The sequence below is a fragment of the Rhodopseudomonas sp. BR0G17 genome, assembly GCF_010907025.1.
Lineage (GTDB): Bacteria > Pseudomonadota > Alphaproteobacteria > Rhizobiales > Xanthobacteraceae > Rhodopseudomonas > Rhodopseudomonas palustris_H.
In genome coordinates this window covers 1-56,030 of the sequence record NZ_QUML01000029.1, presented here as the reverse complement: position 1 = coordinate 56,030, position 56,030 = coordinate 1, and the positions used below count along the sequence as shown (strand labels likewise).

Below are 56,030 nucleotides of genomic sequence, written 5' to 3'. Positions count from 1 at the left end.
GGAGAAATTTCGAATTCGTACAACCCATTGAACGGCGAAAACTATTCCGATCGGCCGCGGCTTTGTGCAGTTGCACAAGGAGGGGGCGCAGATCCGCTAATCTTTGATCTTCCTGTCATATGACTGTGATTTATAGTCGTATGGTCGATCATCCTGGGCATGGGGCTACTGATCGACTCAGGATGGATGATGACCCGCGGAATAACAGTTCTGCTGGCGCTGTGCCTCGTCTCGGCCGTCGCTTACTTCACCGCCTCGAAATGGGCGATCCGGCATCAGACGCTGACGTTCTACGATGCTTCACGTCAGCGGCCGGTCGAGATCGACATCGCAGTTCGCCGTGATAAGGAGATGCAGGCCGAAGGCGGCCTCGCGGAGCTCCCGGTTGCGGTCCTCAATCACGGCAACACCGTCAAGTTCACCGAGTACTCGTTCCTTGCCAATCTGTTCGCCGCGCGTGGCTATCTGGCGATCAGCATTCAGCACGATCTGCCGACTGACGGGCCACTGGTAACCAAGGTCGGAGAGCCTTATGTCGGCCGGCTGCCGGTGTATGAGAAGGGCGTCGCCAATATCGACTTCGCCGTTACGCAGCTGAAGACCATTCTGCCGAACGCTGACTATCACCACCTCACCATGGTCGGGCATTCCAACGGCGGCGACATTTCGATGTACTACGCCCACCTGCATCCCGAACTGATCCGGCGGGTGGTGACGCTGGATAATCTGCGGGTGCCGTTCATGATCGACGGCAAATTCAAGACGCTGACGTTCCGGTCCGAAGACCCGGTGTTCAAGACCGACCCCGGCGTGGTGCCGGCGCAGGAGGTCTGCGACAAGGCCGGCATCACGGTGGTCAACACCCAGTTTCAGCACACCGAGATGAGCGATCGCGGGCCGACGAGCGTCAAGAATGCGATCGCGGAGTCGCTCGATCGCTTCCTCGACGATGGTACCGCATCGATCAAGCCGAAGCCGGTGCCGCGCGGCCCGAGCGCGGTGGCCTCGGCCAAATAGGGAAGCCACCGCTGGCGGGCGTTGACGCGTCATCCCGCCGTCTCCACATAGGTCTCGCTGTTCCAGAGCGAGCCCTGATGTCCCGCGAGCCGACCTCAACTCCATCCCAGACGACCGTCCGCGACAACGGCACGGCGACGCCTGCGCCGTCGTCGTCCGCGGAGATTGCCGCCTTCGTCGCGAAGGCGCGCGCGATGGCACCGAATGCCGCTGGGGCCCGTGGTCGCCTGGTGTTCGCACTCGATGCCACGATGAGCCGGCAGCCGACCTGGGACATGGCCTGCGCGCTGCAGGCCGACATGTTCCGTGAGGCAGAGGCGATCGGCAGTCTCGATATCCGCCTAGTGTACTATCGCGGCTTCAACGAATGCCGGGCCTCGACCTGGATCTCGTCCAGCGCCGAACTGGCGCGGCTGATGGGCAAGATCGATTGCCGCGGCGGGCATACCCAGATCGGGCGGGTGCTGGCCGACGCCCGCAAGGAGGCGATCGCCGCCGGTGTCCGCGCCATCGTGTTCGTCGGCGACGCCATGGAGGAGCAGGCCGACGATCTCTGCGCCAAGGCAGGCGAGCTCGGTATGCTGAAGGTCCCGGTGTTCGTGTTCCAGGAGGGCGTCGATCCGGTCGCCGAGCAGACGTTTCGCGAGATCGCGCGGCTGAGCGGTGGGGCGTGGTGTCGCTTCGACCCGGGCGCTGCGGCGCAGCTCCGCGAGCTGCTGCGCGCCGCTGCTGCGTATGCGGCCGGTGGGCGCGAGGCGCTGCAGCGGCTGGCCGCGAGCGGCGGCGGCGCTGCGCTGCTGCTCGGGCAGATGCGATAGACGCGCGCAATCCGGTGGCGGTGCTTTTTCTCGGCGACCAACTTATATTCCGGCCATGCCTACGTTGATTGCCGGCGCTATCGCCGTTTTCGTGCTGTACACGCTGCTGCAGATGTTCCGGTCGGCCAACCCGGCGGTGCTGGCGCGGGCGCTGAAAATCGCCGGCGGGATCGTCACCCTGGCGGCTGCCCTGTTTACCGGCGTCAAAGGCGAGCTCGCGGTCGCAATCCCGCTCGGCCTGTTCGGCGCCGGGCTGCTCGGCTGGACGCCGCTGCAGAATGCCGGCTTCGGCAATCTCGGCGGGTTGTTCGGAGGGCTCGGCGGGCGCTCGCGGGGACAGGCCTCGACGGTGCGGTCGCAGTATCTGGAAATGGTGCTGGACCACGACAGCGGCGCGATGACCGGGCGGATCCTGGCCGGCCCCAATGCCGGCCGCTCGCTCGACGAATTCGACCTCGGCCAGCTCGCGGCGATGCTGGCCGGCTTCGATGCCGAGAGCTGTGCGCTACTTGAAAGCTATCTGGACCGCCGGTTTCCCGCTTGGCGTCAGAACGCGCATGGAGATGCGGCAGGGGGGCAGCGTAGCCAGGCGTCGGGCAGCAAAATGACGACCGAGGAAGCCTATGAGATCCTTGGCCTGCAGCCGGGAGCGGGGCCGGACGAGATCGGACGCGCCCACCGCACCCTCATGAAGAAATTGCATCCCGACCAAGGGGGGTCGACGTACCTTGCCGCCCGGGTAAACGCGGCCAAGGATACCTTGCTTCGAACGCATCGCAGCTAACTCCAGCAACGCAACTTTACGCTACAGACTGCGAGTGCCCTGATCCCGAATTGACGCCTCGGGTTGCCCGCCGCTTCGGCGTGGCTGTTGATTCAACTTTTATCGATCAATCCTTGACGAGTGGTTTCGCCGTGTTCCCGTCGTGCGAGATCGTGCGGGGTCGATGCCGGGCGCGAGGTTAGAGAGCGTGAGCTCAGCATCTTCCGCCAAGTCTTCAGCGGCGCTGTGAGGCCAAACGAAAAACGCGGCCGGGAGGGCCCGGCCGCGTTCGTGTTCTTCGAGATATCGGAAAGATCAGTTCTTGATGGTGAAGCAGGAGATGTCCGAGCGCTTCAGCTTGCGGCACACCGCTTCGGCTTCATCACGTTCCAGGCCAGCGAAGCGGGCGCGATACAGCTTGCGGTCGCCCCGGGTGGTCACGGTCTCGGTGAACGGATCGGCCTTGCCGAGCAGGCCGCTGGCGTGCTCGCGGGCGGCTTCGAGGCGCTTGCGGGCTTCCGGCTCGCTTTCCAGCGCGCCGACCTGGATGATCCAGCCGCTGTGGGCGACAGTCTTGATCGCGCCGTTCTGCTGGACCGCCGGAGCCGCTGGGGTCGGAGCCGCCGGGGCGGGGTCGGCATAGGCCATCGCCTGGGAGTGCTTCGGCGCCATGTTGCCGGGCAGCACGCCGAGGATGCCCTGGCCGGTGCCGTGGCCAGCCGGCTGCTGGATCGCTTCGGGGCGGGCTTCGACACGGGCGACCGCGGCGTTGGAAGTTTCGGCCGGATCCTGGCGGGGCGACGGGATGGCGTTGGTGACGGGCGGGGCGGCAACAGCGGAGGCGAGCTTGATCGGGGCGGATTTGACCTGGACGGTCTTGACCCGGACCGGCTTCATCGGCTCGGCCGAGCCGGGAATGATCTGCAGCGGCTTGGATTCCAGGCTACCGCTGTTGAACGGGCCGGGCTCCGGCTTTGCTTCCGCTTTCGGCTCAGGCGCAGCGACCGAGCGGGTCATCGGTGCGGCGGGGCGGGGGACCGGGACAACGGCGGCTTCCGGGGCGGCGGAGGCGACCTGAACGGCGCCCTGCACCTGAACCGCCGGCGCCGGACGGTTATCCTCGGCGACCTCGGTTTCGTCCGAGCCGGGCGAGCGTTCGCTGATGGCGGCAACGGTGCGGCGAGTCGCGCCCTTTTCCAGATTCTCGGCCAGCAGGTTGCGCATGATGGCGTCACGCGAGCCGCCGCTGCGGCCGCCGAGCACGACGCCGACCAGGAAGCGGTTGCCGCGGTGCATCGAGGTGACGAGGTTGAAGCCGGAGGCGCGGGTGTAGCCGGTCTTGATGCCGTCGACGCCTTCGACATTGCCGAGCAGGCGATTGTGGTTGCGGATGGCGTGGCCGCGATAGTTGAACACGGAGGTCGCGAAGTAGCGGTAGTAGCGCGGGAAGCGGTCCTGGATCGCGCGGCCGAGGATCGACTGGTCCCGGGCGGTGGTGACCTGCTCGTCGTTCGGCAGGCCGGAGGCGTTACGGTACACGGTGCGCGACATGCCGAGCGCGCGCGCCTTGCGGGTCATCAACTTGGCGAAGTCGGACTCGCTGCCGCCGACGGTCTCGGCGATCACCACGGCGGCGTCGTTGGCCGAGCGCGTCACCAAGCCCTTGATGGCGTCCTCGACCCGCAGCGTCGAGCCGGGGCGCAAGCCGAGCTTGGTCGGTGCCTGCTCGGAGGCGTGCTCGGAAACTTCCATCTCGCTGTCGAGGCTGAGTTTGCCCTGTTCGAGCTTCTCGAACAGCAGGTACAGCGTCATGATCTTGGTCAGCGACGCCGGATGACGCAGGCTGTCGGGGTTGGTGGCGGTGAGAACCGCACCGGTGTTGCCGTCGACGATGATCGAGGCGAAGGCGGGGTTGTAGCTGTTGCGCTCGACGTGATGGCGGGCGTGATGATGACGATGCCGCTTCCGGGCGTCGGCTGTGTCGGTTGTAAAGATCACCGCGGCTGAGATCGTCGCCAAGCCGAGCACGCAAACTCGCAGCGCGCGCGAGCTGAAGGAAATATTGCGGTGCATGAACGTCCCCGTCCGATCTTTCATCATTCACCGGGCCGTGAGGCAAAATTAAGCCCGTGCGGTCCGGTGACGTTGGAATCCAGCGTTGGAATCACTCGCTTGCCCGGCACCAGCGGCAGCTCCCGATCGTTCGGGTAAGCGGCTGAATTGACGCGGCTTTTCGTGGCGAGCGCAAATGTTTAGCGATTCAGGTTAGGAGCGGGCGGTTTCGAAAAGGTTAAGCATCTGTTGCGCTGATGCCGAGGATTCGCCGGATTGGTATCGCAATGCAGCATATTCCGCCACCCCGGCTCGGCTCGGGGTGGCGGCTGGATGCGGCCGGACTCCGGATGAGCGGGCGGGCCGGATCGGCGGCGGCTTACTTGGCGACGCGGAGCTTGGAGAGCGAGGAGCCGATCTGGGCGAAAGCCGTCCCGATGCCACTGGCGGTCGTGGTCGCAAAGAAGTTGCCACTATCGGCGCAGTATCTCAGTACCGAGGATTCCGGGTCGCCATCGGTATTGACCTGGATCGTATAGATGACGACCGGGTTGGTGTTGGTCGCGGAGGCGCGGATGTTGTCGCACAAGATCCGCTGACGTGCGTCGACCTGAGGCGACCAGTCGCGGCCGTTGCCATACCAGCGGTCGATCGTGTTCAAACCATCCGACAGCAGAATGATCGCATCGGTGTATTTGTAGTTGGAGTCTTTCGCCGGGGTGTTGAGCGGATCTCCGGAGCGCAGTGACATCCAGGCCCAGTGCATGCCGATTGCTTGGTTGGTGCCGCCATTCGGCGAAAGTGCGTCGATCTTGTTCTTGATCGTGGTCGCATTCGACAATGAGTAGGCCGACGTCATTCCCAGCAGTTGCTCGGGGCAGGCGGCGTAATCGACGGCCGGAAATCGAGTGGCGAAACTCGTCGGCACATCCTTTGTGGTGTCAGCAGGCTGATCGCGATCGGTCACGCAGCCGCCCCACTGGTTGTGACTCGTCGCGTTCCAGGTGCGGCCGGCATTTTCGCAGCTGGATTTGGTCGAGTACCACCAATAGCTACAGCTGCCGTTGCTTTCGTCCCAAAGGTCCCATCTGATCCAGCTCGCGTTCCGATTGCTGCTGCCGACGTTGACCATCTGTGCGAATGGCACCACCGAGATGTAGATGTCATCGGCGGTTTGGGCGGTTGCGCGGAGGCTGTCGACCAGATTCTTCGCTGCCGTCTTCATGGCTGACATCTTGCCGGCCGATGCCATCGATCCGGTGACGTCGAGCGCCATCGCGACGCGGAGGCGGGTGCCGCCCCAGGTCGTGGTCGTCGACGATCCGATCGCCAGCGTTTGGAAGCCGAGGATCTTCATGAACTGAGTTGGGACCGAGCCTTGTCCGCTCATCTCGATGGTGGACGAACCGGAGCTGTCCTTCGCCGTATAGGTCGCGGTCACGGTCACGGCGCCGGACTCTTTGTTGGTGTAGAGGCTGTTGAAGTAAGTCTGCGCCTTGCTCGACACCTGGTCGGGGGTGATGGCGCCGACGCCGAGATCGCGCGACAGCATCAGGGCGGCCGAATCGAGCGCGTTTTGCAGCGAGGTGCGGGCGTTGTTGGCGCGCGAATAGTCCACAGCCATGCCGATGAAGCCGAGCAGCGGCACCAGCGCCAGGGCGAAGATCACAGCGATGTTGCCCCCGGTCGCCTGCGGGAAGCGGCGCGCCGCGCGCGTCAGTTGGGCGGCAAGGGAGATAATGGACATAACGGTACCGATCCTGGCTCTTCGCTGGGCAAGATCGGGCGGTATGGATAAACGCCGCGTAAAATGAGTCTCAGAAACTCGCTAAACTGCGCCATAAATGCCGCGAAGCCGGGAGTTTTGCTTGCTGGTCCGTCACCAAGATTGGCCGGATTTGCGGGTTTCTTCTAACGCGAGATTAACCCTGCGGCCTCCAGCGGCAGTGCTCAGCCTGCCGCCAGACTAGGGTGTGCCTCCGGGATTTCCGCGCTTGCAGCAAAACCGCACTCGACCCATATTTACCGTATTCCGCCGCTGCGTCGTGCCGGGAGCCGCTGCGCTGTGGGCGTGGTCGGCATTTGCGCGCTGACCGCAGGTCGCGGTTCCGGCGTTGGGTTCCCTGGGGATTTAAATACCGAAAGCCATGCTGCAACCTTCTCTAAGCCACCCCGCTGCCGGCCCTGCCGGCGACCGAATGAGCCGGCCGCGCGCGATGGCAGGCGACGGAGGCCGTTCCGGCCCGAGCACGCCGTCGACCTCGGTCATCACCAAGACCAAGCCGCGCACCAAGCGCCCCAATCTCTATCGTGTGCTGATCCTGAACGACGACTACACGCCGATGGAGTTCGTGGTTCACGTGCTGGAGAAGTTCTTCCAGATGGACGTCGAGGCCGCCACCAAGGTGATGCTGCACGTCCATCATCACGGCATCGGGGAGTGCGGCGTTTTCACCTACGAGATCGCCGAGACCAAAGTGACGCAGGTGATGGATTTCGCCCGCAAGCATCAACATCCTCTTCAGTGCGTCATGGAGAAAAAATAGCAGCGGGCGTGTCGCCAAACTCGGAACAGGTTTTGCATTGGTCCAAGCTGGCGGGTTTTCCCGGACTTGCTGGGTGGACGGACTGATACGGAACCAGTCTTTCGCGATCAGGTTTGGACACTATATCTGGAAAGGTTGTTGTTGCGTCACGGTGCAGCGGCGATCATGATCAGCGGGGGACACAGAGGACGAGATGCCGACATTTTCCCAAAGCCTTGAGCAATCCCTCCATCGTGCGCTCGCCATCGCCAACGAGCGTCACCACCAGTACGCAACCCTCGAACATCTGCTGTTGTCTCTGGTCGACGATTCCGACGCGGCCGCAGTCATGCGCGCCTGCAGCGTCGATCTCGACAAGCTGCGCACCAGCCTGGTCAACTATCTCGAAACCGAATTCGAGAATTTGGTGACCGACGGATCTGAGGACGCCAAGCCGACCGCCGGCTTCCAGCGCGTGATTCAGCGCGCCGTGATCCATGTGCAATCCTCGGGGCGTGAGGAAGTGACCGGCGCCAACGTGCTGGTTGCCATCTTCGCCGAGCGTGAAAGCCATGCCGCGTACTTCCTGCAGGAGCAGGACATGACGCGCTACGACGCGGTCAACTACATCAGCCACGGCATCGCCAAGCGTCCCGGCGTGTCCGAAGCTCGCCCGGTGCGCGGTGTCGACGAAGAGACCGAGACCAAGGGCGGCGACGACTCCAAGAAGAAGGGCGACGCGCTCGAGACCTATTGCGTCAACCTCAACAAGAAGGCCCGCGACGGTAAGATCGATCCGGTGATCGGGCGCAATGCCGAGATCAGCCGCGCGATCCAGGTGCTGTGCCGCCGGCAGAAGAACAACCCGCTGTTCGTCGGCGAAGCCGGCGTCGGCAAGACGGCCATCGCCGAAGGTCTCGCCAAGCGCATCGTCGACGGCGAGGTGCCGGAGGTGCTGTCTGCCGCGACCGTGTTCTCGCTGGACATGGGCACGCTGCTGGCAGGTACGCGCTATCGCGGTGACTTCGAGGAACGCCTCAAGCAGGTCTTGAAGGAGCTCGAAGCGCATCCGAATGCGATCCTGTTCATCGACGAGATCCACACCGTGATCGGTGCCGGTGCTACTTCCGGTGGCGCGATGGATGCCTCGAATTTGCTCAAGCCTGCCTTGGCTTCGGGCACCATTCGGTGCATGGGCTCGACCACCTATAAGGAATACCGTCAGCACTTCGAAAAGGACCGCGCTCTGGTGCGGCGCTTCCAGAAGATCGACGTCAACGAGCCGACGGTCGAAGATGCGATCGCGATCCTGAAGGGGCTGAAGCCTTACTTCGAGGACTACCACAAGCTGAAGTACACCAACGAGGCGATCGAATCCGCGGTCCAGCTGTCGTCGCGCTACATCCATGACCGCAAGCTGCCGGACAAGGCGATCGACGTCATCGACGAGTCGGGCGCGGCGCAGATGCTGCTGTCCGAGAACAAGCGCAAGAAGACGATCGGCATCAAGGAAATCGAAGCCACCGTCGCGACCATGGCGCGGATCCCGCCGAAGAGCGTGTCGAAAGATGACGCCGAGGTGCTCAAGCATCTCGAGCAGACTCTGAAGCGCGTGGTGTTCGGTCAGGACAAGGCGATCGAGGCGCTGTCGGCGTCGATCAAGCTGGCGCGTGCCGGCCTGCGTGAACCGGAGAAGCCGATCGGCTGCTACCTGTTCTCGGGCCCGACCGGCGTCGGCAAGACCGAAGTCGCCAAGCAGCTCGCGTCGACGCTCGGCGTTGAATTGCTGCGCTTCGATATGTCGGAGTACATGGAGCGTCACACCGTGTCGCGTCTGATCGGCGCGCCTCCCGGCTATGTCGGTTTCGACCAGGGCGGCCTGCTGACCGACGGCGTCGATCAGCATCCGCATTGCGTGGTGCTGCTCGACGAAATCGAGAAGGCGCATCCGGATCTGTACAACGTGCTGCTGCAGATCATGGATCATGGCCGGCTCACCGACCACAACGGCAAGCAGGTCAACTTCCGCAACGTGATCCTGATCATGACCACGAACGCGGGCGCGGCGGATTTGGCTCGGCAGGCGTTCGGCTTCACGCGCAACAAGCGGGAAGGCGACGACCACGAGGCGATCAACCGGCAGTTCGCGCCGGAATTCCGCAACCGTCTCGATGCGATCGTGTCGTTCGCGCATCTCAATGCCGACGTCATCGGCATGGTGGTGGAGAAGTTCGTGCTGCAGCTCGAAGCTCAGCTCGCGGATCGCGACGTTACCATCGAGCTGTCCGAGCCCGCCAAGGCGTGGCTGGTGCAGCACGGCTACGACGAGCAGATGGGCGCCCGGCCGATGGCCCGGGTCATCCAGGAGCACATCAAGAAGCCGCTGGCCGACGAAGTGTTGTTCGGCCGGCTGAAGGGTGGCGGCCACGTCAAGGTCGTGCTGCTCAAGGACGATGCTGTCGCCGGCGTCGAACTGGAGAAGATCGGCTTCGAATTCCTCGACGGCCCCGTGACGCCGAAGCCGGAAAATCTGCCCGGCAAGAAGCGTGGCGGCTCGGCCCGCAAGGCCAAGGTGAAGGATCAGGTCGAGAAGGCCTGATCTGAAACCGACGATCTCAATCAGCGAGGCCGGCGAGCGATCGCCGGCCTCGTCGTTTGTGGAGCTAACAAGCGCTATTCCGGTGACCGTGTCGGTGACGGTCCGGCCGGCGACGGCTGCTCGTCCGTCGGCGCCGCGACAGGCGCCTCCGGCTTTTCCGGTTCGGCCACAGGAGGCGGAGCAGATGGCTCCGTGGGTGCCGTTGCGGTCGGTGCAGCAGGCTCGGCTGCCTCGGGCGGAGCGGGCTGAGGTGCCTCTGGAGTTGCAGCAGGTGCGCTAGGTGGTGCTGGCGCAGGAGCAGGCGAGGGCGGTGTCGGCGCAGGCGCCACGGTGGGCGCCGGCGGCGCCGCCGAGGCCGGAGGCGGCAGCACCACGCCCTCTGGCGGGATCATGGCCCAACCGTAGGCCTTCAGTTTGCCGCCGCCGAGCGGCAGCACCATGGTGCCGAATACCGGCGGCGCATTGCCGAGTGCCGTCCGATACGGCGCCGGCAGCTCGTCGGTGCGTTTGAACTCGTCCGTGCTCCACACCACCAGGGTGCCGGAGCGCTTCAGCCGGTCGGCCGTGATCCAGGGGCTCTTGGCGAAATCAGCGTCGATGAACACCGAAGGCCGCGGCGAGGCGTATGCTGCGACGAAGCCGGCCTCGCGCGTGCTGCCGGTGACGATATCGAGTTGGTGGGTGGTCCGGCTCTTCCACACCGACTGCATCGCTTTGGACAGCGCCTTGGCCGGATACAGCTCGGTCGGCACCGGCCCGCTGCCGTAGGCGCGCGAGTAGGTCGAGGTCGCGTAGCCGATCGGGACGCCGAACAGCACCAGCATCCAGGCGGCGATCGCGAGGCGCGGCGCGCGGATCGTCAGCCGGGCCGGCAGCAACGCCACCAGAGCCAGACCGGAGAACGCCACCAGGGCGCTGCCAGTGTAGGCGCCGATCGTGAACCAGCCGAACACGCTGCCGAGCCCAACCAGCATCGACGGCAGCACTGCCGCTGCGACCAGCAGCGAGCGATCGAACGCGCTCGGAGCAGTGAGTTCGAGGTCCGCCGGTTCGCCCTGCAGCGGCAGCCGCGGGATGAAAGCGAGGCCGGCGATCACGATCAGTCCGAGGTTGAGCCCGACCTGGCCGAACACGAAAGCGAACGCCGCACTGATCCGCGGCCACAACCCTGTCGCTCCGTCGTCGGCGACAGGCGAGGCGACGTGGGCCTGCGCTAGCCACATCAGGTGCGGCAGCAGCACCACGAAACAGGCGCCTGCTGCGACCGCCACGCCACTGGTCGCCAGCCGGCGGCGACCATCTGCTGTCAGCACCAGATGTCCGATCAGCACTAGGACGAGTGCAGCACCGGCATGGTTGGTGGAGATTAGCAACGCAGCGGCAATGCCGAGCCCGATCCAGCTCGACCTCGCGCCGCCGAGCACGGCGCGGCGATACAGCAGCACCAACGCAACGGTAAAGGGCAGGCTGGCGATCGCCGGATCGTAGGCGGTGATCTGCGGGCCGAAGCAGCCGATCAGGATGGTGAGCGCCACAGCGAGCGTCGCACCGCTGGCGCCGAAGATCGAGGCGCCGAGGCGCCACAGCAGCGCCAGCGTCATCAGCGCGGAGCCCAGCGCGAGCAGAAGCTGCGCGCCGTTCCATCGTCCGGTGGCGAGCGAAGCGAGTTCGGTCAGCCACGGCGCCAGCGGCGGATACTTCCAATAGCCGCCCTGCAGCTCGCTGCCGAACAGCGCCATTTCGTAGCCGACGGCGGGCAGTCCGGGGAAGCTGATGGCGCTGATGAACCACAGCGTGCCGTACAGGCCGAGCACCCACAGCAGCAGCCGCTGCGGACGATTGCGCAGCATGTCGAAAAGACTGTCGCAGGCGCCGAGCAGCAGCGTCAGCGGCAGGAAGCTGGCGCGCGCGGCGGCGGGACGCGCCGCCGCCGCAGGAGCCGCGGCCGGCGCCGGTGCAGTCTGTCCGATCCCACGTGCCGGCCTGGGCTGCTTGGTCTGCGGTTGCTTCGGCTTCGGGCCAGGAAGCGGCTTCGGCGCGGTTTGCGGTTTGACCGGTGGCGGCGCAGGCCGGGGCTCGGCGGTGGCCGGTGCCGGCTTGGCGGCCGCAGGCGCGGCAGAGACCTGAGCCGCGTCGGCGCTCGATGCGACAGCGGCCTCATCGTCCGGCGGCAACGCTCGTGCAGCGGCGGCCGGTCGCGGCTGACCGCCGTGATGCTTCTTCTTCGGCCGGCGCTGTTTTGGTTGTTTGCGCTTGATGGTCGTCGTCCCCTGGCGAGTCCGAACCTGCGGTATCGATGCCGCGGTTCGCGCGTGGCGTTTCGAATCGACGTTTTAGTCCAACGGGTCGACCAGGCAATTGCCGGAAAGACGAGGCGACAACGAGGCTTGCGGTATCGCTGCGCCGTTTCGACCCAGACTCTCGCACAGCTTTTGGCGTCGGCCGCAGCGCTGGCATTCGGATCAGTTTCGGCCATCATGCGTTCCCGAAACTGCGTCGTTGAATTGCTAGTCCGTTGCCTGGGTGAGTCAAGGAATGCGGCCGTTGAAGGGAAACCGCGCATGATCCGGCCGCCTTGGCTTGCGCCCATTGCGGCCGCGCTGACCTTGCTCGCCTGCGCGACCGTGCATGCCGAGGATACGCCACAGCCAAAGACGGACGCCGCCGCGCCGCCGGCTGCGGCCGAGCCGAGCAAGCCCGCACCAGCCGCGGACCAAGCCAAGCCTGCAGCAGAGCCCAATCAAGCCACCCCCGGCGACAAGCCGGCCGATGCCACCGACAAGGGTGGAGACTCCGGTACGCGGGAGTCGATCTGCCTGATGATCGAATCCGCCGCCAAGGCGCACGATTTGCCGCTGGAGTTTTTCGCCCGGGTGATCTGGCAGGAGAGCCGGTTTCAGCCGGATGCCGTGGGCCCGGTGACACGCAGTGGCAAGCGCGCGCAAGGTATCGCCCAGTTCATGCCCGGCACGGCCAGCGAGCGCCGGCTGCTCGATCCGTTCGATCCGGTGCAGGCGCTGCCGAAGTCGGCCGAATTCCTCAAGGAGCTGCGCGATCAGTTCGGCAATCTCGGGCTTGCAGCGGCTGCCTATAACGCCGGGCCGCGCCGGGTGCAGGAATGGCTCGCTGGGACTGGCGGTATGCCGCTGCAGACGCGGGACTACGTGTTCGCGATCACCGGCAGTTCGGTCGACGACTGGGCGAAGGCGGGACGCGCCGCAAAGCTGCCGGAGACCAAGGCAGACACCGATTGCCGAACGCTGATGGCGCTGTTGAAGCGGGCGCCGAATCCGTTCGTCGCCGAGCTCGAACAACGTGTGAAGCTCGGCGCCGATCGGCCCTGGGGTGTGCAGCTCGCCGCCGGGTTCAATCGCAACCGCGCGCTGGCGAGCTACGCGCGAGCGATGTCGCGGCTGAGCGGCGTGATCGGCGAGCGCGATCCGACATTGCTGAGCGGCCTGTTCCGCAGCCGCGGCACCCGGCCGTTCTATCAGGTACGGATTGGCGCCGACACGCGCGGCGAAGCGGACGATCTGTGCAAGCAGATCCGCCGGGCCGGGCAGGCGTGCCTGGTGCTGCGCAATCGAGGCTGACGGCCCGAGGCCCGGATCAGAATTGGGAGCGCAGGTCGCTGAGCTGCGTGCGGAGCTGCTGATTGACGCGCTCGGTCGCGCGCAGCCGGAGCGCGATGTCTAGCGGCAGCGAATCCACGTGGCGCCGCGGCGTCTCCAGGACGAGGCCGGCCGTGTTCTCGAGGCGCCAGACGATCCGGCCGAAATAGGAGATGCCCTGACGGGGGATCATCAACTCGACGGTGTCCGGCACGGCTGCAGGATTGTCGACCTCGACCTGCGCGCCGTTCCCCGAAAAGTTGCGGACGATGCAGTCGAACGTGGATGCGCGAGCCTGAAACACCAGGCGGCCGCCATAATAAACCCTCTGGCGAGCTGTGCACCTTCGATCGAACATCCCCGCCTCCTGTCGCGATGGTTGTGTTTTGCTATCACAGGTGGTGGCGATTCTCGAATTCGACTGAAGAGAAACCAATGGTTAAGGTAAACGCAGCGCCTTGACCGCAGCGCCCTGGGCAGCGCGTATGGGGCGTAACTCGCAGAGACCGCATGCCCGTTTCCTCCTCGACTTCGCCGCACTGGCACAGCCCCGGCCGTGCCTTTCTCCGCGGCCTGATTGCCGCTAGCGGCAGTGTGCTGACCCTGGTGCTGTTCGCGACCTTCATCGGCATCGGTGCGCTCGCCCATGACAGCCATTTCAGCCTCGGCTGGGTGCTGCTGAGCACGGTGCTGGTGTGGGCCGGCCCGGCACAGATCATCCTGATCTCGTCGCTTGGCTCCGGAGCGACGCCGGTGCAGGCGGCGATCGCCGTCACCGTGTCGGCGATCCGGCTGTTTCCCATGGTGGTGTCGGTGCTGCCGATGCTGAGGACCCCCACTACAAAGTTGCGGCATCTCGTGCTGCCGGCGCACTTCGTCGCGGTGACGATGTGGGTGGAGTGCTTCCGTCTGCTGCCGCAGGTGCCGCGCGAGCGGCGCGTTGCCTTCGCCAATGGTCTCGGCACCGGCCTGGTCTCGGTGTGTCTCGTTGCCAATGTGATTGGCTTTCTGCTCGCGGCGAACCTGCCGCAGTCGTTCGGCGCTGCGATCCTGCTGCTGACGCCGCTGGCGTTTCTGCTATCGACCGCGCGCAACTGCCGCGAACTCGCCGACGTCGTCGCGCTGCTGCTCGGGCTGGCGCTGTTTCCGCTGGTCGCGCTGCTTCATACCGGCGTCGACGTGCTGATCAGCGGCGTCTCGGCCGGGACGATCGCCTACGGCGTTCACTGGATGCGGCGACGGAGGCGGGCGTGAGCGACTTCATCGGCAATTGGCAGGCGCTGATGGTGCTGGTGCTCGCCGGCGTGCTGCCGAACGAGGCTTGGCGGATGCTCGGGCTGTGGCTCGGCGGTGGCATCGACGAAGGCTCGGAGCTTTTGATCTGGGTTCGCGCGGTCGCCACCGCGATCCTGGCGGGTGTGATTGCCCAGATCCTGTTCCTGCCGCCGGGCGCATTGGCGAGCGTGTCGCCGATGCTGCGCTATGGTGCGGTGGCGGCGGGCCTTGCGGTGTTTCTGGCCGCGCGCCGCTCGATCTTCGCCGGCGTGGTGGCGGGCGAGGCGGTGCTGCTGATCGGCCAACTTTGGTGGCGGTGAAACCTGTGCGGTTTCGCGCTACACCGGGCTGTCAGTGAGAAGGCGCATGATGATGGACAGAGGTGAGATCCGCGAAGGCGAGGTCGTGGTCGAGGCACCGCCGCCGACCGATGCCGGTCTGGTGTTCATCGGCCGCATTCACACGCCCTGGACGTCGCGCGGCGAGACGCCGCGGCAGGGCAGTCACGACGGGCCGGTGTGCCGGCTTGAGATCTTCGAGCCGTGGATTCAGGCGCTCCAGGGGCTCGACAAGTTCGCCCATGCGCAGGTGGTGTATTGGCTGCATCTGTCGCGGCGCGATCTGGTGATCCAGCGTGGCCACGGTATCGACGGACCGCGCGGCACCTTTGCGCTGCGCTCGCCGCTGCGACCGAACCCAATCGGGATTTCGTCGGTGGCGGTGGTCGGGATCGAGGGCGCGACCGTGTTGGTGCGCGGCCTCGATTGCCTCGACGGCACGCCGCTGATCGACTTGAAGCCGGATCGCTGCGTGCACTCGATGGTGAAGTAGCCGTCTCAGCTCTGTGACAGCGCCGCCTTCAGTTGCGCGGCATGTTGTTCGAGCACCGCGGGCTCTTCCTTGCGCGAGGCCGGCGGCAGCAGCGGCACGCCTTCGTGGCGCGGCATCACGTGCATGTGCAGATGATAGACCACCTGGCCGGCGGCCGGTTCGCTGAACTGCTGCACCACGATGCCGTCGGCTTTGAACGCCTTCATCGCCGCGTGTGCGATCTTATGCGCGCCGCGCGCCACATGGGCGAAATCCTCGGGCGTGATGTCGAGGATGTTACGCGCCGGTGCTTTCGGGATCACCAGCGTGTGGCCGGTCGAACGCGGCATGATGTCGAGGAAGGCGAAGACGTGATCGTCTTCATAGATTTTGTGACACGGGATTTCGCCGCGCAGGATCTTGGCGAAAATGTTCTCGGGATCGTAAGCGGTCATGGTTGCTCCGGGCTTGGCGGCGCGATTGTCGTCACCGTGCATAGGCGGGTCAAGCCGGATCGGCGATGTTACCTTTTTTAAAAGGACCGGCTTCGGTCAGCTCGCGGCCCATCTCGTCAACATACATTCGTTCGCGCTTGAGATAATCGGCGATCGCGCGGCGCAGCGCCGGGTCTCTGATGAAGTGTGCCGAGTAGGTGGTCTGCGGCAGATAGCCACGTGCGATCTTGTGCTCGCCCTGTGCGCCGGCTTCGACCACCTTGAGGCCGCGCGTGATCGCAAAGTCGATCGCCTGATAGTAGCACACCTCGAAATGCAGAAATGGATGATGTTCGATCGCGCCCCAATGCCGGCCGAACAGCGTGTCGCCGCCGATGAAGTTGATCGCGCCGGCGATCCAGCGGCCGTTACGCTTCGCCATCACCAGCAGCACGTCCTCGCTCATGCTCTGGCCGATCAGGGAATAGAATTCCCTGTTGAGGTAGGGCCGTCCCCATTTGCGCGAGCCGGTCTCGATGTAGAACTCGAAGAACGCGTCCCATGCGTCCTCAGTGATATCCGCGCCGGTGAGGTGATGGATGGTGATGCCATTCGCCACCGCGTCGCGCCGCTCGCGCTTGATGCCTTTGCGATGGCGCGAGTTTAGCGTCGCGAGGAAGTCGTCGAAGCTGGCGTAGCCGGCATTTTGCCAGTGAAACTGCTGATCGGTGCGTTGCAGGAAACCGCGCTCCGCGAGGAAACGCCACTCGCTCTCGCGTGCGAAGGTGACATGCACCGACGAGGCCTTGCTGAGATCGCACAGCGCCATCAGACCGTTCACCAGAGCGCCGCCGACACGCGCCGGATCGACGCTATCGCGGACCAACAGGCGCGGCCCGGTTGCAGGGGTGAACGGCACCGAGACTTGAAGCTTGGGATAGTAGCTACCGCCGGCGCGCTCATACGCGTCGGCCCAGCCGCGGTCGAACACGTATTCGCCCTGCGAATGCGATTTCAGATAGCACGGCACGAGCCCGACGATGCGGCCGTCCTCGCGGGCGATCAGGTGCCGCGGCCCCCAGCCGGTGCGGGCACTTGCCGACCGAGACTGTTCGAGCGCGGCGAAGAATGCGTGGCTGAGAAACGGATTGTAGGCGGCTGTCGCAGCGGCGCAGGCGCTGCCGACTGCGCCGGCTTCATCCGGATGAGGGACGATCGTCCCGGAGCGCGCGCAGGCATCCCAATCGGCGGCGGAGATCGCATCCACCGATGACACCGCTTCCAGCGTGATGTCGGATGTTGTCGTCAAACCGCCGAACCGGTGGAAAGAGCGCTGCTGACTGTCATTCCGCAGAGATTGGGCATTTGCCGCGCTTCGTTCAAGGCCGGTTGCGGTCACGATTACGGAACAAAGCCCTCGAAGATCATTTGGTCGGCGTAGCGGGCGGCGCGGGCGCGCTGTTCGGGGGTACGCACCGTCCAGCTCAGCAGTGCGCAGCCGAACAAATTGCGCGCGATCCACGGCGCCGGGGCAGGGAGGTCGTCGACCCGGTAGGCGACGAAATGCGGCTGGGTTCTGAGACCGTGCTTCAACGCCACCATCGGGTCGCGCTGCGCCTCGTTAAGCTTGGCCCAATAGGCGTCGTCATAGCTGCGCTCTGCGGTGATGCCACGCGGCAGCTTCGGCGCAAGCTGGCGCAGCGCCAGCACCTGGTCGGGGTCGAAGGACATCGCCGCGACCGGCCCCTTGTAGCTGTCCAGCACCTGGAGCAGCCGGCGGGCGAGCTTGCGGTCGCCGTCGAAGTGGCTTTTCAGTTCGATCACCAGCGCCGCGCGGCCGGCGACGAGGTCGCACAGCTCGCCGACCGACATCATCCGCTCGGGCGTATCCTTGAACGGCGCCTGGCGGAGCTGTGCGGCCGTCATGCCGAGCAGGGCCCCGTCACCGTCGGTGAGCCTGCCGAGATTGTCGTCATGGTGGACCATCGCTTCGCCGTCGGCGGTGAGCTGGATGTCCACTTCGATGCTGAAATTGCCGGCGATCGCTGCGTTGATCGCGCCGGGCATATTTTCGACGATGCCGCGGGCGCGGTCGTGCAGGCCGCGATGCGCGACCGGTCGGGCGGTCAGCCAGTCGGGCGCGCGCATCGCTCTGTCTCCTGCAGGTTACGCGACTTCGAACAGGCCTTCGACCTCGACCGCGGCATTGGCCGGCAGCGAGGCGACGCCGACGGTGGTACGGGCGTGGCGGCCCTTGTCACCGAACACGGCGACCATCAGGTCGGATGCGCCGTTCATCACCTTCGGCCCGTCGACGAAGTCCGGCGTCGAGTTGATGAAACCGCCCAGCCGCACCACACGCACCACCTTGTCGAGATCGCCCAGCGCCGCCTTGAGCTGCGCCAGCAGGTTGATCGCGCAAGCGCGCGCTGCGGCGTTGCCCTGTTCGATCGAGACGTCGGCGCCGAGCTTGCCCTGGGCGACCAGCTTGCCTGCGCCGTCGAAGCAAACCTGCCCGGATACCACCAGCAGATTGCCGGTGCGGACGAAGCCCACATAGTTGGCGACCGGGCTCGCCGGCTCGTGCAACACGATCCCCTGCGCGGTCAGTTTCTGCTCGATCACCCCGGTCATGCCGATCCCCATTGCTCGTCGCGTCTCCCGGCGCTCCGTTCGGCCGGGCGGTCTTGTTTGGCCGATTGCGCAGGCTGTGGCAAGCAAGCCGCTGCAACTCGCAAAGCCCGCTCCGCGTGCAACCGTGTCGGCCGGCAGGTTCCGATCAAATTGGGTTTGAACCAAATTGCTCCGTGATTTCACCGCAATCCGGTGGTCCACGAATCCCGGCCGTTGCGGCGACTCCGGCCGCTGCTTATTTTAATCCGACCGTTATCAGGGAGACGACATGCCCGTGTCACGACAGACGACGCGACCGAGCCGGGGACTGCTGGCAATCGTGGCGGCCTTCGCCATGTCGAGCGGATCGGCCGCCATCGCCGGCCCCGCGATCAACTTCCTGCCGCACCAGGCGCTGTACGACCTCAGCCTGGTGAAGACGCGCAACAACGCCTCGATCAGCACGGTGCGCGGCCGCATCCTGTACAATTTCTCCGGCAACGCCTGCGAAGGCTACACCTCCGATTTCCGTCAGGTCTCGGAGATCCAGAGCGGCGAGGGCAAGAACACGCTCAGCGATCTGCGTTCGTCGAGCTGGGAGGATGCCGCCGGCAAGAGCTATCGGTTCAAGATCGGCACCCGGATGGACGACTCCAAGGAGAGCGATGTCGACGGCATGGCCGAGCGCACCGGCGATCATATCACGGTGAAGCTGAAGCAGCCGGTGCAGAAGACGTTCGAACTCGACGGCTCGACCGTGTTCCCGACCGAGCAGATCGAACGCATCATCGAAGCCGCGCGCGCCGGCAAGTCGCTGCTGAACCTGTCTGTGTATGATGGCTCGGACAACGGCGAGAAGGTGTACAACACGCTGACGGTGATCGGGCAGCCGATCAAGGGTAGCGGCGCGGTGGTGTCGCCTGATCCGTCCACCAACGACGATGCGATGAAGGCGCTGACGCGCTGGCCGGTGACGGTGAGCTACTACGATCGCGACGCCAAGTCCGCCACCGGCGAACAGACGCCGGTCTATGCGATGTCGTTTGAACTCTACGAGAACGGCGTGTCACGTTCGCTGGTGCTCGACTACAACGACTTCGTCCTCGCCGGCGCGATGGGCAAGCTCGAGGTCAAATCCGACAAGCCGTGTAAGTAAGGCCCTCGCGATCCGTTATTGCGAGCAGTATCGCGACGAAGCAGTCGATCTGTGAGTGCGTAACGCTACAGGATTGCTTCGCTGCGCTCGCAATGACACGCCACTTCGGGCTGATCGCCGTCATCCCTGCGGCTTCTGCGCCCGATCGAACGCGATACCGCGGATCACCGCGGCGTCGCCGAATTTCTTGCGCAGGTCGTCGATCGCGCGTTCGGCGTGGGCGGAGCGGCGGTCGAGCATGTCGTCCTCCGCCGGGCCGGTCTGTTCGGTCAGCGCGCTGACGCCGGTGCCGATCAGCCGGAATGCGGTGCCGTCGACTTCCTTGATCAGCATCTCACGCGACACCGAAAAGATCCGGTTGGCCATCTGGGTCGGCGCATGGATGGTCTGTGCGCGGGTGCGCTGGCGGAAGTCGGCGGTCTTCAGTTTCAAAGTAATGGTCGAGCCGGAGAGGGCGGCGCTCTTCAGCCGCGACGACACCTTCTCCGACAGCCGCCACAGGATCTTCTCCAGCGTCGCAAGGTCGCGAATGTCGTCCTCGAAGGTGGTCTCGTTGGAAATCGATTTGGCGCCGCGATCAGGCACCACCTTGCGGTCGTCGATGCCGCGCGCCAGCCGCCACAGTCGCCGGCCTTCGTCGCCGAACTGCCGCATCAGCTCGATCTCATCGGCGCGCTGCAGATCAGCGATGGTGCGGAAACCGCGGCTCGCCAGCCGCGACGCGGTGGCCGGCCCGACGCCGAAGATGAAGCCGACCGGCCGCGGCGCCAGCATCTCGCGGGCTTCGTCCTGATCGAGCGCGGCGAAGCCACGCGGCTTGTCGAGATCGGACGCGATCTTGGCGAGGAACTTGTTGCACGACAGCCCGACCGAGACGGTGACGCCGATGTCACGCTCGACCTCGCGGGCGAATTTCGCCAGCACCTTGGCCGGGATCATGCCGTGCATCCGCTCGGTGCCGGCCAGGTCGAGGAACGCCTCGTCGATCGACAGCGGCTCGACCAGCGGCGTCAGCGCCCGCATCGCCTGTCGCACCTCGCGGCCGACCCGGACATACTTCGCCATGTCGGGCCGCACCACCGTCGCCGAGGGGCACAGCGCCAGCGCCTTGAACATCGGCATCGCCGAGCGCACCCCAAAGGTACGGGCGATGTAGCAGGCCGCCGAGACCACCCCGCGCTTGCCGCCGCCGACGATCACCGGTTTGTCGGCAAGCTCCGGATTGTCGCGCTTCTCCACCGTCGCGTAGAAGGCGTCACAGTCGATATGAGCGAGCGACAGAGTTCCCAGCGACCGGTGCCGCAGCAGGCGCGGTGACCCACAGGCCGTGCAGCGCCGCGCCTCGGCGCGCTGGTCGGCGAGACAATCCCGGCAGAAGCCGGGCGCAGTCCGTGCGCCTGGGTCGTCGCCGCTCACGGCGTGTCACGCTCCCACGGCTTGTCCTCCAGCACCTGCAGGGCTGCAGCGACGTTGGTGGGGTGAAGCTGGACCGAGTCGGCGAAGGCTTTTGCGGTGGCGTCGTCGCGCAGCACGAAGTTGAGCACGCTGATAAGGAACTGCGGATCGGCGGCGGAACTGCGCAGGGTCTCCGGGCCGATCCCGGTCTCAGCGAGAAACAGGCCGAGCCGCTCGGGTTCTCCCGCGATGAAGGAGAGCGCCTGAATCGCCACGATTTCAGCCGCTTGGCGAGGATCTTGAAGCCGCTTTCGCATCGGTTGTGTTTGCCTTTCCGTAACTTCTCGTCTCTATTTTATTCAATCATGCCCGAGTCTTGCGGCTTGTCGAACGATCGCGGGCCGCCGGCCCGGGCATTTTAGTGCGAGTAGTGGAGGGGCGGGATGGCGAAAACCGTCCTGATCGTCGAAGACAACGAGCTCAATATGAAGCTCTTTCGCGACTTGCTGGAGGCCCATGGCTACCAGACGGCGGGAACGAGCAACGGTTATGAAGCGCTCGACCTGGTTCGCAAGCTGCGCCCCGATCTGATCCTGATGGACATCCAGCTGCCGCAGGTGTCCGGGCTCGAAGTCACGCGCTGGATCAAGGACGATGCCGAACTCCGTCACATTCCGGTGGTAGCCGTCACTGCATTCGCGATGAAGGGCGACGAGGAGCGAATCCGCGAAGGCGGCTGCGAAGCCTATTTGTCGAAGCCGATCTCGGTCGGCAAGTTCATCGAGACGGTCCGGCGGTTCATCGGCTAGGAGTGGTATCGTGTCAGCGCGTATCTTGGTGGTCGACGACATTCCGGCGAACGTCAAGCTGCTCGAAGACCGGTTGTCGGCCGAGTATTTCGACGTCATCACCGCATCGAACGGCATTCAGGCGCTGGAGATCTGCCAGCGCGCCGAATGCGACATCGTGCTGCTCGACGTGATGATGCCGGACATGGACGGCTTCGAAGTGTGTCGCCGGCTAAAGTCGAATCCCAAGACGCATTTCATCCCGGTGGTGATGGTGACGGCGCTCGACAGTCCGGCCGATCGCGTGCGCGGCCTTGAGGCTGGCGCCGATGATTTCCTCACCAAGCCGGTGTCGGATGTCGTGCTGATCGCGCGGGTGCGGTCGCTGACCCGGCTCAAGATGATGACCGACGAGCTGCGGATGCGGGCGATCACGTCGCTCGAAATCGGCATGCAGGCGCCGGAGCGTGAAGCCGTCGCCGATCAGGGCAAGGGCGGCCGCATTCTGCTGGTCGACGACCGGCCGTCGTCCTACGAGCGGCTGGCGCCGCTGCTCAGTGCCGAGCACGACGTCGACGTCGAGACCAATCCTTCCGAAGCGCTGTTCCACGCCGCCGACGGCAATTACGACCTGCTGATCGTGTCGCTTGGGCTGGAGAATTTCGACGGGCTGCGGCTGTGCAGCCAGGCGCGCTCGCTGGAGCGTACCCGGCATGTGCCAATTCTCGCGATCGCCGATGCCGAGAACAACGCGCGGCTGCTGCGCGGTCTCGAGATCGGCGTGAACGACTATCTGCTGAGGCCGGTCGACAAGAACGAATTGATGGCGCGAGCCCGGACCCAGATCCGGCGCCGCCGCTACACCGATCATCTGCGCGACAACGTGCAGCATTCGATCGAGATGGCGATCACTGACGGGCTCACCGGGCTGCACAATCGGCGCTACATGGAGAGCCATCTGGCGACGCTCGCCGAGCAGGCGGGCGCGCGCGGCAAGCCGCTGGCGCTGATGATCCTCGACATCGACTTCTTCAAGTCGATCAACGACAGCTATGGCCACGATGCCGGCGACGACGTGCTGCGCGAGTTCGCGCTGCGGATCAAGAAGTCGATCCGCGGCATCGATCTCGCCTGCCGCTACGGCGGCGAGGAGTTCGTGATCGTGATGCCGGAAACCGATCTGCACGTCGCCCAGATGGTGGCCGAGCGGCTGCGCCGCGCCATCGCCGGCGAGCCGTTCGCGATCGAGAAGGGCGCGCGCCGGATCGAGGTCACGATTTCGATCGGGCTGTCGACGCTGGAGCGCAAGGGCGAACCGATCCCCGACCTGCTGAAACGCGCTGACACCGCGCTGTACCGGGCCAAGCACGACGGCCGCAATCGGGTGGTCGCCGCGGCGGCGTAAGCCAAAGTACCCGCACGACGTCACGTTTCTGGACAGCTGTCATCCCCGCGGATGCGGGGATCCAGTATGCCGCAGCTCAACAGTTGATCTTTGCGCTCTGGGATACTTGATCGCCCGCCTGCGCGGGCGATGACGTCTCCTGGCTGCGCGAAGGCTGCCGATCATCATCGAAAATAGAAACGGGGCCCGAAGGCCCCGCGGAAGGAATGCCGTCAGTAGGCCGAAGCGGCTTACTTGATCTTGGCTTCCTTGAACTCGACGTGCTTGCGCGCGACCGGGTCGTACTTCTTCTTGACCATCTTGTCGGTCATGGTGCGCGAGTTTTTCTTCGTCACGTAATAGAACCCGGTGTCGGCCGTCGACACGAGCTTGATCTTGATGGTGACCGCCTTGGCCATGATCTCAAACCTCGAATTTGGGAATAAACAGGCGAGGTCGAACGTCAGGACCCGCGTTTGGCCGGCAAACTAGCCACGGCTGCCCGAAAGTCAAGGTTCTCTGCAGGGATAGGCGACCGGGATCGACGAAATCGCTTCTAAGCCCTGAAATTCGCACCCAAAGCGGCCAAAAGCCGGGCAAATCCGACAAGACAGCGTTCCGCGCATCCCAGATCTTCCTGCGGCCGCCCTCGATTTCGGAGCGCTGCGACCCATCTTCGGAACCTCGACCCCGATTCTGTCACGAAAGGCCCCAGATGAGCGTCAGTGAGCCGGCCCTGCGCATTGCGGAGAATCCTCAACCCGAACCTCCGCCGAAGCCGGGATCCGGCGGGGCAGCGCTGCCGGGTCCGGCAATGAGCGCGGGGCTGACGCTGGCGATGGCCGCTGCCGCGGGCATCAGCGTCTCCAACATCTATTACAACCAGCCGATGCTGGGGGTGATCGAGCGCGACCTCGGCAACCCCGCGCTCACCGGGATGATTCCGACCGCCACCCAGCTCGGCTATGCGGTCGGGCTGTTCCTGCTGGTGCCGCTCGGCGACCTGACCGACCGGCGGCGGCTGATCACCGGGCAGTTCGTGCTTCTGGCGGTCGCGGCCGCGCTGGTGGCGTTGGCGCCGTCAGCCTGGCTGATCATCGCCGCGTCGCTGGCGCTCGGCGCCTGTGCGTCGGTGGCGCAGCAGGTTGTGCCGTTTGCCGCGGCGCTGGCGCCGCCGGAGCGCCGCGGCAAGACCATCGGCCTGGTGATGGCCGGGCTGCTGTGCGGCATCCTGCTCAGCCGGACGGTGGCAGGATTTGTCGCCGGTCACCTCGGCTGGCGGGAGATGTTCTGGCTGGCGGTGCCGGCGGCGCTCGGTACTGCGGCGCTGATGGCGTGGCTGCTGCCGCGCCATCACGGTCACCTCGACATCAGCTACGGCGCCGCACTGAAGTCGCTGGCCTCGCTGTGGCGTCAGCAGCCGGATCTGCGGCGAGGGACCGCGGTGCAGGCGGCGCTGTTCGCGTCCTTCAGCGTGTTCTGGACGGTGCTGGCGCTGCATCTGCAGGAGCCGAAGTTCGGGCTTGGAGCCGAGGCCGCGGGCCTGTTCGGCCTCGTCGGCGTCGTCGGGGTATTCGCGGCGCCGATCTCCGGCCGGATTGCGGATAGAAGCGGGCCGGGCCCGGTGATCGCGATCGGGGCGGCGCTGGTGTTGGTGGCGTGGATGTTGTTCGGGCTGTGGGGCAGCATCGCCGGACTGCTGATCGGCGTGGTGGTGCTGGATTTCGGCCTGCAGGGCGCGCTGATTTCCAACCAGCACATCGTCTACGCGCTGGTGCCGGAGGCACGAAACCGGCTCAACACCGTGTTCATGACGGGGATGTTCATCGGCGGATCGATCGGCTCGGCCGGCGCCGCCTTCGCCTGGGCGCATGGCGGCTGGACGGTGGTGAGCCTCTATGGCGGCGCGCTGGCGGCGATCGCCTTGCTGCTGGAACTAACGGCACGGTGGTCGCGCCGTTAGTTCGAGTGTGCTGGTGAGATGCAGGCCGGGCGCTCAGCCGCCCGGCAGCATGTCCTTCTGCATCTTGCCGCCGTAGAAGTGGAAGAATGGCAGCGCGGCGTCGTGGCGCAGCGGACCGGTGGCAAGCCGGCGGTCGAGTTCGCCGAGCACGTTCTTGGTCATCGGATGCAGATCGGCGAGCGGCTTGGAGCCGAGCTCGACCCACACCAGCTCGACCAGCTCGGCATCCGCATGCACCACGCCCTCGACGCGGTGTGCGATTGCCGAAGCATCGGCGGTGAAGAAGCGGGTGTCGAACCGCTTGATGCGGCCGGGCGGAGTGATCGCGCGCGCGACCAGGAACAGGCCGGACGGATCGGGCAGCAGGCCGGCTTCGGCGAACGGCTGCCACGGACCGTCGAGCTTCGCCTTGGTGTCGGTCTTGCAGCCGAGGCACAGCCCGGTCTCTTCGCAGGCCTCGCGGATCGCCGCGATCGCCAGCGCGCGGGCGCGGGACGGCGTGGTCTTCGGGCTGCCTTTCAGCAGATTGGCTTCGAGCTCCGGCGGGATCGGCGCTGCGACCGGGACCCGGACGTCGCTCTTGTCGACGCGGCCGCCGGGAAACACGAACTTGCCGGGCATGAACACGACGTTGTCGTGGCGCTTGCCGACCAGCACCTTCGGCGTCGAGCCGCTGCGGTCCACCAGGATCAGCGTCGCGGCGTCCTTGGGTCGGAAATAGGGGTGGTGGCTGGCTTCCTGGTGATCCTGCTCGACCTTCGGCTCGGTCTGTGTCGCGGATTCGGTCATATCGCTCCCGTTGTCGTTTCTTGTTGGTGTTGTTGTTCGTCGTTGTGCCGCCGCGTGGGAATCGCGCCGTCAGTGGTCCGGGTTGGTCTCGTCGAAGCCGTGCATCCGGAATGCCCATTGCAAACCGACCACGGCGCCTTTGACCGGCTGCAGCAATAGCAGCGAAGCCAGCAGGGTGAAAGGCAGGTAGATCGCCAGCTGCAATTCCACCGGCGGCGCGTAATGCGTCTCGATCGACAGCGCGATCGGCACCACGATGTGGCCGACGATGACGATTACAAGATAAGCGGGAAGGTCGTCGGCACGGTGGCCGGTGAAGTCCTGGCCGCACTGAGTGCAGCTGTCAGCGGTCTTGAGGAACGCGCGAAACATCCGGCCTTCGCCGCAGTTCGGGCAGCGGCCGCGGAAGCCGCGCCACATCGCCTGCCAGACGTTGCGCTGCTGCGACGGGGCGGATTGCGGAGGCCAGACGATCGGCTCGCGGGTCAGCGTGCTCATCAGCGTTTTCCTCTCCCGGACTTGGTTTTTTGTTTCGGCTTGGCGGCTTTTCGCGCCTTCACCCGTCCGGGCTTGGCGCGCGCCGTCTTGCCGCTCTCGGTTTTCAGCTTGGCCTTGCTCTTCCCCTTGGTCTTGCGTGCAGTCTTGCGGTGCGTGAATTCGACGCTGGCGTTGCTCACCAGTTCGAACCGCAGCGCGCCGGCCACCGGTGCAGCTTCCACCAGCTTGACGTCGACCACATCCCCCAGCCGGTGCATGGCCCCGCTGCGCGAGCCGATGAGCGCGTGGCGGGTTTCGTCGTAGTTGTAATACTCGTCGCCGAGCGAGCGGATCGGGATCAGCCCGTCAGCGCCGGTGTCGCTCAGCTTGACGAACAGGCCGGCCTTGGTGACGCCGGAGACGCGGCCCTGGAACGTGGCGCCGATCCGGTCGGCGAGATGATGCGCGATCAGCCGGTCGACCGTCTCGCGCTCGGCCTTCATCGCGCGCCGCTCGGTGAGCGAAATTTGCGCGGCGACTTCCGCCAGCGTCTCGGTGGTTTCGCTCGGCGGCAGCGCGCCGTCGCCGAGATCGAGCGCGCGGATCAGTGCGCGGTGCACCACGAGGTCGGCGTAGCGGCGGATCGGCGAGGTGAAGTGTGCGTAGCGCCGCAGATTGAGGCCGAAGTGACCGTAGTTCTCGGCCGCATATTCGGCTTGCGCCTGCGACCGCAGCACCACCTCGTTGACCAGCGGCTCGGAATCCTCGCCTTTGACCATCGCCAGGATGCGGTTGAATTGCGCCGGCCGCAGCGCGCCTTGCTTGGCGAACGACAGATCGAGCGTCTTCAGGAAGTCGACGAGGTTGTGGACCTTCTCGACGCTGGGCTCATCGTGAACCCGGTAGATCAGCGGCAGCGCCTTCTTCTCCAGCATTTCGGCGGCCGCGACGTTGGCGAGGATCATGAACTCTTCGATCAGCCGGTGCGCATCGAGCCGCTCCGGCACGATGACGCGGTCGACAGTACCGTCCGGCTTCAGGATGATCTTGCGCTCGGGCAGATCGAGGTCGAGCGGATCGCGCTCGTCGCGGCCGCGCTTCACCACCGCGTAGGCTTGGTACAGCGGCTTCAGGATGGTTTCGAGCAGCGGACCGGTGATGTCGTCGGGCTTGCCGTCGATCGCGGCCTGGGCCTGTGCGTAGCTCAGCTTTGCCGCCGAGCGCATCAGCACGCGGTGGAACGAATGCGAGCGCTTGCGCCCCTGCGCGTCGATCACCATGCGGACGGCGAGGGCACCGCGGGGCTCGCCCGGCTTGAGCGAACACAGATCGTTGGAGATCCGCTCCGGCAGCATCGGCACGACGCGGTCGGGAAAGTACACCGAATTGCCACGGCGCAGCGCGTCGCGGTCGAGGGCCGAGCTGGGGCGCACGTAGTAAGCGACGTCGGCGATGGCGACATGCAGGATGACGCCGCCTTTATTGTTCGGATCCGGATCAGGCGCGGCGTGGACGGCGTCGTCGTGATCCTTGGCGTCCGGCGGATCGATCGTCACCAGCGGCAGATCGCGCCAGTCTTCGCGGCCTTTCAGCGTCGCCGGCTCTGCGGCTTCGGACTCGCGGATCGCGGAGGTGGAGAATTCCTGCGGGATATCGTGGGTGTGGATCGCGATCAGGCTGATCGCTTTTTCGCTGGCCAGCGAGCCGAGCCGCTCCTTGACGCGGCCTGAGGCGAGGCCATAGCCGCGGGTGCGGATCAGGTCGACGCTGACGAGATCGCCATCCTGCGCGCCGCCGGCATCGTGCGCCGCGATGTTGAGTTCGCGGCCGGCCTGCTTCTTGTCGACCGGCACCATCCGGCCGCCACCCTGCGGCAGCGCGCGGAAGATACCGAGGATACGGGCCTTGCCGCGCTCGAGGACACGAATGACACGGCCGACATAAGCGGGGCCGGCCTCGCCCGGATCGGCGGTCTCGACATGCAACAGCGCGCGATCACCAACGCCCGCTGCGGTGCCGGGCTTGATCCGGCGCGGCGTGTGGATGCGGATCTTCGGCGCGTCGCCGTCCTGCTCGTCCCATTCGGACGGGGTAGCGATCAGTTCGCCGTCGGCGTCGCGCGAGACGATATCGGCGAGCAGGGTCGGCGGCAGCGTGGCGGGCTCCGACACCTTGCGGCGTCCGCTCTTGCGGATGCTGCCGCCGTCGGCGAGCTCGCGCAGCATGCGCTTCAGCTCGGCGCGATCGGCATTCTTCAGGCCGTATTCGCGCGCGATCTCCCGGGTCCCGACCTTGCCGGGGTGGGCACGGATGAAGGCGAGGAGAGTGGCCTTGTCCGGAAACTTCGCGTCGCGCGGCTTGCTCACATCTATCCGTTCTTGGCGGCGCTACCCTTGGCCGCGTCTTTAGGCTTGGCGGCCTTCTTCGCTGCTGTCTTTGCGGCGACAGGCGCGCGCGCCTTGCTGGCGGCGGCGCCTTCAGCTTTCGGCTTGGCCTTCTTGGCAGCCGCCTTTTTCGCGGGCTTGGCTTCACCATCGGCATCGGCCTTTTTAGCAGCGGCTTTCTTGGCCGGCGCCTTCTTGGCCTTGCCGCCGCCCTTGGCGGCGCGCTCGTCGAGCAGCGCGATCGCTTCGGGCAGGGTGATGGTGTCTTCGGTCTTGTCGGACGGGATCGTCGCGTTGACGCCGCCGGCGGTGACGTAAGCACCGTAACGCCCCTTCTTCACCGCGACGGCACCGAGGCTCGGATGATCGCCGAGCGCCTTGCCGGGATCGGAGCCGAACCGCCGCTTGCTTGGGCCCTTGGCGATCTTCTCGGCGATCAGCGTCACTGCGCGATTGAGGCCGATGGTGTGCACGTCGTCACCGGCCTCGAGGCTGGCGTAGGTCTTTTCGTGCTGCACATAGGGCCCGAACCGACCGATGCCGGCCTTGATCGGCTGGCCGGTCTCCGGGTGCTTGCCGACTTCGCGTGGCAACGCGAGCAGCTTCAGTGCCATTTCAAGATCGACGTCGGACGGCGAGGTGCCCTTCGGGATGCCGGCCCGCTTCGGCTTTTCGCCCTCGGCGTAGTCCTTGGCCTCACCGAGCTGGATATAAGGCCCGAACCGGCCGGACTTCACCGCGACCTCGAGGCCGCTGTCGGGATCGGTGCCGAGCACGCGATCGGCATCGCCGGCGCTGTCGGAAGCGAGGGGCCGGGTGTAGCGGCATTCCGGATAGTTCGAGCAGCCGACGAAGGCGCCGAACTTGCCGGCCTTCAGATTGAGCTTGCCGGTGCCGCAGCTCGGGCACTGCCGCGGATCGCCGCCGTCCTCGCGCGCCGGATAGATGTGCGGGCCGAGCATCTCGTCGAGCACGTCGAGCACCTGGGCGACGCGCAGGTCCTTGATCTCGTCGACCGCCCCGATGAAGTCGCGCCAGAAGTCGCTCAGCACCTGTTTCCAGGACACTTCATTATTGGAGATGCGGTCGAGGTCTTCTTCGAGCCCGGCGGTGAAGTCGTATTCGACGTAGCGGGTGAAGAAGCTCTCCAGGAATGCGACCACGACGCGGCCCTTGTCCTCGCCGTGCAGCCGCTTCTTCTCCAGCCGGACGTAGCCGCGATCCTTCAGTACCTGCAGAATGGAGGCATAGGTCGAGGGCCGGCCGATGCCGAGCTCTTCCATCCGCTTCACCAGCGAGGCTTCGGAAAACCGCGGCGGCGGTTCGGTGAAATGCTGCGTAACGGCGAGGGCCTCGCGCTTCAGCGCCTCGTTCTCGCTCATCGCGGGGAGGCGGCGGGAATCCTCGTCCTCGGAGTCGTCGTCGCGGCCTTCCTGGTAGGCGGCGAGGAAGCCATCGAACTTCACCACTTGGCCGGTGGCGCGCAGCTCCAGCGAGCGCGAGCCGGCTTTCGCCTCGATATCGACGGTGGTGCGCTCCAGTTCGGCGGATTCCATCTGGCTGGCGACGGTGCGGATCCAAATCAGCTCGTACAGCCGGGCCTGGTCGGAATCGAGGTTGCGGCTGACGTCGGACGGTCGACGCGACAGGTCGGTCGGGCGGATCGCTTCGTGAGCTTCTTGTGCGTTCTTGGCCTTGGCGGTGTATTGGCGCGGCGCTTCCGGCACATAGGCGCTGCCGAAATCCTCGGCGATCACCTTGCGGGCCTGGGTGATGGCGGACGGATCGATCTGCACACCGTCGGTACGCATATAAGTAATGAGTCCGACGGTCTCGCCGCCGATATCGACACCTTCGTAAAGCCGCTGCGCCACCCGCATGGTGTGGGCCGGCGCGAATCCGAGCTTGCGGCTGGCTTCCTGCTGCAGCGTCGAGGTGGTGAACGGCGCGTAGGGGTTGCGGCGCGCCGGCTTGGCTTCGACGGTGGCGACCCGGAAATTCGCCGCCTCGATTGCCTTCTTGAAGTCTTCGGCCTCGGCACCGGTGCCGATGTCGAGCCGCTGGATCTTCCTGCCGTCGGCGCCGACCAGGCGAGCCTCGAAGGTCTCGCCGCGCGGCGTCGCAAGGGTGGCGATCAGCGACCAGTACTCGCGGGGAACGAACTTCTCGATTTCCGTCTCGCGGTCGCACACCAGGCGCAGCGCCACAGACTGCACGCGGCCGGCGGACCGCGCGCCGGGCAGCTTGCGCCAAAGCACGGGGGAGAGGGTAAAGCCGACCAGATAGTCGAGCGCCCGGCGCGCCATATAGGCGTCAACCAGCGCACCGTCGATCTGGCGCGGGTGCTTCATCGCGTCGGTGACCGACTGCTTGGTGATGGCGTTGAACACGACGCGCTCGACCTGTTGGTCCTTCAGCGCACGCTTCTGCTTCATCACCTCCAGCACATGCCAGGAGATCGCCTCACCCTCGCGATCAGGGTCGGTGGCGAGGATCAGCTTGTCCGCACTCTTCAGAGCTTTGGCGATGTCGTTGAGCCGGCTCGCGGCTTTCGGGTCGACTTCCCAGATCATTTGGAAGTCGGCGTCCGGGTCGACCGATCCGTTCTTCGCCGGCAAGTCGCGCACGTGCCCGAACGAGGCCAGAACCTCGTAGGACGAGCCGAGATATTTGTTGATCGTCTTGGCCTTCGCGGGCGACTCGACAATGACGAGGTTCATCGCATTCCAAGCATCAGATGAAGAGAAAAAGGCCGGTCTGCGAGACTCGCGCCGGCCGGATTGCCCGGAACATGGGTGGTGACAAGGGCGCTGTCAAATCGCCGCTCGGGCAGGACGCCACATATTGCGACTACCTGAGCCTGAAGTTCACAAAACATAAACCTAGAGATGTACAACCTATGCGTGTATATCGCTCTTCATCCATCCAATTTGGAGTGGATCGATTCCGCCAGGAATGGTGCCCCAATGTCACCGCCGTCCGACAGCAAGAAGAGCTCCCGTTACAGCCGTCCTGGCGACGGCGGCCCCGTGGAAGCAGCCCAATACCTGTCGGAAGCGACAGGTCAACTGATTCAGGTTGCCCAGGCGCATCGCCTCGACACTCCCTGTTACCTGCTCGACATGGCGCGGATGGAGGCCAGGGAGATCGTTCGCCGGCGGCGCAATTCCAGCGCCGAATGAACGAGTTCCCCGATCCTGCTGATCAAGCGGGGGTCTTCAGTCTGGTCTCATATTTTAGGTGAGGTTCTGTGGGGGCCGTTTGGCAGTACAGCGTCGGCCGATGCCGACGCTGTCACGAGGCGGTTGCAGTTTACGTCTAATTAACCGAACCAGTTCACGATTCGAACGTCGGAGCGGGCCGGATGTACGTTCGCTCCTGGACAATGGCTCGAGGCTCGCTGCTTCGGGCCGTTGGCTTTTTTGGAAGGCGTTTCTCTCAGCTCAGCGCTGCATCAGGACGTCGTGTAGCGCGCGGACGTGGGCGGACTTGCCCAGGAACGACTCGTTCTCTTCCAGGATCAGAATTTGGGTGTCCCGCAGCCGGGCGAGCTGAGCTGGACCGAGGTCCCGGTCGAGCGTACGGAACGGGACGCCGCCCTCCCGCTCGAGCTTCAGATAGAAGTAGGAGTCGAGCCGGGCCATGCAGGCGTCGCGGATCAGCACCTCGGCGGTCATCCGAATGAAAGATCCGCCGACGATGGCAGCGTTCGCGTCGCGGCCAGGGAAAGTACTGCAGTCGATCTGCGAGCGGTAGCGCACGTGGGGGGTGCGGATCGGCGGCGGATCGAGCAACTGGTTTTGGAAGCCGATCAGGTCGATGTCTCGTTCGGTAGCCTGGTCGTCGATCGTCATCGAATAGGTCAGCGGCGCTGCGACGGTACGGCCGGCGACCTGGTTCAGCCGGTCCAGGATCGCAACGCTGGCGATCGCAAGCCCAAGATCATTCCAATGCGCGCCGTTGCGGGGAAACAGCGGCATGGCCTGGGCGTGCCGCTGCGCATAGACCAGTGCGGCGGCGTCGAAGACCTCGATGCCAGCCTGCCGAAGCAGGTCGACGTAACGCGGCCGCAGTTCGTTGCGGGCCGCTTCCGTGCTCGGGCAGGGGCGGGTGCCGGTGAACGCTTCCGGCATGTAGCCGAGCTTCGACGGGGTGACGACGAACAGGAAGACGCCGCCGCGCGAGCGGTAGAAATCCTGAATGTCCTTTAGCAGCGGGATCCTGTCGTGGGCGCGTTCGTCGGCCATGCCGACGGTCCGCTGACAGTAGTCGTCGAGGTAGAAGGTCTCGAGCAGCTGCCGGTCCTTGCCGCGCACCAGCCCCTGTGCGGTCAGCTCGTCGAACAGGGAGGCGCGAAGCTGGTTGTAGCTGCGGATCAACAGTGGCCGCAGCGGATTGGCCTCCGCGACCCGCAGCGCCAGCGCCTTCTGCAATGTGCCGTCGCTGACTGCCTTCCACGACCAGTCAAGCGGGGCTTGGGCGGTGACACCCCCGAGCCTCTTGCCGATAATGGCGAGCAGGCGCGGGTTCATCGGAGCGGCGATCAGATTCCACGCCGTCACAATCGGTAGCGCGAGCAGCACGGTGAAGATCAGTGCCCAGACGGTTCGCGCGATGTGCTTGTTCATCGCCATCGCTTCAGAACCGGAAATAGATGAACGGTTTGAACGGCACCGCGAGCGCCCGTGCGATCCCCACCACAGCCAGCGCGATGATCGCGGCCTGCGCCAGCCAGCGCACGGCCCATAGCGAATAATACGCGGCCTGCAGATGGCGATAGCCGGGCAGGCCCGGCGTGAACGATACGATCAGACCGGCGGCCGCTACCCACGGCACCTCCGGCGCCAGCGTGATCGGCGCCGTTTGATCGTAGGCGCCAGCCAGCGCTGCGAAGAACGGGCCGAGATGCGACAGCGAGGGGGAGCGGAAGATCGACCAGCCGATCATCACCAGCAGGAAGGTTGTCAGTGTCGCCAGCACCGGGCCGACCCGCTGCATCGCACGGCTCAGGAAGATGCGATCGAGCGTCAGAAACAGCCCGTTCCAGGCACCCCAAAGCACGAAATTCCAGCTCGCGCCGTGCCACAGCCCCGACAGCAGAAAGCAGATCCACAGATTGACGTAGGTCCGGAGTGCGCCATGGCGATTGCCGCCGAGCGGCACGTAGAGATAGTCGCGGATCCAGGTGGTCAGCGAGATGTGCCAGCGCCGCCAGAATTCAGTGATCGATTGGGCGATGTAGGGCGCCTTGAAGTTCTCGCGCAGCGACAGGCCGAACATCCGCGACAGCCCGATCGCCATGTCCGAATAGCCGGCGAAATCGAAGAAGATCTGCAGCGTGAAGGCGAGCAGGCCGAGCCAGGCGATTGGCGCCGACAGCGTCGTCGGATCGGCGCCGAAGATCTGATCGGCGCAGCCGCCCATCGGTTCGGCGAGAAGCTGTTTCTTGGCGAGCCCCATGCAGAACCGCACTAGCCCGTCGCGCGCATCGCGCCAGCGTGGTGACGGCGGCGAGGCGATCTGCGCGGCCATCTCGTGATATTTCAGGATCGGGCCGGCGAGCAGCTTGGGGAAGTACAGCACGAACAGGCAGTAGTCGGCGAAACGCCGCGCCGGCGGCGACACGCAGCGATAGGTATCCACCAGATAGGTGATCTTCTCGAACACCACGAAAGAGACACCGATCGGCAGCGCGATACCGAGCAGCTGAATTCGCCAGCCGAATGCCGGCTGCAGCACCGCGTCCAGATTTGCGACCAGGAAGTCGGTGTATTTGTAGAACACCAGGACGGCGAGATTGCCGGCGACGCCGAGCGTCAGCAGCAGCCGGCGTTCGCGCTCCGAGCCGGAGCGATGCAGCCGCGCCGTCAATGCGTAGTCGATCAGCGCCGACACCAGCAGCACCGGGACGAACATCGGCTCGCCCCAGCTATAAAACAGCAGGCTGGCGACGAGCAGGACCCATTTGCGTGCGATCTTGTTGGTGACCGCCAGATACAGCGCGTAGAACGCCGGAAAGACCGTCAGAAAGAGCGGTTCGTAGAACAGCATTGGCAAGTGCATCCGGACGGGCGCGGTGCAGCCAGATGCCAAACCGCGCACCGCAACGTCAAGCCGTCAGGCCTTAAGCGCGGCAGCGGCTCAGCTCAGCGACACCAGTGAGCCGCCGTGCCGTTCGAGGCGGCCGGCGAGTTCGAGTTCGAGCAGGACGGTGCGCACCACCGCCGGTGGGATGCCGCTCAATCGGATCAGGTCGTCGATCCCAACCGGGCTCGGACCGAGCAGCGACAGGATGCGGGTACGGTCTCCGGCGTCGGGCTCGCCGGTGGGCGGAGCGTGCTCCGGCTCGCGGCCGGGCGTCTCCAGCGGCCGCTCCAGGATTGATGCGACGGCCGCGACGATGTCGGTGGCCGAGGTGATCAGTGTCGCGCCTTGCTTGATCAGGTCGTTGGTGCCGGCAGCGCGCGGATCGAGCGGCGAGCCGGGCACGGCGAACACCTCGCGGCCTTGATCTGCGGCACGCCGCGCGGTGATCAGCGAGCCGGAGCGATACGCCGCCTCGATTACCGCGACGCCGACGGCCGCGCCGGAAATCAGCCGGTTGCGGCGGGGAAAATCCTTGCCGCGCGGGACGTGGCCGAGCGGCATCTCCGAGATCGCCGCGCCGCGAGCTTGGATGATGTCTAGCAGCAGATCCTCGTGCTCGGCCGGATAGATCTTATCGTGGCCGCCGGCGAGGACCGCGACAGTGCCGCTGGCCAGGCTCGCGCGATGCGCCGCCTGGTCGATGCCGCGGGCGAGGCCGGAGATCACCACGAAGCCGCTCGCGCCGAGATCGGCGGCAAGCTGGCCGGCGAATTTCAGGCCGGCGCCGGAGGCATTGCGAGAGCCGACGATCGCGATCATCGGCCGGACCATCACGGCGAGCGCATCGGGCAGGGCGTGGACGCCGAGCAGCGGCGGCGCATCGTCGATCGTCGCCAGCCTCGGCGGGTAGCCGGTCTCGCCCGGTGCCACCAGCTCGACGCCGATGCGGCGGCCGCTCTCGATCTCGCGCCGCGCTTCGTCCTCGGATGGGATGCGTCCGGCCCGCGCCGCACCACCCCGCCGCGCCAGCTCCGGTAACCGCTCCAGCGCCACACGCGCCGAGCCGAAATGATTGATCAGCGAGCGGAAGGTGCGAGGGCCGACATTGTCGGCGCGGATCAGCCGCAGCCAGTCGATCCGCTGCGCCTCAGTGAGAACGGTTTGCTGATTGGAAATCGGTTCGCCCCCCCACACACACCAAGAACGAGCGATGCGCAACTTATGCGTGTGAAAGACGTCGATCAAGACGTTGTCAAAGCAGCCACTTCAGACTCTTAGAGCTTCTCGACTGTAAATGACATGAGAGCATCAACTCTCGGGGACGACAGGTTCGGTCCTTTTGCATTGAAAACATGAGCTGTCACAGAAAACTTCTGAAGTCCTGGTCGCGGCAAATTCCAACTAACTGTGGCTGTAAATTTAAACGGGCTAATCTTAGCCCCTACCTCGTTTGGCATTAGAGCGATTGTGTAGAGCATAAGGTTTGCAAAAACAGGAAGAGGAATAAACGCTTTCGTGCCGCTGGGTGTGACGAAGGGAAAATTGGTGGTTTCGGATTGAGAGAGGTTGTAGAGCCAGCTTGGATTTTTCGAGATACCGTTGATGGTAACTTTGTTGACCTCAAACTTGAAATTAGATTCTTCAAGCAGTGGCGAAGTCTTCACGATGCTCTCAATTCCGACCATATCAATTTGCCAGGCAACGCTGACATCTTGAGCAGATATTGCCGTAGTTGTCTTAAGAGCGAATACGGGGACGGACCAATTTCCTTCGCTAATCTTCCCTTCTGAAGCGATTCTGATTTCGTTTGAGTTAGTCGGGGACCAGCGAATTTCGTGACGCTCTGTAGGTGGAAGTAACGAGATTTCTGGGTCACCCAGAGCCGCAGGAGCATTCAAATGCCCTTCTAGCGCGTGTTGCGGGGCTTTCGCCACATAGATGCCAAGCGAAACGAGCGCGACTATTACTGCAACAATCGCGGTGGCAATGAATGGATCCAATCGGCGTCCTCTTGGCCTTATGAAAAAATCGTAAACTAAGACAAGCACTCCAGCCAGTGCGACGATTGCAGCGACCGAGAAAGAGGCCTGCCATACCCAGCGGGGAGCGTTGGGAAATGCCAACGGACCGGCCATGGTAACGCCGCCCCAAGCGATCCCAACTATAATCCCCCAAAGTGCTTTTCTATCCTCCAAGGACATATTCGAGACTATTGCCAAACGTTAAGAAATGAATCGAATGCAGTCGATAAGCCGACTACGCAGATCAAAAAGACTGCTAACGCGCGTTCAAACTCGAATCCAATCGTGAGCCCGCGTACACGGCTCAGATTGTTCTACTTCTTCTCGCCGATCTTACCTTCGGTGCCGGCCTGCAGCCGCTTGATGTTCTCGCGGTGCATCCAGAACAGCAGCAGCGTCAGCACGGCGAACAGCGAGGCGAGGGCGTCGTGGCCGAACCACCACAGGAAGATCGGGGTGACGAAGCTCGCCACCAGCGCCGACAGTGACGAGTAACGGGAGGTGAAGGCAGTCGCTAGCCACATGATGCAGAACACCACCGCAGCCGGCCAGAACAGTCCGATCAGCACGCCGATATAGACGGCCACGCCTTTGCCGCCTTTGAACTTCAGCCACACCGGAAACAGATGGCCGAGGAAGGCGCCGAGTGCCGCCAGCATCGCGGCGTTGGCGGCGATCGCGTCGGTGCCGGAGGCGAGATAGGCGGCTAGGATTACGGCGGCGGTGCCCTTCAGCGCATCGAGCAGCAGGGTCGCGGCGGCGAGGCCCTTGCGGCCGGTTCGCAGCACGTTAGTGGCGCCGATATTGCCGGAGCCGATCGAGCGCAGATCCTGGGTACCGGCGATCTTGGTGAGGATCAGGCCGAACGGGATCGAGCCGAACAGATAACCAATCACCAGCGCGACGATGTAGATCCCGATCATCACAACTCTCCAAACACTCTAGCGCGGCAATAAAGTCAGACTCTCCCCGTCATTGCGAGGAGCGAAGCGACGAAGCAATGCAATTCCGTGCTCGGCATTTCTGGATTGCTTCGCTACGCTCGCAATGACGGATCGAAAGGCCTAGTTCAAGCGGCTGACTCAACCAGCCTTCGAATCTCGCACATGCTCATAGACGGTGCGGCCGCCGACGATGGTGCGGGTCACCCGGCCGGAGAACCGCGCTTCGTCGAACGGCGTATTCTTGCACTTCGATTTCAGTTCGTCCGGATCGACCAGCCACGGCACGTCGGGATCGATCACGATCAGATCTGCGGGCGCACCGGAGCGCAGCGTGCCGCCGGGCAGGCCGAGCAGTTCGGCCGGACGGGTCGACATCGCGCGGATCAGGCTCAGGAAGTCCAGTTCACCGGCGTGCACCAGCCGGAGCCCGGCCGGCAGCATCGTCTCCAGCCCGATCGCGCCGGCGGCGGCTTCGGCGAACGGCAGCCGCTTGACCTCGACGTCCTGCGGATTGTGATCCGACATCACCACGTCGATCAGCCCGGAGGCGATCGCCGCGATCAGCGCCTTGCGGTCGGCTTCGGTGCGCAGCGGCGGCGCCAGCTTGAGGAAGGTGCGATACGGCCCGATGTCGTTCTCGTTGAGCGCGACGTGGTTGATCGAAACCGACGCCGACACTGGCAGGCCAAGGTCGCGGGCGCGCTGCAAGATCTCCAGAGACTCGATGCAGCTCAGCGACGCAGCGTGGTAGCGGCCGCCGGTCAGCATCACCAGGCGAATGTCGCGCTCGAGCATCACCGTCTCGGCAGCGTTGGGGATGCCGGCGAGGCCGAGCCGGGTGGCAAACTCCCCCTCGTTCATCACGCCTTCGCCGACGAGGTCGGGGTCCTCGGTGTGATGCACGATCAGCGCGTCGAAATCGCGGGCGTAGGTCAGCGCGCGGCGCATCACCTGCGCGTTGGTGATGCTGAGGTCGCCATCGCTGAACGCCACCGCGCCGGCGGCTTTCAACAGGCCGATCTCGGTCATCTCGGCGCCGGCGAGACCCTTGGTGACCGCCGCCATCGGATGGATGTTGACGATCGCGGTGTCGCGGGCGCGGCGCATCACGAAGTCGACCGTCGCCGAATTGTCGATCACCGGGTTGGTGTTCGGCTGGCAGACGATGGTGGTGATGCCGCCGGCGGCCGCGGCCTGGCTGGCGGATGCAAAGGTCTCGCGGTGGCTGGCGCCGGGTTCGCCGACGAAGGCGCGCATATCGACCAGACCGGGCGCGACCACCATGCCGGCGCAGTTGATGATGTCGGTGCCTTCAGGGACGCCGGCAGCACCGATGCCGCGACGGGCATCGCGGATCACGCCGTCGGCGATCAGCACGTCGCCGATGCCGTCGAAGTCGCGTGAGGGGTCGATCAGGCGTGCGTTGGCGAGCAGGATCGGGCGGCGATCGGTCAGCATGTTGTTTCCCGTTCCGGCATCAGGCGTTCGGCAGGTTGCGGGCGAGCGCTTCGAGCACCGCCATGCGCACCGCCACGCCCATTTCAACTTGTTCGCGGATCACCGATTGGGCGCCGTCGGCGACGATCGAGTCGATCTCGACGCCGCGATTCATCGGGCCCGGGTGCATCACCAGCGCGTCCGGCTTGGCGTAGGACAGCTTCTTCTGGTCGAGCCCGAAATAGTTGAAGTACTCGGCCGAGGACGGCACGAACGATCCGTTCATGCGCTCGCGCTGCAGCCGCAGCATCATCACGATATCGGCGCCGTCGAGTCCTTCGCGCATGTCGCGAGCCACCTCGACGCCCATCCGTTCGATGCCCGCGGGCAGCAGCGTGGAAGGCGCAACGACGCGGACGCGGGCACCCATCGTGTTCAGCAGCAGAATGTTGGAGCGGGCGACGCGCGAATGCATCACGTCGCCGCAAATCGCCACCACCAGCCCTTCGAGTCGGCCCTTGTTGCGGCGGATCGTCAGCGCGTCCAGCAGCGCCTGGGTCGGATGCTCATGGGCGCCGTCGCCGGCGTTGATCACCGAGCCGTCGACTTTGCGGGCCAGCAGTTCCACGGCGCCGGACGCGTGATGCCGGACCACCAGGATGTCCGGGTGCATCGCGTTCAGCGTCACCGCGGTGTCCATCAGGGTCTCGCCCTTGCGCATCGACGATGATGACACGCTCATGTTCATCACGTCGGCGCCGAGGCGCTTGCCGGCGATCTCGAACGATGACTGCGTCCGGGTCGAGGCCTCGAAGAACAGATTGACCTGGGTGCGGCCGCGCAAACTGGTGCGCTTTTTGTCGACCTGCCGGTTGAGCTCGACATACTCCTCGGAGAGGTCGAGCAGGCCGGAAATGTCGGCGGCGGAAAGCCCTTCGATTCCCAGCAGATGCCGGTGACCGAGGACGAAAGTCGATTTTGGGGCGGGGGTCATTAAAGCAAGAGCTATAGGGAGAGTTGGAAAGCCGGGCAAGCGCCAACGGGGCGCCGCGCGGAATAATCCCCCGGCGTTGTGGAACAGCCGGCATTTCGGCCTTGCAGCGTGTCACACGGGCGTGCGGTTGGTCGAAAGTCGGAACCTCTGGTAACGCGGTCCGGCGCTTTCCGTGCCCAGTCAGGAGCTCCCATGCCGACGCTTGCGACCGCGCTGCTCGATGCCCTCAAGGATCACGGGGCCCGGGAGATCTTCGGCATCCCCGGCGATTTCGTGCTGCCGTTTTTCAAGGTGATCGAAGAAAGCGGCACGCTGCCGTATTTCACCATGAGCCACGAGCCGGCGGTCGGCTTTGCGGCCGATGCGGCGTCGCGCTATCGCGGCAGCATCGGCGTCGCGGTGGTGACCTACGGGGCCGGCGCGTTCAACCTCGTCAACTCGATCGCCGGCGCCTATGCGGAGCGCTCGCCGGTTGTGGTGATCGCCGGTGCGCCCGGCGCGCGGGAGCGCACCAGCGGCTATCTGCTGCATCACCAGGTCCGCACCGTCGATTCCCAGCTCGCGGTATTCAAGGAAGTCACCTGCGATCAGGCCGTGCTGAGCGATCCATCGACCGCGCCGGCCGAGATCGCCCGGGTGCTGCGGAGCGCTCTCGAATTGTCGCTGCCGGTGTATATCGAATTTCCGCGCGACATGGTCGACGCCAAGGTCGACCCGGTGCCGAAGCTGCCGCGGCGCGAAGCCGACGCCGGTGCGCGAGATGAGTGCGCGCAAGAAATCCTGGATCGGATCGCCAAAGCGAAGTCGCCGGTGATGGTGGTGGACGTCGAAATCCGCCGCTATGGCGTCGAGCAGCAGGTCGCCGCGCTGGCCCGCAAGCTCGGCCTGCCGGTGGTTACGACATTCATGGGCCGTGGCCTGCTGGAGGGCGCCGACGACGTCGTGGCCGGCACCTATCTCGGCGCCGCCGGCGATCCGGACCTATCGGCCCTGGTCGAGAGCGCCGACTTGGTGCTGATGTTCGGTGTCATCCTGTCGGACACCAATTTCGCGCTGTCCTCGAACATGACCGATCCGCGCCGCACCGTGCTGGCGACCGGACGCGAGGTGCAGATCGGCCACCACGTCTATCGCGATCTTCCGCTAGCTGACCTGATCGCCGGTCTCGACGCCCACGCCTCGCAGCATCCGCCGCGGCCGCGCAATGTCGGGAAAGGAATGGCCTATCCGCGTGGGCTGACCCTCGACGCATCGCCGATCGCGCCATCGGACATCGCCACCGCGATCAACGATCTGTTCGACCGACACGGCAAGATGCCGATCACCGCCGATATCGGCGATTGCCTATTCACCGCGATGGAGATCGACAATACCGCGCTGGCGGCCCCGGGATACTACGCGGGCATGGGGTTCGGCGTGCCCGCTGGTATCGGCGTTGCCGCGACCGGCCTGCGGCCGCTTGTGCTGGTCGGCGACGGTGCGTTCCAGATGACGGGCTGGGAGCTTGGGAACTGCAAGCGCTATGGCCTCGATCCGATCGTGGTGCTGTTCAACAATTGCAGCTGGGAAATGCTACGGGTGTTCCAACCGGAATCGAAGTTCAACGACCTCGACGACTGGCATTTCGCCGATATCGCCCATTCGATCGGCGGCTTCGGCGAGCGGGTCACGACCCGCGCCGAACTTGCCGCGGCGCTGCAGCGCGCGGTCGAGCGGCGCGGGGTGTTCTCACTGATCGAAGTGATGCTGCCGCGCGGCGCGACTTCTCATACACTGGCGCGGTTCGTCTCCGGCTTCAAGGCGGCGCGTGAACGAATGAAGTGACGGCGCGGCGATCCGCCGTGTCCTCGGGGCGGTTTTCTGCGTAACATGCGCGCGAATCCGCATCGTTCCAGGACCGCCATGACGCAGCCTTCCTTCGCCACCCACGAGGTGTTCAACCAGTCGCCGCCGCTTCCGGACCTCGACCTGTTGGGCGCCGACCGGCCGCTGCTCGAGGCGGTCACTTTCAATCAGGGGGCTAACGCTCATATCGAGCTCGAAGCCTTCGGCAAGGCGTGGGGCACCACCGAGATGGCCGAACGCGGCCGTCTCGCCAACGAATACACGCCGAAGCTGAAGACCTTCGACGCCAAGGGCGTGCGCCGCGATCAGGTCGAATTTCATCCATCGTATCACGAGCTGATGGCGGAGAGCTTCAAGGCCGGCCTGCACAACTCCACCTGGGACGCACACGGCAAGTCCGCCGGCAATGCGTCGGAAGTGGTGCGTGCCGCTAAGTTCTACATGGCCGCTCAGGTCGAGACCGGTCATCTCTGTCCTGTGACGATGACACGCGCGTCGGTCGCGGCGCTCGGCTCGCAGCCGGACCTGCTGGCGCAGGTGATGCCGGTGCTCGGCACCCGTCAGTACGATCCGAGCTTCGCGCCATGGACCGCCAAGCGCGGCATGAGCATCGGCATGGGGATGACCGAGAAGCAGGGCGGCACGGATGTGCGCACCAATGCGACGCGCGCGTTCCGGGATGGCGATGCCTACCGCATCGTTGGCCACAAATGGTTCATGTCGGCGCCGATGTGCGATGCCTTCCTGGTGTTGGCGCAGGCCGACGAGGGACTGAGTTGTTTCTTCATGCCGCGGTTTCAGCCCGATGGTTCGGTCAACGAGATCCGTTTTCAGCGGCTGAAGGACAAGCTCGGCAATCGCTCCAACGCGTCGTCCGAGGTCGAGTTCACCGGCGCCTACGCGCTGCCGGTCGGCGAGCTCGGCCGTGGCATCCGCACCATCATCCAGATGGTGCAGCTGACGCGGCAGGATTGCGCGATTGCGTCCGCCGGCCTGATGCGGTCCTCGCTCGCCCATGCGCTGCATCACACCCGGCATCGCACCGTGTTTCAGAAGCGTCTTGCCGACCACTCGCTGATGGTGTCGGTGCTCGCCGACATGGCGCTGCAGGTCGAGGCTTCGGTGGCGCTGGTGATGCGGCTGTGCCGGGCGTTCGACGAGGCGCCGAACGATCCACTCGAAGCCGCCTATATGCGGCTGCTGACACCGGCGGTGAAATACTGGATCTGCAAGTCGGCGCCGCCGTTCGTGTATGAAGCGATGGAATGCCTCGGCGGCAATGGTTACGTCGAGGACGGCATCCTGGCGCGGCACTATCGCGAGGCGCCGGTCAATGCGATCTGGGAAGGCTCGGGCAACGTGATGTGCCTCGACGTGCTGCGGGCGATGTCGCGCGAGAGCGATGCCGGCACCGAAGTGCTACAGGCGCTGATCCAGGATACGTCGGCGCTCACCGGCGGACCGGCGGCGGCCGGCCTGATCGCCCGCGCGCTGCTGCAGGTCGACAACGAACGCACCGCGCGGCTCGCGGTCGAGATGCTGGCGAAGCTCGCTGCGGCCGCCGCGCTCAATGAAATCCACCCGCCGCACGCCGAGATGTTCGCGCGCACCCGGCTGGTGCCCGAGCCGGCAACGCTGTACGGCGCCGCTGACATTCCGACCGAGATTGCGAAGGGTCTGTTGGGGCGCGTGCTGCCGGAGATGTAAGGCGGGTGCGTCAGTCCCGTCATTGCGAGCGAAGCGAAGCAATCCAGAGGCTTCGTGCACTGAGTTGCTGGATCGCTTCGTCGCTTCGCTCCTCGCGATGACGAGAGCTAGACACTCATTCAGCCGACCGCTTCGCCTTCCGAGAAGTACCAGCGGCCGCGAGCCTTGCGAAATTGCGAGCGTTCGTAATGGCTCTGCTCGGGGCCGCCGCCGCGGCGGAAACGGGCGACGAACTCGACCGTGCCGCGGCTGCCTTTCTCGCTGCTGCCGAGCACCCGCAGTTCGAGAAAGTCGGACTCCTCCATCCAGGCGCGGTTGACGTCGTGATCGAACAAATCGCGCCGTTCCGGATCGGTGGTCTCGACGATGTAGTCGAAGTCTTTCAGCGCGTAGGCCGCGTAGCGCGATCGCATCAGCGCTTCCGGCGAGGTCGCAGGCCGGGTGCGGGCGAGCAGGGGACCGCAGCAGTCGTCGTAAGTCTTTCCCGAGCCGCACACGCAATTCATCGCATCGATCCTGTTGCCAGCTCACTCGGCCCGGCGCAGCGCCGCGAGCCGGTCGAGCGCGCCCTGCAGGATGAAGATCGCCGCGTGCTCGTCAATGACCTTGGCCCGTTTCGCCCGGCTGACATCGTTGGCGATCAGCTCGCGCTCGACCGCGGCGGTCGACAGCCGCTCGTCCCACAGCCCGATCGGCAGTTCGGTGAGCCGGGAGAGATTGCGGGCGAAGGCACGGGTCGACTGCGCGCGCGGACCTTCGCTGCCGTCCATGTTGAGCGGCAGGCCGAGCACGAAGCCGCAGGCGGTGCGTTCGGCCGCCAGCGTCAGCAGCCGGGCCGCATCAGCGGTGAACGCCTTGCGGGCGATGGTCTCGACGCCGGTGGCGAGCTTGCGGTCCGGATCGGACGCGGCGACGCCGATCGTCTTGGTGCCGAGGTCGAGGCCGAGCAGGCCACCGCGGGCCGGCCAATGCGCGGCGGCTTCGATCAGAGGAAGGATCAGGGCAGGCATGATGCCCGCATAGCACGCGCGGTCGACTTGCCAAAACATCCATTGGTTCGTCGTGAGGAGGCGAGGCGCCATAGCGGAGCCACGAGGCGGCGTGTAAAAGGGGCCTCGGCGGGCAACGAGGCTGCGCCGCTTCCCCCTACAATCGCGAGAGCCTGATCATGTGGCCGGATCGCCGTCTCCTCGACCTGTTCGCTATCGAATGCCCGATTCTGCTCGCCCCGATGGCTGGCGCGATGGATGCGGAACTCGCTATCGCCGCGGCCCGCAGCGGTGCGCTGGCCTCGCTGCCGTGCGCGATGCTGTCGCCGGATAAAGCGCGCGAGCAGGTCGGTACTTTCCGGGAACAGATTTCGGCGCCGATCAATCTGAACTTCTTCTGCCATCAGGCGGTGACGCCGGATGCGGCGCGCGAACAGGTCTGGCGCAAGCGATTGACGCCGTACTTCACCGAGCTCGGGCTCGATCCGGCGATGCCGGCGCCGGCGGCGAGCCGGGCGCCGTTCGATGCGGCGATGTGTGCGCTGGTCGAGGAGCTGAAGCCCGAAGTCGTCAGCTTCCATTTCGGTCTGCCTGAGGCTGCGCTACTCGACCGCGTCAAGGCGACCGGTGCCAAGGTGATCGCATCGGCGACGATCGTGCGCGAGGCGATCTGGCTGGAAGAGCACGGCGTCGACGCGGTGATTGTGCAGGGCGCTGAGGCCGGCGGCCATCGCGGCATGTTCATGACCGACGACATTGCGCAGCAGCCGGGATTGTTCGCGCTGCTGCCGCAGGTTGTCGATGCGGTGCGGGTGCCGGTGATCGCGGCGGGCGGCATCGCCGATGGCCGCGGCATCGCGGCGGCTTTCGCGCTCGGCGCGGCCGGCGTGCAGATCGGCACCGCGTATCTGCGCTGCCCGGAATCTCGGACCAGCGCGCTGGTGCGGGCCCAGCTTGCGCAGGGTACCGACGAAGCGACCGTGATCACCAATGTGATGACCGGACGGCCGGCTCGCGGCGTCGCCAATCGGCTGATGCGCGAGGTCGGGCCGGTGTCGCCGGACGCGCCGGCGTTCCCGCACGCGGCCTCTGCCCTCGGCCCACTGAAGGCGGCGGCGGAGAAGCAGGGGCAAACCGACTTCACCAATCTGTGGGCGGGGCAGGCGGTTCGGTTCGGCCGCGACATGCCGGCGGCCGAACTCACCCGCGCGCTGGCCGGCGCCGCGCTGGTGCGGCTCAGCCAGCTCGCCGGCTGAGGCAGGGCGGTCGGCGCACCGAGGTTGCGACGCGAAACCCGGCTCTGCTATACGGCGCAGGTCGATATCTCGCAGAAAGGCCCTATATTATGTCGGTTGACGCCGCCACTGTCCGCCGCATCGCGCATCTGGCGCGGATCGCCGTGACCGACGATGAGGTGCCGCATCTGCAGGGCGAGCTCAACGCGATGCTGGCCTTCGTCGAGCAGCTCTCGGAGGTTGACGTCGATGGCGTCGAGCCGATGACCTCGGTGACGCCGATGCAGATGAAGAAGCGCGCCGACGTGGTCAACGACGGCGAAATCGCCGATCAGGTGGTGGCGAATGCCCCGTCGACCGAGGATCACTTCTTCCTGGTGCCGAAGGTGGTCGAATAAAGGACGCGCCGATGTGCCTGCTGTGCGACGACGAGAAGGCCTACCAGGCCTATCTGGACTACCTCGACGCGATGGGCCGGCAGGGCAAGGTCGTCGACGCCGATAAGGCGATGGATGCGGTGCTCGACCAGTTGCAGGCCGCCGACAAGGCTCGCCGCGATGCGCCCGAGAACGACAAGACGCTGTCGCCGTTCTTCTGCAGCCCGGTCAATAAGTAGGCCTCAGGCCTTCTTCAGCTTCCGCACCCGGCGCAGGTCGGCGTTGATCTGCGACTGCCAGCCGCGGCCCAGGGCGCGATAAGCGTCCAGGACGTCGGCGTCCAGCCGCAGCGTCACCGAGCTTTTCGGCTGCGCCCCCAGCGGCGGCCGGCCCCGACGAACGACCTTGCCGTCGATGCGGACCTCACCGGTCCGGAAAAACTCGTCGAGCAGTTCCGGGGCATCGTCTGGATCGTCAGTCAAAGCTTCGCCGAAAGAGCTTGGCCCAGCGGACTTCTTCCTTGGCATGACAGTACCTCATCGAAATCACATGACGACCGCCGTTGCGAGGCGTCCAGACAATCACGACCATGCGCGAACCGACATATCCGGCCGTGATGTAACGGCTCTCGCCATAGTCAAATCGGTCGTCGAGCTTCGTCACGGTACGCCCGGCAAAAGCCGTTGCAGCGTCCGCGGCGAAATCGAGACCGCGATGCCGCCGGGTCCAATCCCGCTTTACCGGATCAAACGTGATCGCCATTGAATTATGTAACTACAATAATCTTGCCGTCAATGGTCCGACTGTAACTGGCGGGCAAATCGGTGCAATCGCTTCATTTCCCGGAGGCGCTGTGCTAGCCAGCGCAGCAACAGAGCCGCACGATCCGCGGCGCCCGTGACCGGCCTGTCGCCGGCTTTTATCCAGGCGTGCCCTGAACCATGACCGACCTGACTTCGCTGACGCTGGCCGAGGCCCGCGATGGCCTCGCAAACAAGTCCTTCACCGCGGTCGAGCTGACCGATGCCCACCTCGCGGCGATCGAAGCCGCGCGCGTGCTCAATGCCTATGTGCTGGAGACGCCGGACCAGGCGCGGAAAATGGCGAAGGCCGCGGACGCACAGATCGCCAAGGGCGAGGGCGGGCCGCTGGCGGGCCTCCCGCTTGGCATCAAGGACCTGTTCGCCACCAAGGGCGAACGCACCACCGCGTGTTCCAAGATCCTTGGCGACTTCAAGCCGACCTACGAGTCGACGGTGACGACGCAGCTGTGGCGTGACGGCGCGGTGCTGCTCGGCAAGCTCAACAACGACGAGTTCGCGATGGGCTCGTCGAACGAGACCTCGTGCTTCGGCCCCGTGATCAATCCATGGCGCCGTGCCGGCTCCGACGCCAAGCTGGTGCCGGGCGGTTCATCCGGCGGCTCGGCGGCCGCAGTTGCGGCGGGCTTGTGCCTCGGCGCCACCGCGACCGATACCGGCGGCTCGATCCGGCAGCCGGCCGCGTTCACCGGCACGGTCGGCATCAAGCCGACCTATGGCCGCTGCTCGCGCTGGGGTATCGTCGCGTTCGCGTCCTCGCTGGACCAGGCCGGCCCGATCGCGCGCACGGTGCGCGACAGCGCGATCCTGCTGCGCTCGATGGCCGGTCATGATCCGAAGGACACCACCTCGGTCGATCGGCCGGTGCCCAATTACGAGGCCGCGGTCGGCGGCTCGGTGAAGGGCATGAAGATCGGCATCCCGAAGGAGTATCGGCTCGACGGCATGCCGGCCGAGATCGAGAAGCTGTGGAGCCAGGGCGCCGAGTGGCTGAAGGCCGCGGGCGCCGAACTCGTCGAGGTGTCGCTGCCGCACACCAAATACGCGCTGCCGGCCTATTATATCGTGGCGCCGGCGGAGGCCTCGTCGAACCTCGCGCGCTATGACGGCGTCCGCTACGGCGCGCGCGTCAATGGCCGCAACATCATCGAGATGTACGAGAACACCCGCGCTGCCGGCTTCGGCGCCGAGGTGAAGCGCCGCATCATGATCGGCACCTACGTGCTTTCGGCCGGCTATTACGACGCTTACTATCTGCGCGCCCAGAAGGTGCGCACGCTGATCAAGCGCGACTTCGAGCAGTGCTTTGATCAAGGCGTCTCGGCGATCCTGACCCCGGCGACTCCGTCGGCTGCGTTCGGCATCGGCGAGAAGGGCGGCGCTGATCCGGTCGAGATGTATCTGAATGACATCTTCACCGTGACGGTGAACATGGCCGGTCTGCCGGGCATTGCCGTTCCGGCGGGCAGCGACTCGCAAGGTCTGCCGCTCGGGCTGCAGCTGATCGGCCGGCCGTTCGACGAGGACACCTTGTTCTCGCTCGGCGAGGTGATCGAGCAGTCCGCCGGCCGGTTCACGCCGGCCAAGTGGTGGGCCTGAGCCCGATCGTCCGTACGGGTTTGACGTTGCGTTTGCTGGCGCCGTTGGCCATTCTTGGCCGGGGCAGGGTGTTGCATGAGCGCTGACGACGTCCAAGGTCCACCGCAAGGTGTCGATCAGATCCTCGGATCGCCAAAGCTGGCCGCGGCGATCGAGAGCGACCGCTACAAGCATCTGCTGGACAATGTCCCGGTGGCGATCGCGGTGTCGCGCGGCTGCGGCGCGGATCAGCAGGTGGTCTATATCAACCAGGCGTTCGAGGCCCTGACCTCGCTGTCGAAGCCGGATGCCTGCGGCCAGGGCTGGTCGTCCCTCGATGGCTTCGCCGACCAGGATGACAGCGGCCGCCTGCTCGGTGCCGCGATCCGCGATGGCGAAGATTTCCTCGGCGTGTTCCGGAAAGTTGCGCCGTCCGATCGGCTGCTGATCGTTCAGGCCTATGCGGCGGTGATCGAGAGCGACGACGGCGTCGAGAGCTATCGGATCGTTGCGCTGGTCGACGTCGGCAGCCGCGAGCGGGCGCAGATCGAGCGGTTTGAAGTCCAGATCCGTGAACGCGATACCCTGATGCGCGAGCTGCAGCATCGGGTGAAGAACAATCTTCAATTGATCACCGCACTGGTCCGGCTCGAAGCGCGGTCGGCTGCGGAAGGCGAGACCGTGGCGCTGGCGCGGCTCGCCAGCCGGATCGAAGCGCTGACCGCGCTCTACCGGGTGCTGTCGGACGAAAGCCCACATGCCGATGGCGGGCAGATCGACCTCGGCCAGTATCTGTCGGACATCGCCAACGCGGTGATCCGCGCGAACGCCAGCTCGGACGTCAACTGCGAGGTCAATGCTGGCTATTGCCCGCTGTCGGTGAACATCGCGATGCCGGCCGGGCTGCTGGTCAACGAGATGCTGACCAACGCATTGAAGTACGCCTTCGTCGGTCGCGACGGCGGACGGATCAAAGTGATCTGCGAGACGGACCAGGGCCGTGTCAGGATCATCGTGTCGGACGATGGCGTCGGCCTTCCCGAGGGGCAGAGCTGGCCATCGCCGCGCAAGCTTGGTGCGCTGATCCTGCAGACGCTGAAGGAGAATGCCCGCAACGTCAGCTTTGAAGCGCGCAGCATTCGCGGTCAGGGCGCGTTCTTCACCATCGGCTTCGATGCGCCGTCGTCGCCCGCCGCGAATTGATCGCACAGCGCGCCGCCTTGCTTATGCCACAAGCCGACTGCCAGCTTCCCCCGGTTCCGCAGCGTTAAGTGGACCTGAACCTTTGCAGCCGATGGTCCGCGGCAGCAACATTGCCGCCCCTTCAACCGGTGTCCTCTCGATGAAGCCGTGGAGAGATCGTCTCCTGTCCGCAGCCGCAGCCTGCCTCGTCCTTGCCGGCTGTGCCTCGGTTTACAACACGCCGGTCAACGTGCCGATCGAAGGAGTGGTCGCCGACAAGGTTGCGTCGGACGTCGGTACGCGGAGCGAAGACGCCATCATCGGCCTTTCGTTCTCGGGCGGCGGCACACGGGCGGCGGCATTCTCGTTCGGCGTGCTGTCGGAGATGGAGCGCCTGCCGCTGCATGGTGCGCGTTCGGCGATGCTCGACCGTGTTGGCTTCGTTTCAGGAGTCTCCGGCGGGTCGGTGACTGCCGCCTATTTCGGACTGAAGGGGCGCGCGGCGCTCGGCGACTTCCGCGAGCGCTTCCTGCTGCGCAATGCGGAGGAGGAGCTCCAGACCACGCTGTCGCTCAACACCATCGGCAAGGCGTTCACCGGCGGCATCAACGACTCCGTCGGCTTCACCCGGTGGCTCGACGCGCATCTGTTCGAGGGCGCGACCTTCGCGCAGCTGCGCGGCGGCGACCGGCCGACAGTGTGGATCAACGCCTCCGACATCTACAATCGCGTGCCGTTCGTGTTCAACAGCACGGCGTTCTCCGCCATCTGCAGCGACCTCGACGCCTATCCGCTGTCGAACGCGGTCGCGGCCTCGGCGGCGGTGCCGCTCGCATTTGCTCCGGCGGTGGTCCAGGCGTTTCCCGGTGCATGCAATACGCCGCTGCCGCGCTGGGTCCGGCGCGCCGCGACCGAGGGTAACTCGTCGCCGATGCTGAGCTCCTACGCCAAGGCGGTGCTGCGTTATCGCGAGGGCGCGGTGCCGTTCATCAAGCTGCTCGACGGCGGGCTGGTCGACAATTACGGCGTCTCGGCGCTGACGATCGCGCGCGAGTCCTCTGAGACGCCGTACGGTCCGCTGACCCCGCAGCAGGCGGTCAAGCTGCGGCGGCTGATGATGCTGGTGGTCGACGCCAAGACCGGCATCTCGGGCAACTGGGTCGACACCATCGAAGGTCCGAGCGGCGTCGAGCTGATCAAGGCCGCGGTCGACACCACGATGGATGCCAGCGTCGGCGCCAGCTACACGGCGTTCGACCGCACGATTTCAGATTGGCGCGACAAACTGGTGCGCTGGCGCTGCAGCCTGTCGGCCGCGGACCGCGCGCGCTACGGCGCCGGCCCCGGTTGGGACTGCCGCGACCTGCGGTTCTTCGTCGGCCGTCTGGCATTCGATCAACTCGAGACACAGCGGGCTGCGGCGCTGGAGCGGATCGCCACGCGTTTCGTGCTGCCGCCGCAGCAGGTCGACGAGCTGATCTCCGCCGGGCGCGACGTGCTGCGGCAGAGCCCGGTCTTCCGCGCCTTCGCCGCCAGCCTGTAAGACCGCCGCCGGCCGGGCCTTCGGCCGCGCTGGCGCGCGCCTTGCGCCGGTTGCAGGGGTTTTCTCCGCGCTCGGAGCGGAGTAGAAACCGGCTTATGAACGCACCTGTCAAACCTTCGAAGCTCATCAAGGGCGCCACCGGCGATTGGGAAGTCGTGATCGGGCTGGAGATCCACGCCCAGGTCTCTTCCAACGCCAAGCTGTTCTCCGGCGCGGCCACCGCGTTCGGCGGCGATCAGAACACCCACGTGTCGCTGGTCGACGCCGCGATGCCCGGTATGCTGCCGGTGATCAACGAGGAGTGCGTGCGCCAGGCGATCCGCTCCGGGCTCGGGCTGAACGCCAAGATCCATCTGCGCTCGGTGTTCGACCGGAAGAACTATTTCTATCCGGACCTGCCGCAGGGCTACCAGATCAGCCAATACAAATCGCCGATCGTCGGTGAGGGTGAGGTGGTGGTCGACCTGCCGGACGGCGACAGCATCACCGTCGGCATCGAGCGGCTGCATCTCGAACAGGACGCCGGCAAGCTGCTGCACGACCAGCATCCGACGTCGACATTCGTCGATCTCAACCGCTCCGGCGTCGCGCTGATGGAGATCGTCTCCAAGCCGGACATCCGCTCGTCCGAGCAGGCCAAGGCTTACGTCTCGAAGCTGCGCACGATCCTGCGCTATCTCGGCACCTGCGACGGCGACATGGAGAAGGGCAGCCTGCGCGCCGACGTCAACGTTTCGGTGCGCCGTCCCGGCGAGCCTTACGGCACCCGCTGCGAGATCAAGAACGTCAACTCGATCCGCTTCATCGGTCAGGCGATCGAATACGAAGCGCGCCGCCAGATCGGCATTCTGGAAGACGGCGGAACGATCGACCAGGAGACCCGGCTGTTCGACGCCAACAAGGGCGAGACCCGGTCGATGCGGTCGAAGGAAGAGGCGCACGACTATCGCTACTTCCCCGATCCGGATCTGTTGCCGCTGGAATTCACCCAGGCCTATGTCGACGATCTGAAGGCCGGCCTGCCGGAATTGCCGGACGCCAAGAAGGAGCGGTTCGTCAGCGACTTCGGCCTCTCGGTCGAAGACGCAGGCGTGCTGGTCAGCGAGCGCGAGAGCGCCGAGTTCTATGAGGCGGTGCTGGCGCAGTTGAGGGATCAGGGCCGGGACGGCAAGCTTGCCGCCAACTGGGTGATCAACGAGCTGTTCGGCCGTCTCAACAAGGACGGCCAGTCGATCGATGCGTCGCCCGTGTCGGCGGCACAGCTCGCTGCGATCGTCGAGCTGATCGGCGAGGGCACCATCTCGGGCAAGATTGCCAAGGAGCTGTTCGAGATCGTCTGGACCGAAGGCGGTGATCCGCGCACGCTGGTGGAACAGCGCGGTATGAAGCAAGTCACCGATCTGTCGGCGATCGAGAAAGTGGTCGACGATATCGTCGCCGCCAATCCAGATAAGGTGGCACAAGTCGTCGCCAAGCCCGCGATGCTCGGCTGGTTCGTCGGCCAGGTGATGAAATCTTCCGGCGGCAAGGCCAATCCGCAGGCGGTCAACGACCTGCTGAAGCGCAAGCTCGGCCTCTGACGAACGACCTTCGTCGTCGCGCGCGAACCGCCGCGACGACGTTTCGTGCGCCCGCGACGGCGGTGGCGCTCGCGAATCAGCCGCATCTCCTCGTGCAGAAAACCCCTGTGCCGGAGCGTTTGGACGCTCCGGTGCGGCATCGCGCCTGAAAATTTTTTCATTGCCAAAGATTGCGACTCAGAGTCCGCGGACGGCCTCGCGTGACCGACTCGGCGCTCGGTCTGGTTTTGCAAAGTAGTTAGTTAGCTCGATTTGTGAGTTGATGAAGTCGTTGCGGCACAGGCGTTTCCTGCGATCTTGACAAGTGTCGATGCAGGTTTTTCGCGCATAACTCGGTTCGCGCGATCGATCTTCCGACGCCTCGTTCGCTAAGACCGCCTGTGCGCGAGGGACAACTCCCATCAACTCTTCCTTAAGCGGGACACTGTTTTTTTCAAAGCGTTGGTGTATTCGGGAATTAGTGCATCTCGATTCCCGAGTGCACGCAGCAGCAATCAAGCCATCTCACTTATCGGAGGGCAACATGGCCAAGAAAGCAGCGAAGAAGGCGGCGACCAAGAAAGCGGCGCCGAAGAAGGCGAAGACCGCGAAGAGCGCGGTGAAGAAGACCGCGAAGAAGACCACCAAGAAGGTCGCCAAGAAGGCCGCCAAGAAGAAGTAAGCTCGCTTTCGAGCGGGTGCCGGCAGCTTCACTGCCGGCCGCGTCACTGGACAGGCTCTTCGCACCGCGACACGAGCGAGGTCCTAGTCGACGAGAGGGTGTCGGCGAGACATCAGGTCAGACGACCGGATCCGATAGCGGCAGGGATCACCAGCCGCCGAAGAGCCCGGTAGAAGAAACGGTTTTTCTTCGAACGGTGCGGACGCAAGGTCCGCAGTTTCATGGGCGGCGAGCCGCGTGTGAGATCTGAACCTGACGTGTTCGCCGACGCCCTCGTTGTTTGTGGGGCCCATCGCCCCGCGCCGGCAGGGGCCGGCCTATCCAGTTCCATCCCTCCACATCCACCGAGTTCGATCAGCCCGCGGCAGCCGTTTGCGCCCGCGGCCCGACGTGTCGTTTCCCCAGGCGGTTGCGGCGATGGTTATCGGTTCGCCAAACCGGAGGGTAAACCGTCTCTCACCGAATTCGGAAAACCATTGCGGCACAGGCGTTTCTCAAAATGCCTCACGAGGAGGGCCGCGGCCCGTTCAGAAGTCGTTCAGCGCAACGCTTAAACTGCTCTTCAAATTTGATCGGCCATGATTGCCCCATAACACGCCGGGTCACGGCGGTGGGGACGACAAACAGAGGACAGGAGCCGCCCTCGGTTCGGCGGCGAAAGATGGAGATCAAAGATGCTGCAGGGACATCTGAATATCGAAACCGCGATGCCGATCGAAGCCGGGGAGAACCCCGATGCGCTGTTCGACCTCGGCCTGCTGTTCGCCTCCGGCCGCGGCGCGCCGGTCGACCTGATCGCCGCTCACAAGTGGTTCAACCTCGCCGCGCTGAAGGGCCGGGCCGACGCGATCGCGTATCGCCGCGAGCTGGCCGAGCTGATGTCCGCCGACGAGATCGCGGTTGCCCAGCGCGAAGCCCGCGCCTGGATCTCCTCGCACTGATGGATCGCTTGCTTCCGCTGACGGAATGCGGCGCTTGGTATCGCCTTATGGTTCGTCCTAAGTCGCGCTGACCGCCGCAACTGACCGCGGATATCTTCTCCTCATGCTCCACAAAGGGAGCTTTCAAAGGAGGAGATGCCCATGAAACTCAAATCAGTATTATGTCTCGTCGCCGGCGCCAGCGTGTTTGCTGCCTCGGCCGCGTTCGCCGGCGAGTTCGGTACGGCCGACGAAGCAAAAGCGATGCTCACCAAGGCCGCTGCTGCGGTGAAGGCCGATAAGGCCAAGGCGCTCGCCGAGTTTGCCAAGGGCGAGGGCGGTTTCAAGGATCGTGACCTGTATCCGTTCTGCGGCGGGCCGGACGGTCTGTTCACCGCGCATCCGACCCTGACCGGCAAGAGCCTCAAGGATCTCAAGGACAAGACCGGCAAGCCGCTGGGCGAAGAAATCTACGCCACCGCCAAGGAAGGCGAGGTCAAGGAAGTCGCCTATATGTGGCCGCGCCCGGGCCAGACCGATCCGGTGCAGAAGGTCAGCTTCGTCACCAAGATCGGCGACCAGACCTGCGCGGTCGGCTACTACAAGTAACCCCTTAGGCAGCGAGACGGCGGCGGTGCTCAGCCGCCGCCGGATCTTATTGCACCTTGATGCCTGCCGCGCGGATCACGTCCGCCCAGCTCCGCTTCTCGTCGGCGATCTTCTGGCGCAGCGCCTCGGGCGTCGAGGCCTCGGGCATCATCATCTGCGTTTTCAGCTTCGTGATGACGGCCGGATCGGCGAGCGCCACTTCGACCGCGCGGTGGATCGCCGCGATCAGTTCGGGTGAGGTGCCGGCCGGCGCGATCAGCGCGTTCCAGGCGTCTGACTGCACGTCGATGCCGCTCTCCTTCAGCGTCGGCACGTCGGGCAGGAACGGTGAGCGCTCCGGCGTGGTCACCGCCAGGATATTCACAGTTCCCGCCGCCTGCTGCGGCGCGACCGAGATCGCCGGCAGGCATGCAGCCTGGACGTCGCCGCGCATCAGCGCAGTCATCGCGTTCGGCGAGCCGGCGTAGGGGATGTGCACCATCGCGGCGCCGGCCTTCTGCGCGATCGCTTCCATGCACAGCTGCGACAGCGAGCCGGCGCCGATCGACGCGTAGGCGAAGCCGCCTTTGTCGCTTTTCACCTTGGCAAGAAACTCGCCGACGCTGCCGATGCCTGCGGTCGACGGGACGGCGAGCACGCTCGGCATC

At 65.2% G+C, this 56,030-nt stretch carries 53 protein-coding genes; 26 read left to right on the top strand and 27 right to left on the bottom strand.

The window, feature by feature from the left end; genetic code table 11:
- Positions 1-189 precede the first annotated feature (189 nt).
- The 3 genes from DY467_RS19675 (at position 190) to DY467_RS19665 (ending at position 2,619) form a co-directional block, all read left to right on the top strand.
- A complete protein-coding gene (locus tag DY467_RS19675) occupies positions 190-1,017 on the top strand; it encodes an alpha/beta fold hydrolase (RefSeq protein WP_164573149.1) in 828 nt (275 codons plus the stop codon).
- Between the two features lie 77 nt (positions 1,018-1,094).
- Positions 1,095-1,835 carry a vWA domain-containing protein gene (locus DY467_RS19670; protein ID WP_164638417.1) on the top strand — a complete coding sequence of 247 codons (741 nt, stop codon included), beginning with the start codon at positions 1,095-1,097 and terminating at the stop codon, positions 1,833-1,835.
- Between the two features lie 55 nt (positions 1,836-1,890).
- Positions 1,891-2,619, top strand: a complete 729-nt coding sequence (locus DY467_RS19665; RefSeq protein ID WP_164638438.1) for a DnaJ domain-containing protein — start codon at positions 1,891-1,893, stop codon at positions 2,617-2,619.
- Between the two features lie 294 nt (positions 2,620-2,913).
- Here DY467_RS19665 and DY467_RS19660 read toward each other — a convergent pair whose 3' ends face one another.
- Positions 2,914-4,671, bottom strand: a complete 1,758-nt coding sequence (locus DY467_RS19660; RefSeq protein WP_164638415.1) for a serine hydrolase — start codon at positions 4,669-4,671, stop codon at positions 2,914-2,916.
- Positions 4,672-5,029: 358 nt separating this feature from the next.
- Positions 5,030-6,397, bottom strand: a complete 1,368-nt coding sequence (locus DY467_RS19655; protein WP_164638413.1) for a TadE/TadG family type IV pilus assembly protein — start codon at positions 6,395-6,397, stop codon at positions 5,030-5,032.
- 469 nt (positions 6,398-6,866) lie between these two features.
- Here DY467_RS19655 and clpS point away from each other — a divergent pair, with 469 nt between their 5' ends.
- Positions 6,867-7,196 (top strand): ATP-dependent Clp protease adapter ClpS, encoded by a 330-nt coding sequence (clpS, locus tag DY467_RS19650; RefSeq protein ID WP_041810535.1) that lies wholly within the window; start codon positions 6,867-6,869, stop codon positions 7,194-7,196.
- A 193-nt stretch (positions 7,197-7,389) separates the two neighbouring features.
- A complete protein-coding gene (gene clpA, locus DY467_RS19645; RefSeq protein WP_164638411.1) occupies positions 7,390-9,774 on the top strand; it encodes an ATP-dependent Clp protease ATP-binding subunit ClpA in 2,385 nt (794 codons plus the stop codon).
- A gap of 74 nt (positions 9,775-9,848) precedes the next feature.
- On the opposite strand, the gene DY467_RS19640 is transcribed toward clpA, so the two are convergent.
- Positions 9,849-11,624 carry a glycosyltransferase family 39 protein gene (locus DY467_RS19640; protein WP_164638436.1) on the bottom strand — a complete coding sequence of 592 codons (1,776 nt, stop codon included), beginning with the start codon at positions 11,622-11,624 and terminating at the stop codon, positions 9,849-9,851.
- A 711-nt stretch (positions 11,625-12,335) separates the two neighbouring features.
- On the opposite strand from DY467_RS19640, the gene DY467_RS19635 reads away from it, so the two are divergent.
- Complete coding sequence (locus DY467_RS19635; RefSeq protein WP_164638409.1) at positions 12,336-13,367, top strand: lytic transglycosylase domain-containing protein; 1,032 nt, start codon at positions 12,336-12,338, stop codon at positions 13,365-13,367.
- 16 nt (positions 13,368-13,383) lie between these two features.
- Here the strand turns inward: DY467_RS19635 and DY467_RS19630 are convergent, their stop codons facing one another.
- Positions 13,384-13,743 carry a PilZ domain-containing protein gene (locus tag DY467_RS19630; RefSeq protein WP_164638406.1) on the bottom strand — a complete coding sequence of 120 codons (360 nt, stop codon included), beginning with the start codon at positions 13,741-13,743 and terminating at the stop codon, positions 13,384-13,386.
- 152 nt (positions 13,744-13,895) lie between these two features.
- On the opposite strand from DY467_RS19630, the gene DY467_RS19625 reads away from it, so the two are divergent.
- The 3 genes from DY467_RS19625 to tsaA are packed head-to-tail and all read left to right on the top strand — an operon-like array spanning position 13,896 to position 15,491.
- Positions 13,896-14,639, top strand: a complete 744-nt coding sequence (locus DY467_RS19625; RefSeq protein WP_107344996.1) for an AzlC family ABC transporter permease — start codon at positions 13,896-13,898, stop codon at positions 14,637-14,639.
- Positions 14,636-14,980 carry an AzlD domain-containing protein gene (locus DY467_RS19620; protein ID WP_107344995.1) on the top strand — a complete coding sequence of 115 codons (345 nt, stop codon included), beginning with the start codon at positions 14,636-14,638 and terminating at the stop codon, positions 14,978-14,980. Before DY467_RS19625 ends, DY467_RS19620 begins: the two co-directional genes overlap by 4 nt.
- Positions 14,981-15,029: 49 nt before the next feature.
- On the top strand, positions 15,030-15,491 hold the full coding sequence (tsaA, locus tag DY467_RS19615; RefSeq protein ID WP_107344994.1) for a tRNA (N6-threonylcarbamoyladenosine(37)-N6)-methyltransferase TrmO: 462 nt from the start codon (positions 15,030-15,032) through the stop codon (positions 15,489-15,491).
- A 5-nt stretch (positions 15,492-15,496) separates the two neighbouring features.
- Here tsaA and DY467_RS19610 read toward each other — a convergent pair whose 3' ends face one another.
- From DY467_RS19610 to DY467_RS19595, 4 genes are all read right to left on the bottom strand, one after another.
- Positions 15,497-15,925 carry an HIT family protein gene (locus tag DY467_RS19610; RefSeq protein ID WP_107357544.1) on the bottom strand — a complete coding sequence of 143 codons (429 nt, stop codon included), beginning with the start codon at positions 15,923-15,925 and terminating at the stop codon, positions 15,497-15,499.
- Between the two features lie 49 nt (positions 15,926-15,974).
- Positions 15,975-17,213, bottom strand: coding sequence for a GNAT family N-acetyltransferase (locus tag DY467_RS19605; RefSeq protein WP_164638404.1), 1,239 nt, complete (start codon positions 17,211-17,213; stop codon positions 15,975-15,977).
- A gap of 92 nt (positions 17,214-17,305) precedes the next feature.
- Entirely contained in the window at positions 17,306-18,052 is a 747-nt protein-coding gene (locus DY467_RS19600; protein ID WP_164638402.1) for a glycerophosphodiester phosphodiesterase, read from the bottom strand.
- Between the two features lie 18 nt (positions 18,053-18,070).
- Positions 18,071-18,538, bottom strand: coding sequence for a RidA family protein (locus DY467_RS19595; protein ID WP_042441160.1), 468 nt, complete (start codon positions 18,536-18,538; stop codon positions 18,071-18,073).
- 268 nt (positions 18,539-18,806) lie between these two features.
- On the opposite strand from DY467_RS19595, the gene DY467_RS19590 reads away from it, so the two are divergent.
- The gene (locus tag DY467_RS19590) at positions 18,807-19,673 is read left to right on the top strand and encodes a cell envelope integrity EipB family protein (protein WP_164638400.1); all 867 of its coding nucleotides are present in this window, start codon (positions 18,807-18,809) and stop codon (positions 19,671-19,673) included.
- Positions 19,674-19,793: 120 nt separating this feature from the next.
- Here the strand turns inward: DY467_RS19590 and DY467_RS19585 are convergent, their stop codons facing one another.
- Positions 19,794-21,089, bottom strand: coding sequence for a DNA polymerase IV (locus tag DY467_RS19585; protein ID WP_164638399.1), 1,296 nt, complete (start codon positions 21,087-21,089; stop codon positions 19,794-19,796).
- Positions 21,086-21,385, bottom strand: coding sequence for a DUF3572 domain-containing protein (locus DY467_RS19580; protein WP_107344989.1), 300 nt, complete (start codon positions 21,383-21,385; stop codon positions 21,086-21,088). Before DY467_RS19580 ends, DY467_RS19585 begins: the two co-directional genes overlap by 4 nt.
- 126 nt (positions 21,386-21,511) lie before the next feature.
- Here DY467_RS19580 and DY467_RS19575 point away from each other — a divergent pair, with 126 nt between their 5' ends.
- Both DY467_RS19575 and DY467_RS19570 read left to right on the top strand, forming a co-directional pair.
- Complete coding sequence (locus DY467_RS19575; protein ID WP_011158678.1) at positions 21,512-21,877, top strand: response regulator; 366 nt, start codon at positions 21,512-21,514, stop codon at positions 21,875-21,877.
- 10 nt (positions 21,878-21,887) lie between these two features.
- A complete protein-coding gene (locus DY467_RS19570) occupies positions 21,888-23,261 on the top strand; it encodes a PleD family two-component system response regulator (RefSeq protein ID WP_107356057.1) in 1,374 nt (457 codons plus the stop codon).
- Between the two features lie 230 nt (positions 23,262-23,491).
- Here the strand turns inward: DY467_RS19570 and rpmG are convergent, their stop codons facing one another.
- Complete coding sequence (rpmG, locus tag DY467_RS19565; protein WP_011158674.1) at positions 23,492-23,659, bottom strand: 50S ribosomal protein L33; 168 nt, start codon at positions 23,657-23,659, stop codon at positions 23,492-23,494.
- A 395-nt stretch (positions 23,660-24,054) separates the two neighbouring features.
- On the opposite strand from rpmG, the gene DY467_RS19560 reads away from it, so the two are divergent.
- Positions 24,055-25,203, top strand: a complete 1,149-nt coding sequence (locus DY467_RS19560; RefSeq protein WP_164638397.1) for an MFS transporter — start codon at positions 24,055-24,057, stop codon at positions 25,201-25,203.
- Positions 25,204-25,236: 33 nt separating this feature from the next.
- On the opposite strand, the gene DY467_RS19555 is transcribed toward DY467_RS19560, so the two are convergent.
- The 4 genes from DY467_RS19555 to topA form a co-directional block, all read right to left on the bottom strand.
- The gene (locus DY467_RS19555) at positions 25,237-25,992 is read right to left on the bottom strand and encodes an NUDIX hydrolase (RefSeq protein WP_164638395.1); all 756 of its coding nucleotides are present in this window, start codon (positions 25,990-25,992) and stop codon (positions 25,237-25,239) included.
- A gap of 69 nt (positions 25,993-26,061) precedes the next feature.
- Positions 26,062-26,490: a DUF983 domain-containing protein gene (locus DY467_RS19550; protein WP_107344983.1), complete on the bottom strand. Its 429-nt coding sequence runs from the start codon at positions 26,488-26,490 to the stop codon at positions 26,062-26,064.
- Positions 26,490-28,835: a ribonuclease R gene (rnr, locus tag DY467_RS19545; protein WP_164638393.1), complete on the bottom strand. Its 2,346-nt coding sequence runs from the start codon at positions 28,833-28,835 to the stop codon at positions 26,490-26,492. Before rnr ends, DY467_RS19550 begins: the two co-directional genes overlap by 1 nt.
- A 2-nt stretch (positions 28,836-28,837) precedes the next feature.
- Positions 28,838-31,573: a type I DNA topoisomerase gene (topA, locus tag DY467_RS19540; RefSeq protein ID WP_164638391.1), complete on the bottom strand. Its 2,736-nt coding sequence runs from the start codon at positions 31,571-31,573 to the stop codon at positions 28,838-28,840.
- 246 nt (positions 31,574-31,819) lie between these two features.
- Here topA and DY467_RS19535 point away from each other — a divergent pair, with 246 nt between their 5' ends.
- Positions 31,820-32,035: a hypothetical protein gene (locus tag DY467_RS19535; protein ID WP_164638389.1), complete on the top strand. Its 216-nt coding sequence runs from the start codon at positions 31,820-31,822 to the stop codon at positions 32,033-32,035.
- Between the two features lie 261 nt (positions 32,036-32,296).
- Here the strand turns inward: DY467_RS19535 and DY467_RS19530 are convergent, their stop codons facing one another.
- From DY467_RS19530 to DY467_RS19500, 7 genes are all read right to left on the bottom strand, one after another.
- A complete protein-coding gene (locus tag DY467_RS19530; RefSeq protein WP_164638386.1) occupies positions 32,297-33,487 on the bottom strand; it encodes an alginate O-acetyltransferase AlgX-related protein in 1,191 nt (396 codons plus the stop codon).
- 4 nt (positions 33,488-33,491) lie between these two features.
- Entirely contained in the window at positions 33,492-34,904 is a 1,413-nt protein-coding gene (locus DY467_RS19525) for an MBOAT family O-acyltransferase (RefSeq protein ID WP_164638385.1), read from the bottom strand.
- 90 nt (positions 34,905-34,994) lie between these two features.
- Positions 34,995-36,134 (bottom strand): DNA-processing protein DprA, encoded by a 1,140-nt coding sequence (gene dprA, locus DY467_RS19520; protein WP_349627665.1) that lies wholly within the window; start codon positions 36,132-36,134, stop codon positions 34,995-34,997.
- A gap of 80 nt (positions 36,135-36,214) precedes the next feature.
- Positions 36,215-37,075, bottom strand: coding sequence for a hypothetical protein (locus tag DY467_RS19515; RefSeq protein ID WP_164638383.1), 861 nt, complete (start codon positions 37,073-37,075; stop codon positions 36,215-36,217).
- 200 nt (positions 37,076-37,275) lie between these two features.
- Positions 37,276-37,887, bottom strand: coding sequence for a glycerol-3-phosphate 1-O-acyltransferase PlsY (gene plsY / locus DY467_RS19510; protein ID WP_164638381.1), 612 nt, complete (start codon positions 37,885-37,887; stop codon positions 37,276-37,278).
- Positions 37,888-38,043: 156 nt separating this feature from the next.
- A complete protein-coding gene (locus tag DY467_RS19505) occupies positions 38,044-39,363 on the bottom strand; it encodes a dihydroorotase (RefSeq protein ID WP_164638378.1) in 1,320 nt (439 codons plus the stop codon).
- Positions 39,364-39,382: 19 nt separating this feature from the next.
- Positions 39,383-40,336, bottom strand: a complete 954-nt coding sequence (locus tag DY467_RS19500) for an aspartate carbamoyltransferase catalytic subunit (protein WP_011158662.1) — start codon at positions 40,334-40,336, stop codon at positions 39,383-39,385.
- A gap of 192 nt (positions 40,337-40,528) precedes the next feature.
- Between DY467_RS19500 and ipdC the strand changes: the two genes are divergently transcribed.
- Together ipdC and DY467_RS19490 are read left to right on the top strand one after the other, a co-directional pair.
- Positions 40,529-42,160, top strand: coding sequence for an indolepyruvate/phenylpyruvate decarboxylase (gene ipdC, locus DY467_RS19495; RefSeq protein WP_164638377.1), 1,632 nt, complete (start codon positions 40,529-40,531; stop codon positions 42,158-42,160).
- A gap of 78 nt (positions 42,161-42,238) precedes the next feature.
- The gene (locus tag DY467_RS19490; RefSeq protein ID WP_164638375.1) at positions 42,239-43,888 is read left to right on the top strand and encodes an acyl-CoA dehydrogenase family protein; all 1,650 of its coding nucleotides are present in this window, start codon (positions 42,239-42,241) and stop codon (positions 43,886-43,888) included.
- A gap of 119 nt (positions 43,889-44,007) precedes the next feature.
- Here the strand turns inward: DY467_RS19490 and DY467_RS19485 are convergent, their stop codons facing one another.
- Both DY467_RS19485 and ruvX read right to left on the bottom strand, forming a co-directional pair.
- Entirely contained in the window at positions 44,008-44,394 is a 387-nt protein-coding gene (locus tag DY467_RS19485) for a YchJ family protein (RefSeq protein WP_164638373.1), read from the bottom strand.
- Positions 44,395-44,415: 21 nt separating this feature from the next.
- Positions 44,416-44,898 carry a Holliday junction resolvase RuvX gene (gene ruvX, locus DY467_RS19480; protein ID WP_164638371.1) on the bottom strand — a complete coding sequence of 161 codons (483 nt, stop codon included), beginning with the start codon at positions 44,896-44,898 and terminating at the stop codon, positions 44,416-44,418.
- 158 nt (positions 44,899-45,056) lie between these two features.
- Between ruvX and DY467_RS19475 the strand changes: the two genes are divergently transcribed.
- The 3 genes from DY467_RS19475 to DY467_RS19465 all read left to right on the top strand — a co-directional run bounded on the left by DY467_RS19475 (position 45,057) and on the right by DY467_RS19465 (position 46,728).
- A complete protein-coding gene (locus tag DY467_RS19475; protein ID WP_164638369.1) occupies positions 45,057-46,133 on the top strand; it encodes an NAD(P)H-dependent flavin oxidoreductase in 1,077 nt (358 codons plus the stop codon).
- A gap of 89 nt (positions 46,134-46,222) precedes the next feature.
- Positions 46,223-46,510 (top strand): Asp-tRNA(Asn)/Glu-tRNA(Gln) amidotransferase subunit GatC, encoded by a 288-nt coding sequence (gene gatC / locus DY467_RS19470; protein ID WP_107344972.1) that lies wholly within the window; start codon positions 46,223-46,225, stop codon positions 46,508-46,510.
- Positions 46,511-46,521: 11 nt separating this feature from the next.
- Positions 46,522-46,728, top strand: a complete 207-nt coding sequence (locus DY467_RS19465; RefSeq protein WP_107344971.1) for a hypothetical protein — start codon at positions 46,522-46,524, stop codon at positions 46,726-46,728.
- 3 nt (positions 46,729-46,731) lie between these two features.
- Here the strand turns inward: DY467_RS19465 and DY467_RS19460 are convergent, their stop codons facing one another.
- Together DY467_RS19460 and DY467_RS19455 are read right to left on the bottom strand one after the other, a co-directional pair.
- Positions 46,732-46,971, bottom strand: a complete 240-nt coding sequence (locus DY467_RS19460) for a BrnA antitoxin family protein (protein ID WP_246701586.1) — start codon at positions 46,969-46,971, stop codon at positions 46,732-46,734.
- Complete coding sequence (locus DY467_RS19455) at positions 46,964-47,251, bottom strand: BrnT family toxin (RefSeq protein WP_164638365.1); 288 nt, start codon at positions 47,249-47,251, stop codon at positions 46,964-46,966. Before DY467_RS19455 ends, DY467_RS19460 begins: the two co-directional genes overlap by 8 nt.
- A gap of 179 nt (positions 47,252-47,430) precedes the next feature.
- Here DY467_RS19455 and gatA point away from each other — a divergent pair, with 179 nt between their 5' ends.
- The 7 genes from gatA to DY467_RS19420 all read left to right on the top strand — a co-directional run bounded on the left by gatA (position 47,431) and on the right by DY467_RS19420 (position 55,383).
- The gene (gene gatA, locus DY467_RS19450; protein WP_164638363.1) at positions 47,431-48,909 is read left to right on the top strand and encodes an Asp-tRNA(Asn)/Glu-tRNA(Gln) amidotransferase subunit GatA; all 1,479 of its coding nucleotides are present in this window, start codon (positions 47,431-47,433) and stop codon (positions 48,907-48,909) included.
- A 75-nt stretch (positions 48,910-48,984) separates the two neighbouring features.
- Positions 48,985-50,091, top strand: a complete 1,107-nt coding sequence (locus DY467_RS19445) for a sensor histidine kinase (protein ID WP_164638361.1) — start codon at positions 48,985-48,987, stop codon at positions 50,089-50,091.
- Between the two features lie 139 nt (positions 50,092-50,230).
- Positions 50,231-51,613: a patatin-like phospholipase family protein gene (locus tag DY467_RS19440; protein ID WP_107344966.1), complete on the top strand. Its 1,383-nt coding sequence runs from the start codon at positions 50,231-50,233 to the stop codon at positions 51,611-51,613.
- Between the two features lie 95 nt (positions 51,614-51,708).
- On the top strand, positions 51,709-53,193 hold the full coding sequence (gene gatB / locus DY467_RS19435) for an Asp-tRNA(Asn)/Glu-tRNA(Gln) amidotransferase subunit GatB (RefSeq protein ID WP_164638359.1): 1,485 nt from the start codon (positions 51,709-51,711) through the stop codon (positions 53,191-53,193).
- Positions 53,194-53,716: 523 nt separating this feature from the next.
- On the top strand, positions 53,717-53,854 hold the full coding sequence (locus DY467_RS19430; protein WP_012496544.1) for a hypothetical protein: 138 nt from the start codon (positions 53,717-53,719) through the stop codon (positions 53,852-53,854).
- Between the two features lie 674 nt (positions 53,855-54,528).
- Positions 54,529-54,795, top strand: a complete 267-nt coding sequence (locus tag DY467_RS19425) for an SEL1-like repeat protein (RefSeq protein ID WP_107344964.1) — start codon at positions 54,529-54,531, stop codon at positions 54,793-54,795.
- A 141-nt stretch (positions 54,796-54,936) separates the two neighbouring features.
- A complete protein-coding gene (locus DY467_RS19420; protein WP_107344963.1) occupies positions 54,937-55,383 on the top strand; it encodes a cache domain-containing protein in 447 nt (148 codons plus the stop codon).
- Positions 55,384-55,429: 46 nt separating this feature from the next.
- On the opposite strand, the gene DY467_RS19415 is transcribed toward DY467_RS19420, so the two are convergent.
- A partial coding sequence (locus tag DY467_RS19415) for a Bug family tripartite tricarboxylate transporter substrate binding protein (RefSeq protein ID WP_164638357.1) occupies positions 55,430-56,030 on the bottom strand: 601 nt, incomplete at its 5' end.

Excerpts from the sequence above, each read along its gene's own strand:
- DY467_RS19465 (WP_107344971.1), top strand. The coding sequence starts at position 46,522 with ATGTGCCTGCTGTGCGACGACGAGAAGGCCTACCAGGCCTATCTGGAC.
- ruvX (WP_164638371.1), bottom strand. The coding sequence starts at position 44,898 with ATGCCTGCCCTGATCCTTCCTCTGATCGAAGCCGCCGCGCATTGGCCG.
- DY467_RS19515 (WP_164638383.1), bottom strand. The coding sequence starts at position 37,075 with ATGGCCGGTCCGTTGGCATTTCCCAACGCTCCCCGCTGGGTATGGCAG.
- gatA (WP_164638363.1), top strand. The coding sequence starts at position 47,431 with ATGACCGACCTGACTTCGCTGACGCTGGCCGAGGCCCGCGATGGCCTC.
- DY467_RS19445 (WP_164638361.1), top strand. The coding sequence starts at position 48,985 with ATGAGCGCTGACGACGTCCAAGGTCCACCGCAAGGTGTCGATCAGATC.
- DY467_RS19610 (WP_107357544.1), bottom strand. The coding sequence starts at position 15,925 with ATGACCGCTTACGATCCCGAGAACATTTTCGCCAAGATCCTGCGCGGC.
- DY467_RS19630 (WP_164638406.1), bottom strand. The coding sequence starts at position 13,743 with ATGTTCGATCGAAGGTGCACAGCTCGCCAGAGGGTTTATTATGGCGGC.
- DY467_RS19595 (WP_042441160.1), bottom strand. The coding sequence starts at position 18,538 with ATGACCGGGGTGATCGAGCAGAAACTGACCGCGCAGGGGATCGTGTTG.
- DY467_RS19430 (WP_012496544.1), top strand. The coding sequence starts at position 53,717 with ATGGCCAAGAAAGCAGCGAAGAAGGCGGCGACCAAGAAAGCGGCGCCG.
- DY467_RS19670 (WP_164638417.1), top strand. The coding sequence starts at position 1,095 with ATGTCCCGCGAGCCGACCTCAACTCCATCCCAGACGACCGTCCGCGAC.
- DY467_RS19455 (WP_164638365.1), bottom strand. The coding sequence starts at position 47,251 with ATGGCGATCACGTTTGATCCGGTAAAGCGGGATTGGACCCGGCGGCAT.
- DY467_RS19475 (WP_164638369.1), top strand. The coding sequence starts at position 45,057 with ATGTGGCCGGATCGCCGTCTCCTCGACCTGTTCGCTATCGAATGCCCG.
- DY467_RS19500 (WP_011158662.1), bottom strand. The coding sequence starts at position 40,336 with ATGACCCCCGCCCCAAAATCGACTTTCGTCCTCGGTCACCGGCATCTG.
- DY467_RS19575 (WP_011158678.1), top strand. The coding sequence starts at position 21,512 with ATGGCGAAAACCGTCCTGATCGTCGAAGACAACGAGCTCAATATGAAG.
- clpS (WP_041810535.1), top strand. The coding sequence starts at position 6,867 with ATGGCAGGCGACGGAGGCCGTTCCGGCCCGAGCACGCCGTCGACCTCG.
- DY467_RS19635 (WP_164638409.1), top strand. The coding sequence starts at position 12,336 with ATGATCCGGCCGCCTTGGCTTGCGCCCATTGCGGCCGCGCTGACCTTG.
- gatC (WP_107344972.1), top strand. The coding sequence starts at position 46,223 with ATGTCGGTTGACGCCGCCACTGTCCGCCGCATCGCGCATCTGGCGCGG.
- DY467_RS19535 (WP_164638389.1), top strand. The coding sequence starts at position 31,820 with ATGTCACCGCCGTCCGACAGCAAGAAGAGCTCCCGTTACAGCCGTCCT.
- DY467_RS19560 (WP_164638397.1), top strand. The coding sequence starts at position 24,055 with ATGAGCGCGGGGCTGACGCTGGCGATGGCCGCTGCCGCGGGCATCAGC.
- rpmG (WP_011158674.1), bottom strand. The coding sequence starts at position 23,659 with ATGGCCAAGGCGGTCACCATCAAGATCAAGCTCGTGTCGACGGCCGAC.
- DY467_RS19530 (WP_164638386.1), bottom strand. The coding sequence starts at position 33,487 with ATGGCGATGAACAAGCACATCGCGCGAACCGTCTGGGCACTGATCTTC.
- DY467_RS19555 (WP_164638395.1), bottom strand. The coding sequence starts at position 25,992 with ATGACCGAATCCGCGACACAGACCGAGCCGAAGGTCGAGCAGGATCAC.
- DY467_RS19655 (WP_164638413.1), bottom strand. The coding sequence starts at position 6,397 with ATGTCCATTATCTCCCTTGCCGCCCAACTGACGCGCGCGGCGCGCCGC.
- DY467_RS19675 (WP_164573149.1), top strand. The coding sequence starts at position 190 with ATGACCCGCGGAATAACAGTTCTGCTGGCGCTGTGCCTCGTCTCGGCC.
- topA (WP_164638391.1), bottom strand. The coding sequence starts at position 31,573 with ATGAACCTCGTCATTGTCGAGTCGCCCGCGAAGGCCAAGACGATCAAC.
- tsaA (WP_107344994.1), top strand. The coding sequence starts at position 15,030 with ATGATGGACAGAGGTGAGATCCGCGAAGGCGAGGTCGTGGTCGAGGCA.
- DY467_RS19485 (WP_164638373.1), bottom strand. The coding sequence starts at position 44,394 with ATGAATTGCGTGTGCGGCTCGGGAAAGACTTACGACGACTGCTGCGGT.
- ipdC (WP_164638377.1), top strand. The coding sequence starts at position 40,529 with ATGCCGACGCTTGCGACCGCGCTGCTCGATGCCCTCAAGGATCACGGG.
- DY467_RS19505 (WP_164638378.1), bottom strand. The coding sequence starts at position 39,363 with ATGCTGACCGATCGCCGCCCGATCCTGCTCGCCAACGCACGCCTGATC.
- DY467_RS19590 (WP_164638400.1), top strand. The coding sequence starts at position 18,807 with ATGCCCGTGTCACGACAGACGACGCGACCGAGCCGGGGACTGCTGGCA.
- DY467_RS19600 (WP_164638402.1), bottom strand. The coding sequence starts at position 18,052 with ATGCGCGCGCCCGACTGGCTGACCGCCCGACCGGTCGCGCATCGCGGC.
- DY467_RS19625 (WP_107344996.1), top strand. The coding sequence starts at position 13,896 with ATGCCCGTTTCCTCCTCGACTTCGCCGCACTGGCACAGCCCCGGCCGT.
- DY467_RS19425 (WP_107344964.1), top strand. The coding sequence starts at position 54,529 with ATGCTGCAGGGACATCTGAATATCGAAACCGCGATGCCGATCGAAGCC.
- gatB (WP_164638359.1), top strand. The coding sequence starts at position 51,709 with ATGAACGCACCTGTCAAACCTTCGAAGCTCATCAAGGGCGCCACCGGC.
- DY467_RS19525 (WP_164638385.1), bottom strand. The coding sequence starts at position 34,904 with ATGCTGTTCTACGAACCGCTCTTTCTGACGGTCTTTCCGGCGTTCTAC.
- clpA (WP_164638411.1), top strand. The coding sequence starts at position 7,390 with ATGCCGACATTTTCCCAAAGCCTTGAGCAATCCCTCCATCGTGCGCTC.
- DY467_RS19440 (WP_107344966.1), top strand. The coding sequence starts at position 50,231 with ATGAAGCCGTGGAGAGATCGTCTCCTGTCCGCAGCCGCAGCCTGCCTC.
- DY467_RS19490 (WP_164638375.1), top strand. The coding sequence starts at position 42,239 with ATGACGCAGCCTTCCTTCGCCACCCACGAGGTGTTCAACCAGTCGCCG.
- DY467_RS19665 (WP_164638438.1), top strand. The coding sequence starts at position 1,891 with ATGCCTACGTTGATTGCCGGCGCTATCGCCGTTTTCGTGCTGTACACG.
- DY467_RS19640 (WP_164638436.1), bottom strand. The coding sequence starts at position 11,624 with ATGCTGCGCAATCGTCCGCAGCGGCTGCTGCTGTGGGTGCTCGGCCTG.
- DY467_RS19580 (WP_107344989.1), bottom strand. The coding sequence starts at position 21,385 with ATGCGAAAGCGGCTTCAAGATCCTCGCCAAGCGGCTGAAATCGTGGCG.
- DY467_RS19660 (WP_164638415.1), bottom strand. The coding sequence starts at position 4,671 with ATGCACCGCAATATTTCCTTCAGCTCGCGCGCGCTGCGAGTTTGCGTG.
- DY467_RS19550 (WP_107344983.1), bottom strand. The coding sequence starts at position 26,490 with ATGAGCACGCTGACCCGCGAGCCGATCGTCTGGCCTCCGCAATCCGCC.
- DY467_RS19420 (WP_107344963.1), top strand. The coding sequence starts at position 54,937 with ATGAAACTCAAATCAGTATTATGTCTCGTCGCCGGCGCCAGCGTGTTT.